This is a genomic window from Halalkalibacter wakoensis JCM 9140 (genome assembly GCF_000513095.1).
Lineage (GTDB): Bacteria > Bacillota > Bacilli > Bacillales > Bacillaceae_D > Halalkalibacter > Halalkalibacter wakoensis.
Map to the genome: position 1 here is coordinate 1 of NZ_BAUT01000029.1, position 47,595 is coordinate 47,595.

Sequence of the window (47,595 nt, forward strand, 5' to 3'; positions counted from 1 at the left end):
GTAGGTTTTCATTGTTGCTTTGGCTTCTTTGTGATTTTCCATCTCTTTATAATTTGGAATTTCTTGATTGACTGTATCACAAACATCCCCATTTTCTTCTTCTAAATGGAGAAATAGCTTTTTAGCTAAGCGCTTCATTACACGTTCGGGTGTCGCACGAAACGTATTTGCTTGTGTATGAGTCGTATCTATACTGATTCCTGCCGTCTTTTTAATAATACCGTGTTCTACACATTGCTTGATTATCTCTGTTAATACCTCATCCAAAGTAAATTCTTGTAATCTATGTACTCTGAATTTAGCTAGTAAACTGGGATGTGGAAGGGAGTCTTCTGGATTAATCCCAAGAAAATACATGTAGGCAAGGTTTAGTGAAGCTTCTTCCATCACTCGTTCGTCAGACAAGTTATATAAATATTGAAGAAACAAAAGCTTAATCATAAGCTCAGGTTCTTTGGCTGGGCGACCATAATATTTGGAGTAAGAGTTTTCAAGCAGCTCATTCACAAAACTAAAGTCTACGAAATCATTAATGAGCCTTAATGTATGATTTTCTGGAATTTTGTTGTATAATTCAGTGTAGAAGCTTAATTGTTTAGATTGGTTAAGCATAAAAAATCCTCCTTTTTGGTTCTTGGTTTCTCGTCAATTCCATTATACCAAAAAAGAAGGATTTTTTATTTGTATTGATTTACATATTTTAGGAGTCGTTTTTCAGTGATCTCAACCTGTCCCCGTGACCCCGTTTCTGCCACTCCTCATCTGTTTCTTTCTTCCAACCACAAATAATCTTTTGTTTTATAGACTTCTAGATTGTGTTTCCTCGCAAACTCAAGAAGGTGATCGTACCCTTCTCTTTGTTCCAGAATAGATAATCGAATATTCATTCCTTTGTTTAATTTGATAACTGCAGCTCTCTTGAATCCATACCAAACTTCGTTAAATTTCAGTTGTTTTATTTGGTCCGGATAAATTTCTTTTTTCCAAATAGGTACATTGAATAAAATAAAAACTTGGTACACTAGATAGTCGCCGTTAATGTTAAATTGAAAACGATAAGAACTTAAAGCAGCTGCTAGCAGTGCTAACAATAAAAAAGCCGACAGAGATCCTCCATCAAACTCCCTCAAAACATTCCATACTGTGACGATGAGAAAAATCTTAATCACCGGCAGAATTTGCGGTCGAACGTCATATATAATTTTTCCTCCCCCTCCCCCACATCGCAGTTCAATAGACTCCCCCATAGTGCTAATGATTCGTTAGTTACGTAATTTCTTTTCAAGAACAATCTTATGTAACCCGTTTTTATCGACATAGGTGTCAATCACATCAAATCCATTTTTAATATTCAAAATTAACATACTCCGCCATTTATTCATGGTTTTGGTTTGAACAACACTGTATCCGTTGTCCTTTATATATTGATGTTGCTTTTCCATTAACTTAGAAGCAATCCCATGCTTTCTATACGTAACATCGACTCCGCCTAACCAACTATAAAATGTAGTAGGATCCAGTTCATATCCAATCTTATATCCAATCACTTTCTTCTCTTTCAGTGCAGCAACAACTAATAATTTAGGCTTCCTTGCCATCTTGCTCACTAAATCATCCGCAGAATCAAAAATACTTTTATGTAATTCAATCATTCCATCTAGAATATGATCATCTGGCATTGATTGAAAAATAAAATAATCAACACTCACGTACTTCCCTCCTCATTGTTTTTACGAACCATCATTCGGTGTTAATGGATAAACCCGTAATAAATAACACCTCCAATGACGAACAATGCAACGATAAATATGAAACTCGTTTTGAATGTTTTAAAGAATGACCGAAAACCTTTGCCTTTATCTTCATAAGTTGCTACTTCCATAGCAAACCAAACCATTGCTAAAATAATGAAACCAATGCCGATTACCCAGGCCATGTAGCACCTCCATAATTTTCCTTTTCTGTCATTGTAACACATCCCTTATTTAATGAGCCTATTTAACATGTGAAAGAAAATAGGAGCTGCAGCAGCATTTCCTATCTCCAATTCAAACTTTCTCCATTAATATAAAATGCTATAGGTTCCTATTTCGATTTAGGATGATGCCTCCCTAAATTGCTACTTTCACACTTTGCTCGTTTTCATTAAAACAGGATATTCTAAACTAAGAAACTATTCTTTCTCGACTGTTAGTTTCGTCAATAAACTTAAAAAATGGCAAAAACATTCCTACAACTGAAACAATACTAATTATTAAACCAATTAAAAGATATAAAGGTCTTACACCGAACATTTCACTTAATACACCACCAATAAGCACTCCCAATGGCATGGCTCCTCTTATGATTAGCAACCGTACTGAAAATACTTTTCCCATAAGGTGATTGGGTACAGCTTTTTGGCAAATCGTTGTATTATGTACACTAAAAATAGCCATTACGATTCCTCCAATAACTTCTGTTGTTATCGCTAAAGGGATACTATGGTTAAAACAAAGTGCTATGAATGTTAGTCCTATACAAAGGGAACCAAGCATGAGAAATCTACGACTTTTATATTTTATCTTCGTCACTACTATAGCACCTACTATATACCCAATAGGAAAGCCAGCCATAAAATACCCATATTCTGCATAGGAACCTCCTAATTCTTCTGTTATATATGGAAGAGTTGTAACCATGGTTACTCCCACTCCAAATTGAACAAAAGCTAAAAAGATCCCTAACCACACAATAATTTTTTGATTGAAGAAAAAAGATAGTCCTTCTGAAAAATCAGCTAACCATGTTTTTCGAACTTCTAGATGATTCCTCTGTTCCTGAATAAAAAGCAATGTAAAACCACTTATCATTAGTAAAGAAATCACAAGAATGAGGGTAAAATGAACACCCGTATATTCGATTACTATTCCGGCTACTAATGGAGATAAAAAGGTCATTAGACGGGCCGTTCCATCAATGTATGCATTCGCTGTCTGTAATTGCTCTTTTTTTACAATAGTTGGCGTTATTGCATGATTTGCAGGCACATAGAAAGGAGTGACTAAACCAACCACGCACTGAGCAACATAAATATGCCAAACCTCAAGATTGCCTGCTAATAATGCAGCCAAGGGAATGATAAATATGACTCCCCTTGTCCATTGTGAAAGGACCATAATCCACTTTCTACTCCAGCGGTCAATATAGGGCCCGATAAATAGTTGAAGAATCAGTGATGGTAAGAAATACAACAGCCACATACTCCCTAATGCCAGAGTAGAACCTGTAAGTTGGTAAATTAAAATGGAGTTACAAAACGTACCAAAGGCCCCGCCAAGTTCAGATATTCCATTTCCTAACCATGTTGAAACAAACGAACGATTTTTAAATATAGATGTATTCATAAACCCACCCTAATCATTGTTTTATATACCGGTCTAGTTCCTTAAAAAGCAGGTCTATTACATTTGCTTTCAATGAATATTTAGCTTCATTCATTTCAACTATTTTAGCTGCACGTAAAAGTTTAAGATGGTGATGAATAGTCGTTTTACCCATGTTTAACTGTTCTGTGAGTTCTTGTAATGAACGGTCCTTTTCCGCTAATAATTTTATTATTCGAAGCCTAATCTCATCTCCTAATGCCTTATGCTTTTGCACAAGGAAATTACTTGGCATATATCTATCATTTGGTGAAAGACTCTCATTGGCTACTGGGTAGTAAAATACTTTTGTATCTTCAATATCAGCTTCAATATTCCAAGGACGATAGACATACTGCGGAATGAGCAAAACCTTATGAACACTCGGTTCAGGAAGATAATTGACGCCACCCGTTGCCCACTGAACAAGTTCTTCAGAAGACATTTTTTCTTTCATTTGATTTTTAGATTCATAATCGGTTTGTAAAATTTGATTCGTCAGCTCTAAATCAGGTCTTATCACTGCTTCATACCATAATGTCATAACCTCTAGTAAATGAGCTTTCAGTTCATTAACATCAGTTAAACTAATAAATTCTATGTACTGAGGGAAAAAGGGATTTTCACTCGTTAACCTTTTCAATTCTAAGATCGCACTCTCTTCTCCAACAGCAGCTCTTTCCCTTAAATGCTGAAACCGATCCCCAATAAAAGGCAGACAAATGAATTTAAATGTAGAATCCTGTAACATTTCAATATTAGAACAGAAGTCATTCAGGTTATCAGTATCAGATTGATGAAGCAGTTGTAATAGTGCCTTCCACGTATTGTTCTTCTCCACAAACTCTAAATGATTTAATAAATTTTTAGATAATGACCCTTTAAGTTCTTCCCAATAAATTGCAGGTTTTTCTAAAGTGTTCATTAGTCGGGAATTCGTTACGGCTGCTATGCCAAGAGCGCATTCCCATAATGGAGAGAAAGCCAATTGAACATCATAGGTTTCCCTTTTTCTACCTGTTGTGTGTAATACCTCCACAAAATCACCTCAAATTATTTGTTTACTCCATTTTACCTAGGTATAACTTCCAATTCAATATTATTCGAACTATATATTCAACTTTATTTGAATCATATACCTTTCTTAATCCTTAGTTAAAGCTAATAAAAAAACGTATTTTGATTTTAAAAATTCAAAATACGTTCCCTTTATTATTTTCAAATGACAGGAGCAGCCCACATTTGATGCAGCCACTGTTCAAGTAATGCTACCCTTTACTTTAAGTGAATACCTTCTTCAATATACAAATGACAATTCCTTATTCAGTATCGCACCTTTCACGAATAACGACCCCCGTAAGTTCCTTAAAGAATCTTTCGTTATTGCTTCCCAAACTTAGCAACTCTTTTAAGATAAAATGCACCGACAAATAAAAACACCAAAACCTATAATTTTCAGCATTATATTTTTAACTATTTCATTATTTATTGTGATACTTAATATAGAAGCTCCAAAGACTATGATAGCCATACCAATTACAATATGGATATATTTCATTTATTGTCTCCTCCCATATAATATCTATTTCATTTAATATTTCTCTACTTTCATTAACCTGCTTCGCTAATTGAATAGTTTCTAAATATCTAGCTGCCAATTTTAAAGAATCTCACCTAGCAAATAACCATATTAAAAAGAGCATTAGCGAAAATGACACCAAACGAATCCTAATTTAATACAATGCTTAATTCTCATTATCCATAGCACCTACAAGGATTCTGCTTCGTTTAGTTTAACATTAATTTCCTTTTTATTGACAAAAAAAAGCAATCCTTCTTGAAAGATTGCTGTCTTAGTTTAAGTAGATGGTTACACATACTTTTTCACTACTAACATACGTTTTAGACCAAAGTTGACGTTTCGTTCACGTTCACCCCTTGCACCAAACGTCCCTGTAGCTCCTTGATCCCACCGATAAAAATCAATTGTATAATCGCTCTCAGGAGAATGTACTCTTTTGATGTGATCATCAGTACTAATTCAAGAAAAAACAAGTGTAAATAATACGATTGCTTTTTGTTCGCCTATCGCGTCACTTAAACATCTCATCCATTTTTATCTAAGTCATCATCCAAAAAGGATTCTTTTTCCTCCTTAACACCATATTTCTTTTCAAGAAATTGACCGACAACGGAACTGTTAATTCCTCTCCTAACTGCTGTTTCAATGACAATAGAAAGAATAAACATTCCAACAATAAATAAAAGGATAGATGATATAATGGCATTCATTTAAAATCCCCCAAAGATTAAATTATTCTCTTCTTTTTCCATTATCAAACAGAACTCTTATTGTATGAACCTACCATCCGTACAAGGAAATGATATTTTGTTCCAGTGTAGTTCCTGTTCATTTAAGCATCAAGAACCATATTTACTAGTTAAAGTAAAATCTACAATGGAAAGTTCCTCAATTGTTTGATAACCTAACCCTTCATAGACTCGGACAGCAGGCAAGTTATCTGCTAATACACCTAAATACACATCAGGTGAACGTTTTTTTCCAAGGTGTGTCAATTCACTTGTTAGATGTTTAGCCAATCCTCTTCCTCTGCAATCTAACCTAGTAACAATATTCCCAACTTCTACAAGCCGAGAGTCATAAAAATGATAGCCACCCACTGCTATAAAATCGTTTCCTTCCTTAATTCCGAGAAAAGGACAATTCTCTAACTCACTTCTAGTAAAAAACCTCATTCCACCTCTATGTAAGAAATTAAGCACATCAGAATATTCACTTTCACTAACTTTTTCTACCATATTTGATTCAAGGAGTTTCGTTTCATCTTGATGCTTCATCGTTAAAAATCGTTGAGGCTTCTCCTGAATGAGACCGAAGGATTTGAAAAGTTCAAGGTCACGTTGACAGAGGATCGTACCACAAACAGCATTTTCATCAAGTTTGATAGCTTCTCTTGTAAAAGCAATGAGTTCTGAAAAAAAGATGTTCTGTTCTTCAACATGGAAGAAAGAAAAGGCTGGAAAGGAAAGTTCACTAAAATAAGCGAATACAGCAGTAAGTTGGTTATGAACAAATTGGCCCATATACAAAGCCTTCTTCTTGCGTTGAGTTACATAACTGTAAAACAGCAAATTCTGGTCTGCATTAATGTGCGGCAATAATTCTAAAATGTCATGATGAGTAAGGATCCTATGAGTAAGCATGTAGACACCTCGCTATGGTTTGGTAAAGCTTCAACCCTTCTTACATTAACGATAAAACTATTTTTTAATGGATACAAATAATTTTTGAGACAGCAAGTAAGCTAAAGTGGCAACGAATAAAGTTGAAAAAAATGGAATGATTGAAGTCTGCCCAAACACTACTTCCTGACTTCCATGACGATTAATTGAAGACAAATCTGGAGTATAAAGAGCTGTCACAATCCAACCCGATAAAATCTGAAATACGATATACAACAAAACAAAACTTAAAATAAATACAATATATCTTTTCACCCTTCTCACTCCCTTTTCCTTATCTACGAAACAATGATCAAATAGGTTTCCAATTATATGTTACGAAAAATAGAGCTGCAGCAATACGACTCCCCCCATTTACTAAAACTCTCCGTTTTCCCCTTCTTGCCATTTCTACTAATCTGCATGTTAATTTGACAAAAAAGTGACCACATTTTTAACAGAAAGTGAACATTATGTTAAATGAATGAAAATCTCTTTTAGTGAGGAGAGATAACATTTACCATATACCTATATACAAAAGTTTTAAAAAATGTAGGGGGAAAGAAAATGAAAAAAATTAAAGGTTTATTTGTATTGTCAATGACGGCTTTTGTTTTAGCAGCTTGTGGTGGGGACACAACAACGGCAGAACCAGATACGTCGACACCGGAAGAAAGTACAGAGGAAAATGGTGCAGAAGAAACAGACGCTTCAGCAGCTGAAGAAGGTCGAGTATTCACACTAGAAGAACTTAGTGAGTATAATGGGCAAGATGGAAACCCTGCTTATGTAGCGGTTGACGGAGTCGTTTACGATGTATCAGGTATTGGAGTGTGGGAAGGCGGAGAACACTTTAATGGTGTAATGGCTGGTGCTGATAACACAGAAGAAATTTCAGCATCTCCACATGGCTCTTCTGTATTGGAAGACTTACCAATCGTCGGTACACTTGAATAACAATAAGAATAAAACAAGACACCTCGTTACGATTCAAATAATCGTAACGAGGTGTCTTTGTTTAAAGGTGGCTGGCGGGAGATCATTATTGCAATCCCCGTATGTCTATAGTCTTGAGTTTTGGAGAAGTTGGTTAACACCATAAACATTAGGGGGTGCAACTGACAACTTTTAATTCCGCTCTAGCCCCCGTTAGTTAAGGAAACTTTTTCTTTTTTTAACTACTTTCATTCTTTTTTATTTTTAATTTTTTGAAGTTACTAAATATACTACAATGAATGTTCATATTAAATCAGTATAGGGACTACTAGAACCAGCGTTGACATTGACTGATAATAGCCGCCCCCAGCACGTCCATGCTCTATCGTACTGCGGGTCAGGTATGGTTATTCCACATTATTTTTTCACACGAAATCTACGCACGCCGCTCCATCAAATTGATTCCAATCCCCATGCAGACTACGCCGAACAATAGCATAATCGATATTGGTTGTAACAACTCAGGCAATTCCAAGTTATAAATTGCTGCCCCTTTCAAAGCATCCAGTCCGTAATAAATCGGCATCCCCTTGGATAAAGCAAGCAAGATTTCATTCGTGACAATCTCAATCGGCCAATAGGCTCCTCCAAGCATTGCCATCGCCGTTGCCAAGATGGGAACTACCGCCTGCATCTGCTGAGATCTCTTTACTAGTCCCATCACCAGCATTCCAAGACTTACGATTGCAAAGGTGTAGCAAGCAATAACGAGTAATAACACACCATAACGCTCTCCTAAGTCAAATCCAAATAAGAATCGAAAAAATAAGAAGGCGACGAGAATTTGAACATATCCAATAAGAAAACTGTATAGTAGATGCCCTGAATAGATCTGCCATTTATACAGTGGTGAAACGATGAGACGGTCCCATGTTCCCACTCTTTTTTCTTCCGCCACATTCATTAAACTGAACATGATCGTATAAATGGAGAAAAACAACGTCATTCCAAACAACACGTGGAGTTGGTCATCATATATAAATGTGCTTTCCTCACCACTTAAGGATTCAGTTACTAGCTGAATCGCAGGTTCATTCGTTACTTGTTCCAGCTCAGAACGAAATTCCTCTGCGTCTACCTGTGATGCCACTTCTTGTAACCTCAATTCCTCTGAAAACACTTGATATACATAGTTTTCCACTGAAACACTAGATGGCTCCTGCACTGCAATTAGAATGCGGTAATCATCGTTCATCAGCTTCAGTGCGAGGCCAGCGTCCCTGCTAGAAACAGCTTCGTGCGCTTCTGATTCTTCCACCCACTTAAAAGTCAGGTTCTCCGCTTCATTCAACCGATCTAGCCACTTCACCTTCTTTTCTTCCTCCAAAGATGGATCTCCGTAAGTGTAAATCGTAAACTGGCTGTTCGGCCCACCAAATCCTGCAAGCACTGATACAAACAAGATGGTCATTCCTAGAAAAGAAAGAACAAGTGTAGGTGCACGGCGGAACCGCTGCCACTGTAATAGAAAGACTGATTTCATCTACACCGACCTCCTTTTAGGAAAAATAAGAATGCTGCTAGCAATAAGGATGACAGAAAACCCTGCAATTCGAACCAAATACGGGAGAATCAGATTCATATCAAGCTCCTGCATCCACTTTATAAATGCAGTCAATGCCGCACCATTTGGTGTCCAATTCCCCATTGTACCAATGATTGCAGGCATTTCAGAAGTTGGAAAGAAACTTCCTCCAATAAAGGCTAATAACGTCACAATTCCACCTGCAAAAATGTGATTTAAAGCATCATTTTCGTATTTCACGGTAACCGCAGTCAACAACGCTGCAAAGCCACCAACACAAATGGCAAGAATCATTGCAATAACTGCAATCCCTCCCCAAAACGCAGGTTCATCGAGAGGAAAGGTTCGGAATACTAAGCTAGACACCAGAAAGAGAATGAATAGTTGCAAAAACGAAATGAATGATGCCGATATAATTTTTCCACCTAAATAAACGATCGGATGTTGATTGGATAGGATGATTCGGTTAAACACATGTTGCTTTTTTTCTACATAAGCTTTACTCGCAATAGTCGACCCAACAAACAATACAAACATTACTGCCATACTAATCGTATAATACTGAAAGGAGGTGATCGGCTCCCGAGCCGAAATGGATTCTATCCCCCCTAGCTCTTGTGCTTCTATATGTTCTCCTTCACTTCCAACCAAAACTTCCTCATGTCCTAATTTTATTAATGTTTGAGATATAGCCGTTTCAAAATTCATTGTGCGAACATACCGATCTATCATATGGATAAATGCATCTGTTTTGATGGAACCGTAGTCTTTCACGGTGATGAGCAGGTCACTTCCGTCCCCTTCATTCAATAACATTTTTTGTAGAGAACGGTATGTGAAATCTTCCGGTATTGTTAGAATGGCAACGATCTCTTCGTTTTCCAATGCTTCCTCAGCTTCAGAAAAATCAAGTTCTGCCACCGTTACCATGTCGCTGACGGGTTCGCTTTCCATCAATTGTTCCAACATGGTATAAGGCTTTACTTCCTCTACTGCATGTTCCAGCTCCAGAACAATTTCTGGAGGCATCCCCATGTTTTCTAAATCCGCTACAAACTCTACTATTCCTTGCTGCTCATCATCCTCTATCACAAATGCCACTTCCATATGAAAATCAGAAGTATCTCCTCCAAGTAATCCCCTTAAAGCAAAACTCAAAATTGCGATTAAAATGATAGGCATGAGTAGGAGAACCATTAGCTCTGTTCGATCACGAAGCAGAACTAGTATATCCTTTTTCAAAAAGTTTCCCATCCCCTTCACCTCAATCCCTTAGCTTTCGACCTGTAAGGTGTAAAAACACGTCTTCCAACGTCGGCACTTTTACATTGACATTTAAGATTTGCGCCTGATGACGTTCAGCAACTTGAAAGATACTTCCAAGGAGCTTACTTCCCTTAGGTACGATTAACTTCAGGCCTTTCTCCGTTTCAATCGTTTGACGAATTCCATCGTGTGATTGTAAATCCGTAACCAAGTCTGGGTAAGGGCGGTCTAGGTCGATCAAAATCGTTTCCTCACCAGATAAAATGCTCTTTAACTCGTCTTTTGTTCCTGAAGCAATAATCTGGCCGTGATCCATGATGTAAACCCGATCGCACAGACGCTCCACTTCCTCCATATAATGACTTGTATAAAGCACAGTTAACCCCTTCTGCTGGTTGAGGTGCCTCACGGTATCCAGAATATGGGTTCTTGATTGTGGATCGATTCCCACAGTAGGTTCATCCATAATTAGAAGCTCCGGTTCATGTAGCATCGCTGCTGCCATATTAACCCGACGCTGCATTCCGCCTGAATAAGTTTTGACAATCTCTTTTTGCCGTTCCTTCAAACCTACTATTTCAAGGACTTCCTGGATTTTTGCCTCAAGCTCTTTTCCTTTCAACCCGTATAGTCTTCCAAAAAACTTTAAGTTTTCATAGGCTGTCAATTCTTCATACAACGCAATTTCCTGTGGAACAACCCCTAACACACTCCGAATAATGCCTGGATCCTTTAGAACACTCTGGCCTTTTAGCTTCACATCTCCTGAAGTTGGTTTGATAAGAGAGGAAATCATGGATATCGTTGTTGATTTCCCCGCTCCATTTGGCCCTAACAGTCCGACTGATTCCCCTTTATCCAAATATAAGTTGACACCATCTACGGCAGTCTTTCCTTTAAAAACCTTTTTCAGCTCTTCTGTCTCCAGCATTTCACTTCCTCCTTGTTATCGTAAAACCAGTTTTTATTACGTAAGGCCACTTCACTTCTTGTCTATGTATCAAAGTGTATACATTAAAAGACAGTGTTCCCACTGTCTCCGGTCATCCGTTTTTTCTGTTTTCATGACTTAAGTCATTTTTTCCAATCAACACTCTTATACAACGTTATGTCGGATCGCATAAATCGCAATCTGTGTGCGGTCTCTCAGCTCCAGCTTATCCAATATTAGGCTGATATGATTCTTTATGGTACCAATCGACAAAGCCAGTTCTTCTGAGATTTCCTTATTGCTTCTCCCCTCGCCGATTCTCCGAATAATATCTAGTTCCCTTGGAGTTATCGACGGATCTACTTCTTGGGATCCTGTCTGTTGCTTAATCAATCGGGGCATCACTTTTGCTGCCACTTGGTCCTGTAAGGAGAGGCCTCCTGCCAAACAGCTGCGTATTGCTTTGATGAGTTCATGCGGTTCTGCATCCTTGAGCATGTAGCCGCTCGCTCCACTTTTCAGGGCCTCTAATGCATATTCATCATCATTAAAAGTTGTCAGCATGAGCACTTTTCGGTCCGGCCAGCGGGAGTGTATGATACGGGCAGCTTCCAAGCCATTCATTTCTGGCATGCGAATATCCAATACAATGACATCAAAATGTTGTTTTTCGCATAGAGTAACAGCTTCCTTCCCATTACTCGCTTCTCCCGTTACCTTCAGCTCAACGTCTGTCTCCACCATCATTTTCAATCCCTGTCTAACCATCCCCTGATCTTCAGCTAGTAAAATACGAATCACTCTATTTTCCCCCTCTTCATGTCGAGAAGTGGTAACGTCCCGCGCACGATAAAATTCCCATCATAATGAGTCACTTCTAGTTTTCCACCAGTTTGTTCCATACGTTCTCTCATAGAAGACAATCCAAATCCTTCTTGATGCTGTCTGGACATTTTCACTGGGTTCGACACTTCAAATCTAAATACGCCACCAGCTGGTGCTTCAAAGACAATATTCACCTCACGCCCGCCGGAATGGCGCATCACATTTGTCAGTGCTTCCTGCACAGCACGGTACACGGCAATGGCCTGCTCATTTCCCAATGGAGCCGTTAACGCTCCATGTCGAATTGAAAACTGAATTCGCATATAGCTTTCGGCTTCCAGTTTTCGAATCAACCTGATAATCGCTGATAACCCTCCTACTTCATCTTGTTGTTTCAATGCTTTTACGGCACTGCGGGTTTCCTCCAGACTTTCCTTTGCCAGTTTTTTTAATTCTAGAAGCCTTTGATTAGCAGTTTCATCCTTTTGTTCCATTCGAACTACTTCTAGCTGCATGAGCAAAGCTGTTAGTTTGTGACCGACCGAATCATGGATTTCTCTTGCGATCTGCGTACGTTCCTCCTGCCGAGCAGCCTTTTCATCTTCCACGAGGCGCCGCTTCATTTTTCTATACTCACTCATGAGCGCCTCGTTCCTCGCTTCCATTTCATCTACCCTATTTTTCTTATAACGGTAATTCGCCAAAGCAACTCCTACAAACAACACATACAACACAATAAATAGTTGTGAATGACTTGGATATCCGAAAAAAGAAGGTACGATCATGCCCGCAAATAAAATGGCCGCGACAATGAGACTCTGCCAACCTTAAGATAAACAACGGCCATCCCTGCTATGATTGCAAAAACAAGGAGAGTATATAGGTTGATTATTCCCTGACTCTCAGGCCACAAAGTTAAGACCGCCAGTGCAGCCAAAAAACTAGTGATGATCATAAAGATGATTTGCTGTTTCTTTAATAAAGGTGCTAGGAAAAACAGGGTAAAAAAAGCTGCACTCCCTATTAGGCGATGAGGGTTATCTAATAAACCCCCTTGAAACTGCAAAAGGGCAAATAACCATGAAAGTAAAAGTAATAATAGCCAAATCCAATATGTATACAATCCCATTCTTCTCCCCCAGCTTTATTTGAATGATGATTCCCGTGTATCTCGAGCTATTAGCTAGTCATATCATAGCAAATTAGATTAGGGGGAAAAATAGAAACTTTAAATAGTGAAGCGGATGAGCAAGAAGTGAGTCAACAACAGTAAAGTTTCTGAAACAACTGTCATTTAATTTGGCATCTGAGACCTAAAACAAAAAGACGCTTTTCCTATTGAAGAAAAACGTTAGCTTGTTGAAGATTGTTGTCATTAAAATTACTGTTGTTTTCAAGAAAGAGAATTGTTACAACTATTTTTCTATTGAATAGTATCGTTGTACTGTACATCATTTTTAACAACTAATCGGCTCTGAATAAAAAAACAAATAAAAGACAAACTGAAAATCGGAGGTGTACCCATGAAACAAACATTTGAAAAGAACGTTTTAAGGTTATTGTTAATATTTGGATTAATTTCATGTATAAACATCATAAGAAAACCACCTGCTAAAGATTGGATGATAATCTTTTGTTCAAAGGATTTCTTTCATCCATACTTGATAAGTTATTAGTTCGCGGGGGCTATATTAAATATCCCGTTAAATTAGCTAAATGCTGTGATATCAGTTTTGTATTTGATTATTTAATATTTCCAATAATATGCGTCTATTATAATCAGGTTACTAAAACCTCAAATTTATTTGGGATATTAACTAAAACGCTATATTTTAGTATTCCTATGGGTATAATCGAACACTTTTTTGAAAAACGAACGAGTTTAATTAGTTTCCACAAAGGATGGAATTCATTTATTAGTTTCCTTGCAGTTACAATAACATTTTTAATTTCTCGTGCATTTATAGCAATAATCAGAAAAGCTCCTAACAAGCCTGTTCCCGAAAACTAATTAGATCAGGCTTATACTTGTTCACAGTTTGTGTCTATTACATAATACAATGCTTAATCTATGTATTGGTAAACAGTCTGTCACTCTGTGGTACACTTTTTATCACAAAAAAATATGTGAGAGGTGGTACATTTCACTGGTTGTAATCAAAAATGGATTTTTTCATGTTCAATCAAGTATCAGAAATACCTATTTCCAGTTTTTGGTTGAATTTTTTTTGAACTATTACTTAAAATAACCATAATAATATCCCATTTAGATAGGACTGATACATTTGTTTAATCAAAATATTGCAAGAGGGCTTTTGCTCAGCACGATATTGTCGACAATCTTAAGTTTAGTCGGTATCTCTCTAACCATTTTTCATCATTTTAAAGTTAAAAAGCTAATACTCAAACAATCCCAGTTAAGATAGTTCGTTCATAACCACTTTTGTGGTTATTTTTTATTAAGAATTGACTACACCGTATCCGTCAACTATGAAAAGACGATTACTCTGAACGTAATCGCCTCTTTAAAAGGACCGTATCGTTATGCTACGCAGCAAATTGATCTGTTGTTTTTTCTCCCCGCTCTTTTTCGTTAAAGCTCTCCGTAACTTTAAGAATTTTATTGATTTAATTCCTCCCACTTACTTAAATACATTCGTTCCGTGAGTTTTTTGTGATTATCTATTTTACAAATAAATTCTAAGCTATTACCGTCTGGGTCATTAAAATGAATTTTAGCATGTGCATAGTCGTTGTGAGGCATTACAAAGGGTTCAGTAGGTTCAAATCCAAAAGCCTCTCTGGGTTTATAACCTTTATTGTTGAGCCAATTAACAGAGTCTTTTAATCCTTCTAACGATACTTGAAAAGCAATATGTCTTATCGAAGGATGATATTCAAGTTCTACTTTATCGGTTTTCCACAATCCCAACCAACTTTCATCTTTTACAATCCATAAAAATGCCAACCTATTTTCAACAATATGGTCAAGTTCAAGCCCAAGACCAGTGTAGAACTCTATTGAACGTTCTAAATCGCTTACTGGTAAATGTGCTTCATATAATCCCTTTATCATCATTCAGAAACCTCCAAATTTAATTGTTAAACTCTACTGCCCGTTACTTCAACAACAGAACAGTGATAGCCTTTATTTAGCTATCGCACCCGTTTAGTTGAACAAAAGCCACTAAAATCCTCACGTTAAATTTATGGCAAGTAATGCCGTTAAAGTATCGCCACCCGTTAGTTGAATATCACGTTATTCTTTAAAGGCACTTCCTGAGACATTGACTCTCTTTGATACAAAGAAATATCCAAATAGATAAACAAATAAACTTCCAATTACAAAATAGGATATTTCAGCAGTAGAAGTATGAATGAACTGAGCGAAATACAGAATAAAAAATTGTGAATATAATATAACCAAGACAAACTTTAAGAAAGAATCATTCATCTGGGCTTTAGAAATAGGATAAAGTAGTACACTTTCTTTAATTTCATGTTGTAAAGGAATTACTTGAAATCCAGTCGCAAATAAAATTAGAAGAGTAAAAATCCATCCACTTGTTGGCATAGCATAATTAACAAATATGCCAATTACAGTTAGTCTTAGAAAAAGGTAAAAGTAATCATTATATCTTACAAACAAGTGTGAGTATAAATATACGAATGTATTACTCTGACTATATGGGATACACCTTTTCACAATCATAGTGAGCAAACGTCTATTCCGAAAAGAACGATTAAGATTGGGAACATCCATGAAAATATTAATAAATTTAAAGTTTCTTAATAAGGCACTTTCTTCTTCAGCTATTAGCCACTCCCAATTCAGGGTTCTTTTTTTTCCTATAAAATAAATTAAATAGGCGAAATTTACACTCATTAAAACAAGCTCAAAAATCCAGTCATTTTTAAACAGAAAATAACACATTAAATATATTGAGAAAACCCTATTTAACCTATGTAAAACAAATTGTACATGGTTCTCTAACCATTGTTCAGTCCACTTCATTAAAACATTATAAAAAACAATCCCCCCTATTAAAATAAAGATGGGAAGATTTATATTAGTTGTGTGTACAAAAAGGAATAATAAAACGGTCATTAAACTAAGCAATTTAATAACATCAATAACAAAGCTATATACAAGTGATTTAATAAAATACGACTTTAATTTCACTTCTAATGCCAACAAAAATAATATATCTGCCCTTTTAACAAAAGTGCGAATGTTCGTTCGCATTAAAAAGAAAGTTATAAATAGGGATAAAATTACTTCAACAGATATCTGAGGAGGTATCCACTCAAGAAATAAATTAAAATAATAAACAAAGATACTACCAATGACCAGAAAAAAATAAACAACATTCGCACCAATGATTGAATAGTACCTGAACATTTTTCTATAAAATTCCTGAGCCCTTATATTCCATACTGTTTTTATATCCATAAATATACCCGTACTTTCATGAACTTTTTTAAAAACATAGAAGCATCAACTATTTATCTATCCTTACGCAGTGCAATGTATTATTTGCTTTACTCTGTATTCATTTCCTAATGTGAATCATATATCTTAAAGTTCTTCCACAAATCTGCTTATATAAGCTGAAGTACATTGTTTTCAATCTACATTAAAACACCTGGGATATTGAATTAAGCTCCCGTTAACACAACCAGACTAGCGATACCCTCTTAAAGGTTTCACTCCCGTCACTTTAAGTGAAAACATTCACTATATTATATTTTAGCACTATCGGATACCCAAAAAAGGACTACTTATCGCAGCCCATTTATACGAATTTTAATTTCTAGTTATTAAGTGTTCTATTTTAGTTTGAACACTGTTTAATACTTCTGTGTTCACTTTGCCAAATCTTTTTCTGACAATCCCTTTTGAAAGTGTATAAATTTTGTCTGCTCTCACTGCCGAAGTAACTTTAAGATCACCTTCGTCTAAATCTTTTTGTTTAATCACAACTGAATAATCAAGGCTTTTTAAATGTGATGTAATAGCAACAACAAGAATATCATCAGTCATCTGATTATAATCATCGTTTGAAATAATGAGAACCGGGCGTTGTTTTCTATTTGACAAGTCACTAAATGGTACTGGAATTAAAACAATGTCACCTTGTTTATGCATCATTCCAAACCTCATCATCTATATCATTATCCCAAAAATCAATGCTACTTTCGCTCGTTTTTGTTAATTCTTCTGATAAACTTTTCTCTTTTTTTGTCTTTAAATATTCAGCAAAGTCTAATATTTTATCGACTTCTTGCTCTGGAATTTCATCAATAATTTTTAGCAATCGTTCCTTAGCAGTATTCATAATGTTTATCACCTCTTCCAGGAATATTTTATCTAATTATACCATTATCAAACACTTCAACACATTTGTATAAGTAAAGCTCCCGTTACTTTAATAAGAGCTATACTCCTATTTCAAAAGCATGTAAAATACAAATTGCTAATTTGACGTCTAAACCATTGTTTAGAATTTTTATATAATTTGTCTTTAGCCCTAATTCACGGTTGCGCTCCATTAAAATAAATTCCTCATTATCCTTTGTCATAGTCGTTCTTTTATTAAAAGCGTCTTTTGATATGGTATAAGTACCTCCGTTTATTTCAAATTCTAATTTTTTATTTAGCAACTTAACATTATTTGTCTCTGTTGCTATGATTTTATCTTGTGTGTTATTAGAATAAGTTATATGGAACTTTCTACGAAGAGACCAAGCATCTATTGCTTGAACTAACTTTTTATTAGACGTATCCTTTAAAGCAATATTAACTGCGGTACTAGGGTTACGTACCGATAAAAGAAAGTCTATTAAATTTTGATTAAACCTTTGTAAAACAAACTCAATTTGATTTTTATTATTTAATACATCGACTTCTTTCTTTGAAGCTATATTAAATGGAACTTCATAATAATAATCGTAATCTTCCAAAATGGAACCTCCCTAATATGTACAATTACATTCTCTTTATTTATCTTCTCTGCATAAACCTTCTCTTAGAAATAAATACGATTAAAAATAAAAAGGGTTTCACTTACTAACTTTATTGCGCAAACCGGCCCGTTACTTCCATAAGAGAAGGAGCTGCCGCCACGACACCCCCTTCTTTCGTTCAAGCTCCTGTTAGCTTAACAATATTGTTATAGAAACATAAAATACAAACAAAGATGAAAAAATACTGAAATAGCCCAAAAATGTCTTTTTATCTTTTTTAAGTTCAATTACTCCTGTCAGCAATACAGAAAAACTTACTATCAGCATTAAATAAGGCATAAACTCAAAGTTTTGAGTAAAAAGACTATAACCCGCTAAAACTATTATAATAGCCGAAAAGATATTTCTTACTATTTTCAAAACATTTCTCCCCCATTTAGTTCCAAACCAGAATTCTCAGTTTTCATTAAAGCAATCCGTTAGCTTGAAATACAATTATACTGTTCTATTCTTTATTAATTTTTTAACTTTGACATAATCAGAACTACCTATGGCAATAGCAGATAGGAAACTGGCCATAATAAACGCCGTTTCATAAAATGCAATGTAAATAATAAAATAAACTAAACCTAATACGATGAGCACCAAATCCGTTTTCAAAACTAAATGTAAATAATTCTCACCTTGCTTTGATAATATAAACCCTGTTACTAATATGGATATACATAGGTTTATAAAATAAGCTATGGTGAATAGCGAGGCTCCTAAGTATGCTGTGAAAATGATATCACCATCTCCTGCTAGAAGAGACAACAAGTAAATAGATAAGGGGCCAACAATTAATAATATAATAATCTTTTTTCTTCGCTCAGGGGTAGCCAACGAATTATAAAAGTATCTATGGATATCTTCTATCTTATCTTTATTGAAACGACGGACCAAAACAACTGAAATTTGCTGAAGTAGGAAAACTAGAAAAAATATGATTGCAGCTAATAAACCATTACTCGTAATGATTTCCGACAAAGAACCACTCCTTTTGTTTTTATAAGCCTTTCATAAACACCCTTTTACTAAATGGAGAAATGAGTTATTTAATTTAAAACGCCCCGTTCCTTGAATAGGATAAGTGACAACAACTTGGAACTAATTTTATTTGTTCTATAAAAATATAGAAAATAACATGATAGATAGATACCAAGGTATTAAAAAAATAAGTGGAACAAGATACGCTTTAGAATGATTGAGGTATATACGTTTCATTAATGCTTCAAAACCATTCACAATGGTAACAATGATAAAAGCAGACAACCAACCATTAAAATAGTCCGACCACCAATTTAATATAATGAAAAAGTAAGCAATTACGAGTATTGCAATGGTCCAATTACCATACACGTAAATCTCATAACCTCTATTGGTTTCTGAAATCTTATCGTCCTCCATTTGAAACTTTCTCTTTACCATTTTCTCAAATATGAACCACATTCCTAAAACTGCAAGTACTAATGTGAAATGGAACATCAGGCACTCCCCCGTACATACTATTCAACTCTTCTTTCTAAATTCTCGAATAGCTTCTATACTCTGTTTTAATGCTAACACTAATTCCCTTTTATTTGGGATAAAAATGTAAAAAGCGCCTCCGTTTGTTACAGAAACGCTACCCGTTTGTTTAAGTGAATGACATCACAAATATCTCTCACTTTTTAAATACTCTTTTTTTAAAATGCCCATGTGAATTATGTCATGCCATTTCCCATGGCCTATTTAAACTCTCTCGTTTAACAAATCCAAGTTTAGTATATATGAACGCTTTCTCATTAAGTGAAAATACCCTAAGTGACAAGCGGTGTAAATATGAATCGGCAAGAACAGCGGATGTTTAAAGAAGGTCAACCTCTTCTTTCAACTTAAGAATTACTAAACATTAACTGTTGTCAGCAGAATAGCTACAGCAACTAAAAATAAGTAAACTGTTTCTGGTGTGAATGCCGAGATTGACGAACCAATTATATAAAGAGTATAAGTTGACAGAATTATAATTCCTAACCATAAAAATGATTTAACCTTTTTAAGATAACCTATGAGTGTTAGGACAAACAATAACGAAGCTATCATTCCAACTATGGCTAAAAACGTTTGATCGTCTCTCCAAAAATTAAACCCATTTAATAAAGACACTAAACATAAGATTACCAAATAAAATGGAATGTACTTGTTTTTACTCAATAAATTCACCTCCAAAAACGATAACCTTTCTCCCTCTGTAGAAGTAACTGCTCGGAGTCGCTCAACATTTTCACTAAGTCAATTCTAACATTATTTTCCTTTTGTTTGTGCTAAAAAAAAGAGGATCCCTGCTGCTATTACAGGAATGCCCTCTTTAGTTCAAGAAAATATAACATGTAAGCCCGAAAATAACGGCTGAAATCACTACTCCAGTCAATGCTCCTATTATCATTTGGTTAAATTTTTTACGGTCTTTTTCTTGACTTGCCTCTTTACTATCATAAAACATTCCAAAAAGGCCACTTGTAAATATTGCATCAGCCATTCGCCATCTCTTTTCTGAATTCCCTATGTTATTTTTGGGGTTATCTTTTTTTTGTGGCTGATTTGTCAAAGGAATAGCTCCTATACTTACTTTTTTTCTACTGCATTCTTTTATTTAATGCGGATTTTCATTTCATCATAAATGCGATTTGGATAGTCTATGATAGTAAAGACTACTTGTTCTTCGTTTCCTTTCTTCGCTTTAAAGGAAACCTCTTGAAATGAGTTGTCACGAGTGCTATAAGAAGATTCATTGTTAATGTCCATTTGTTGCCCTTTTTCATCTAGAACTTGATGGTCAAAGATTTGAAACAATTGTGATTGATCTAACTCTTCATCCATCTTTATTAAAAACGTGAAATGGTGGTATGAAGCATCCTCTGAATACTCGTGAAGTGTTAACCCTCTAGGAGCAGTCAGTAACGTTTGACCTTTTACATCAAAGGTCACTTGCAATCTTTCTTTCGGTAGTGCTCGCACCCGACTAGCCGTTATATATAACTCTTCTGCTTCTGCAAAATAACTACTTTCTAAAAAGAGAGAGTTTTCTCCCACTCATTATGGTTATGAGATATGACTCCATTTGTTGTGGCTTCCCAGCGCTCTCCTTTTTCATTTTCAATAGCTAGCTCTTCTAAGCTCAATATTTTTAATGCGTTTTCTTTATCTTCTTTAAATTCAATACTCATTTGAGTAGGATAAATGACCGCATCAGAGAATGTTATGTTTTGCCCTGCAAAGTCAACTGTTTCACTAAATGAATACTCTTCTTTTAAGCCAAGGAAACTTTCTTTCTCAAAAGGGATTTTGACTTCCCACACATCTTCATTGGTTACTTTTCCAGTCGTCGGAAGTTCCAACATAAATGTAGTGGCTAGAGTGAGTTCTTCTGGTAACTTGTCGATGTCGTGTATATTAATATCAATTTTTCCATAAACCATTTTTTCATTTGCAATTTCATCATGCGGTTCGCCGTAACTCATACCCGCCAAAAACTCGTTCGGCTTTAACGTAAGATCTTGCATACTCGCATAAGAATAGCCCTTTTTATTTTCAAGAGAATAAAAAAGAACAATCCTCGCTTCATCAGCTGTATAGCCTTCAATCGTTAACTTAAGTCCGGCATGCTCATCGCTTACTCCTACAGCTGTCGCATAGTTTTGCTCAATGGCTTGTTGAAGTCCTTTATCAGAATGAACAAGCTCAACTAACCACGTTCCCCCTGGAAGTCCACTAATATAGTTTGCAAACGTTGGCGATGCACGGACCGTTGTAAAGAAAACGAGTAAAAAGAAACTTACGGCCACACTTGACCATATTCTTCTCTTTCTCACTCGTCTTTCTTTTTGAGCTTGCCACATCCCAGCTCTGATGGTTTCATTTAGTTTGCTAGGTAATTCTACTTGATTTAGTTTATTGGAGATTTGATATAGTTCTTTTTCACTTGGCATAGCATGTATCCTCCCCATCTTCCCATGAAACTTTTAATTCTTTTAACGCCTGGTGTTGCCATGTTTTTATTGTGCCTTCCGGTTTTCCTAAAACCCTTGCAATCTCAGGAACGGCTAAGTCATGAAAATAGCGAAGGATAATAACATGTTGATACTCTGTTCTAAGCGTTTGTATTTTGTTTTTCAAGTCTAATTTCTCAGCATGGTCTTCTTCTAGATGTTCCTTCGATTCAAACGCCTCATAAGAAAGTACTTTTCCCTTTCGTTTGATCTCATCATGACAATAATTAATCAAAATTCGAACCAACCATGTTGAAAAAAATGCTGGTTCCTTTAGCTTTTTAAGCTGTTTAAAAGCCCTATATGTCACCTCTTGAACCGCTTCAAGGGCATCGTCTTCATTATAAAAATAGGAATATGCCATTCGATACAGTTTTTCTTTGTTGGCAATCATCAAATCATAAAATGCTTGGTCATCACCTTTTCTCGCTTGAATCACTAAGTGCTCCTGATTCATCTTTCTCCCTCATTTCAACGTCTCTTATTCATTAGACGATTTCGTCTTATAAAACGTTTTAAATCCCAAAAAAATTTTATTAAAGATTGGCTAAGTTCTTTTAAATGTTGATTTTATTTATAATTAAATAGACCCCCTAATTTTGGGAGTCTATTCGTTTCTCTAAATAACGCATCCGTTCACTTTAAGTGAATACCTTCACAAGGTTCGATTACCTACATTAAGCTATAACGCAAAAAACGGCAAGTATAGAAGAAGTGTACCTAATATACTTGCCATTTAGCTATTTGACTGTAATGATAATTCGTCTATATTTCTGACTGCTTTCAATTGTTGTAATACGTCCAATCCAATGATCCCACCAAATCAAACCCATCATTCATTGCTCCAATTTCTAAAGCAAACCTTCTGTACACCTACCCTTTTGCGCTTAGATTTCAGGTCTCTTCCAGAATACCTTTTCATATCTGGATTATCTAAACACCTAGTCACCCGTGTTTTACATTAAAACATCACAGCCTTTATCTATTCAAAGCCGTGATGTTTATTGGTCTATGTCATTAAAATCCCTAGCATTGTGAGTGATTCGCACCACTTCTATTGAATCACTTTTAATACGATAGATTATTCTATAATTTGTTAAGATTTTCTCTCTAATCATTTCATTTTTCATCTCAGGAACTATGCGACCAGAGTATGAGAAAGCAGCTGTCGTTTCAATAGAATCAATGATACTTTTTGCGAACACTCTTGCATATTCTTGCGAGTCTTCAGCTATATAATTACATATGTTATCTAAATCTTTAACAGCAGTTCTGCCCACCTTAATTCAGCCATTTCCCTAATTTCTCCTTAACTTCATCATGAGAAACAACTTTTCCCGCGTTTAATTCTCTAATTCCTTTTTCAATTTTTGATCTTACATATAGCTCTCTCATAATATCTTCAAGGGTTGCATTCTCCGGTAAATCCTTTATTAACTTAATTACTTCTTCTTTTGTACTCATGTAAGAATACCTCCCTTACAAAGATTGTACTAATATGATAAATCAAATTTTCGCTCGTAACATTATCTTATCACTCAAAAATCAGAAATTATTTATTCAACAATAACTACCCTTTAGTACAATAAGAAAATAAGAAAGTTTATTTATCATCACCTATAACCAAACCATAGATAAAACCAAATAAAACTATTCCGAATCCTGGGTATAATACTAGGGAACCTCTAGTTTCAAATGTTGTATCTAACGTTATCGTTGCTCCCAGTATGATCATAGCGATCCCCAATAACATAATTCTTGTTGGATTGATAATAAAACCTCCTTTTTCGAGTATCTAAATCCTAATCTACCCATTACTTCAACAAGGAAAGGCGATAACCTTTATTCACTATCGCATCCGTTACTTTAACTGTACTTATTCACAATCTTTATGTTCGTTTATTATCTAATTCTGAATCATACTTCTTTGGATCAGATATATTATTTTCAACCAAGAATTTTGCTTCTCTTTTAAACATATCTATGTAGAATTTTCTATCTTTATCAGGGTCACCTAACTTATCAACATCGCCCTCGACTATTACATTATCATTTTTAAGGTCTACAATCACTTTCAAATGGACCTTATTTCTATATAAGACAGTACCAATTACCTTCTTTTCCTCTAAATCCACGACAGGGTAATCAAAGCATACGGTCTTAACCCATATTGAGTATCCAGTAAACTTGCTTCTTAACAAATATAGACCGATTGCCAAAATGATGATTATAATGATTACTGCTTGGATGATTATTTCCATTAAAATAACTCTCCTTACGTATAAAGTGTTGATAAGCCACTCCAAACCTTGATTCAATTAATGTTCTCTGTTGACGCAATATCCAAAGGATTCCGACAACTTTCATGAAATTTATTGACTTGACTTGTTTATAGCCCTTTAAAATACATATCTGCGTAATCTTCTATCTCAACGTCTTTCCGTAAGATACTAACAATGTTTTTTACACATGCAGAGGACAATATTCCGTTTTCATTAAAATGAAAAGCATAATTAGCTGCTGTTTGCTTAATTTCTAACTTAGGATGATGGAGCAATTTAATCAGGCTTTGCTCAATGAACAGTTTATACTTAGTTGGATTTATATATAGATAATCCAAAGCGTAACCAACCTCTAGCTCATCATTATCAGCAAATGCATTTTTCATTTCTGTTATGGTCCATTGCCTTTGTCCATCGCCTGAATAATCTTCATCATCTTCTACGTTGTGCACATATAACCTCTCCAAAAACGTATCAAAACTTCGAGCCAACTCAATAATCACATCAGTTTCAGGTTCAATCAATATGACGGGAGGATTTGCCTTGCAAGCTCTATAATCAAGTGCAATCCAAGAATGACCATCACCAGATATTATCACTAAATCATTTGGTAAACCCCATTCTTGGATTAGGTAATCACTTTCTAAAATCCCTTTTTCTTTCCCAGTTCCAATCCCAAATATATGGTCAACTTTTACATGGTCATCAGCCCACAATGTTGGAACATTTGTTGGGTAAGCATTATATATGATATATCCACCATTTTGTTGTCCCAAGATACTGGTATAGGATTTAGGCAATTCAACTCTCAACTTATCTTCTGCTAACTCAATAATCTTATCAGTTAGCTCATCTAATCTCCCGAAATCAATATTCTCTTGCCAGATTTTTTCATTCACAAGAATACCTCTCCGCCTTCATTATTTTTTCAAGTTACTACGCTGACCATTTTCATCTAACCCGTCCTTTACTTGAATAACCTTTGTTAATTTTAACATTCATTTCCTTTTTCGTATTCAAAAAATGAGTTCCTGCTTTATTACAGAAACGCACTCATTCGTTAAATTTTTAATTACTTTGATTGCCCTGCCGACTTAACTTTGAAAGTAATCTAATAATTTCTGCGATCCCTAATAAGATAAAACCACCAAACATGCTACCTATACTTACTAATAGGTTTAATCCATCGCTCATATCGAACTCTCTTTGTACAAATATCCTAAAAATTATTGCTTCAATAGCTGGAATATATAAAAACAGTGCAATAGCATTCAAATTTTCTCAAATGATCTCTCCGACATTTTTTAAAATGCTCCGTTAGCGGATCGAGGCAAGCGATACCTTATGAAAGACGCATCCGTTAGCTTAACAATGAATATGTAGTACAATTCCAATGTTTTGTACCCGCTTTTCTTTTTCCTTTCCATCCTTTTTTCTGCAATTCCTTCGCAATAAGCATATTAAAAAATCCATGTCCAACTAATACCACAGATTTATATTCATCAGCATAATCAATTAATTGTTGTGATGCCTTTTTCGCTCTCAATTTTGCGTTACTCAAAGACTCGCATTCGTTAGAATATCCACTAAACCATAGTAGTCTTAAAATGACTGCCCATATACTAGGTCTTAATTTTATATCCAATAATCTCATTGAATGAGTAGGTAATTCAGTTTCTCTAAACAAAGGGTCAGAAATTGTTTTCACTTTTGGATTTAGAATTTCCGCTGAATCAACTGACCTTTTTAAATCACTGGTTAGCACAAATTTTGCTGTTGCTATTTTTTCAAGTGTATCAGAAGGATAAATTGATTCTTCAACTACTCCATTGTAATCATACTTTTCAACCCATTCCTTAAATTTCAAACATGTTATTGTATCATTATCAGTTAGCAGTGATTTCCCATGTCTAATCAACGATATTTCCATATTAATCTCCTGTAATTGAACTTTTTTCTATAAAAAGTTTAAAGGTCCTTCTTCAATATTCCTGCACCGTTACTTCAACAAGAGGAAGGCATAACCTTTATTCAGCTACCGCAATACAAGAATTGTAATTGTCTGAACCCAATTGGTGCCTTTTTGGTTTCTGGTTAACCCTTCATCTTTCTTACCGTCCAACGAACCAATAAAATAATTAGCAGTAACCAAAGAATGATTTGTAGATTGAATTCCTCCTTACATAGTTACTGCTTAAATACTAATGTGAATAGCCTTTTATCCTGCCTCTTATAGTTTAACATTATTTTCCTTTTTACTGGCATAAAAAAGGGCATCCCTTTTTAGTTGGAATGCCTTCGCTTGTTTAATAAGATAGTAATCTTAGTAAATGTTATTGCTTTTTTTCTTACAAACATAGTCACTTTTAAAAAAAAGAACCCTAACCCAAAATTGAAAGAATATACCCGTATGGAGAACTTACATAATTCAAACTCGATAGTATTGGTGTGAACAAAATCAATATTGTACCACTCTTTGAGTACTTCTACATCTTTAGGTTTTCTTTATCCCTTTAATTCGTCACCAATCTTGCCTCCTGTTTTGTTGCTACATACCGGGCATTAAATCCACTCGTATTTACACACTCTACCATCCCGATATTTGCAGATTTTGTTGAACACTAACACCTTTACTTTCTTTTATCCTTAACTTTTTTCATGACCTTGTTACCTTCTTCGTTAGCAAATTCTTGATAGATGTCAGCGTAAGTTTCTGAATCTTTGATTAGATCGTCGCAGAAAGCTGCTACGTCACTTCCCGTCACTTCGAGTACACCTTTTTCTGAGGCTACACCCTCTTCAAAAAGATCGATGATACCCGAGAGTAGATCCGTTCCGTCTGTTAGCTCAACAGGGCCAACCTTAAATAGGTACTTTTGAATCTCTTTATATACAACCTGATAATCTTTTGGGAGAGCTTTGACACGCGCCATGTGCGCTCTCCATTCTTTTTTGCCTTCGATGATATCTTTTATTCTCATTATTAGCCTCCTATTCACCTAATTTTTTTGCAATATTATTGTTGAGTTGCTCGCGCCACTTGTCTCTAAAAGACTTTGCCCCTTCTTCGCCGACAAGCGCCGAACAGAAGCCTTGGATGTCATCACCTAAAACATCTTGGACACTTTGCCCCTCCGTAGCCGATTCTTCAAGCAGGCCAAGTACACCGTCAAGAATTGGCATGAGGTTACGACCAGTGAAATCTGAGTGCTGCCAAAGATTGGAGTTAATTCTTTCCCAAACTGCTTGATAATCAGTAGGGAGCTTTTGGGCTCGAGATTCAAAACTTTTCATTTCTTTCGTCATATCGCTCCCAGTGATTTTTTCCCAAAAATTCATTGTTTTCTCTCCTTTAACTCGTTCATTTTCGATGCAACAAATCCCCATTTATCCCAGAATATCCGCAACTCCTCATGCCCCGCTTCGTTGAGTTTGAAAAATTTCCGCGGTGGTCCCTTTTCAGATGGCTTTTTCGTAATCTCTACCAAATTATTTTTTTCAAGCCGGACTAAGATGGTATAAACAGTTCCATCCACAACTTCTGTAAAACCAAGGTCTTTGAGCTGCCGCGTAATTTCGTAGCCATAGGTTTCCTTACGACTTATAATTTCAAGGACACACCCCTCAAGCACGCCTTTAAGCATTTCCGTTAGGTTTACCAAAGTAATCACCCCTATCTATTCTGTACGACTGGTATTCAGTATTACTTATTACCTCTATATAGTATTACTTATTAGCGGTAGTGTCAACATAGATATTTCTTCGCGTTTATTTTCACCTATGAAATTTAAAGCACACTTAAATGAGGACAATCACCTTATACCTAGAAGCTAACCCCATTAGATTTCCTCAATTAATAAAACAAATTAGCAAAACATAACCTTAAAGCAAATATCATTGTTCTGCGGAAAATTTAGATCCTTTAAATAAAAAACTCCCCCAAACTAATCAGTCTGAGGTACCTAAAACAAACTTCAATATTTACATAGAAACTTTCCGTTATACTTCGTAACAAAAGATCGTTTTTCTAAGAATAGATAAATGAAAATGAGCTACCTCAACAGCTTAGTGATTATTTCAAATTTTATTCTACTTTTTCAAAACTGGAATCCAAATTTCACATTTTACTGATGGTGAAGATAAATCTTTACTTTTGATCGACAAGATTTCAGGTCCTTCTGTTACTTGATAGTTGGAAGATGGGAACCACTCTGAATAAATCCTTCCCCAAGTTTCTTGGAGGGTATTAGGAAATGGTCCTGTTGATTCAAATACCGCCCATGTTAAAGCAGGCACTTGAAGTGTTGAAAAGCTTCCAGGATTCTCTTGTGTAGTCGCCACTCCTATATACTGGTCCAGCTCTCCTTTTCCTTCCATACGCCCTTCTGAAAAGTTTGTAGATGCTTGTATCATTCCTTTTGGGTCAACATTAGAGAGTTTTTGTAATTGCTCTATTTTTTCCATAGTCAAGGATTGCCACATCGCTGCTATTTCTGGATTCTCCCCTTCAAAAACAATCGGAACTCGTTTCATGATACCAACAATGTAAAATGCTTCTTTTTGTTCGATTCGGTAATTCATTTCATTTCCTCCTCTAATTGATAATTGGAAGGTCATGACTGGATATGCTTTTAATAGCTGACCATTATTTCTTGCTTCTGATGGTGTGATACCGTGTAAATTAAGAAAAGCTCTAGTAAAAGAGTCCGGTGAATTGTATCCATATTTCATCGCAACATCGATTACTTTTACGTTACTATTATGAAGTTCAAATGCAGCCAAGCTAAGTCGTCTACGGCGTATATATTCTGATAGCGTAATTCCTGCAAGGAAAGAAAACATTCTTTTAAAGTGATATTCGGAGCAATGAGCTAACCTTGCTACCACCTTGACATCTATTTCGTTAGTAAGGTTTTCTTCGATATACTTCATCGCAATATTCATGTCCTTAAGCAAATCCATTAATATGACCTCCTTCATCAATAGAATAGCAGGAGTTTATTCTAGTCATCCGACATTTTGTGCACCATTTTGTAGGATTAATTTTTATTTTCATTAAAATCTTTTGTTCATTTTATAAGGAGAGTGGTATGTCCTTAAAACGTTTATCTACGGTTATATATATACAAACATAGATAAAAGGTCAAATAGCAATGTTTTGAAAACGAATACTGTATATAACTGTTTCGTTTGTTTAATATGAAAAGCATCACTCCCCCCTTATTGAAGTAAAGCTCCCGGTAGTTGAAGAAGGTTTCCCCCCTTTTATTAGAAGATGCCCCCCTTCCTTTGCAAACAAAGTATTTAAATTTAGTTCGCATTAAATTATAATGTAACCATGGTTACATTAACGGAGGTGAGATATTGATTATTTGGCTGCACCTTACCTATAAAATCCCAAGAAAGCCCAGCTCTCCAAGAGTTAAAGTTTGGAGAAAGTTAAAGAGTCTAGGTGCTTTTCATTTACATGAAACTACATGGCTTTTACCTAAAAACCCTTATACATACGAACAGTTTCAGTGGTTAACCGTTGAAATTAAAGATTTAGGCGGAGAAGCCGCCATGTGGCAATCTCATCTCATTTTAGGATTTACTGATGAAGAGTTAAGTCAGCTTTTTATTCAACAAATTAATGTAAGATATGTTGAACTCCTAAAACAACTTAATGACCAAAATATCGATTTAATTTCTTTGTCAAAGAAATACCAACGGATAAAAACAATTGATTATTTTAAGTCTCCGTTGGAACTAGAAGTTCGTGAAAAAATTAGACAACGAAGGAGTGAATTAAAATGAAGTGGGTTACATGGGAAAACATTGGAGTGGACCGTATGGCTTGCTGTTGGTTAATTAAGAAGTTTATAGACAAAGAAGCAGAATTTATTTTTATCCCTGAAGGCATTCAAGAAATTCCTGATGGCACAAAAGGATTTGATATCCCTGGTGCTGAGTTCTCTCACAGAAAAGGACAATGCTCCTTTTACTCTTTATTAAACCACTATAACTTCGATGATTCTATTCTAAATCGAATAGCTCAAATTGTAGATGAAGCAGATACGGTACAAGAAGTTTTTTTAGAGCCTGTTGCACCTGGTCTAGACTATATTTGTGATGGGATTAGCCTAATAAGTAAAGATGATTACGAAGCGTTAGAAAGAGGATTTATTATTTATGACGCCTTATATGCAATGATAAAAGATAGTAGTCAATAGGGAGAGAATAAAATGGAGAAACCTAGTTTATGGAACATTTTCTGGACTTATATCCTGATTGGCTTACAAGGTTGGGGTGGTCCCGCTGCACAAATACAAGTGATTCACGAACATGCCGTAGAAAAGAAAAAATGGATTGATAACGAACGATTTCGGGATGCTTTTGCTGTTTGCGGAATGCTGCCAGGACCAGAAGCTGCTGAACTTTGTATGTATGTCGGATACAGACAACGTGGTTATTTAGGTGGATTTCTAGCTGGACTAGGCTTTATGTTGCCAAACTTTATCTTAATCACGCTTTTAGCTTGGGCTTACTTTCAATATGCAGCCACTTCAGAAATAGCTCAAGGCTTATTATATGGTGTAAAGCCTGCAATGGTTGCGATTGTTCTATTTAGTCTTTTCAGAATTGCTAATAAATTCGGGGTATTACAGGATACCAAAAAGATTTTTATTACAATTTTCATGCTATCTTTAACGTTTATTACTCAAATTGATTTAATTCTATTGCTATTGGTGATGGGTTTTATTTATATGGTACTTACTCGTTCATTCAAAAATAAAACATTAAGTATAAACATTCTTCCTCTTTTTGCACTCACTTCAGTTGGGACATCATCTGTCACGACTAGCCTTTCATTATTATTTTTAAAAGTTGGTGCCCTTAGCTTTGGTGGAGCTTATACTGTGTTAGCATTGTTACAATTCGAAGCTGTTGATAATTATGGCTGGCTTACAACAGAACAGTATATCGATGGTTTGGCTATTAATGAATTAACACCAGGTCCATTAATTATGGTGGCAGCATTCGTTGGATTTGCAGCATATGGTTTTTGGGGAGCAACACTTGCAACATTTTTTATCTTTTTGCCAGCTTTTTTAATTGTACTTTTAGGTGCTCCTTACTTTGATAAGATTAGAGAGAATGAAAAACTAAAGGTATATTTAGCAGGAATTAGTGCTGCTGTTGTTGGTCTTATTGCAAGTTTTTTAATACGATTATCTTTAGAGGTCTTTTATGATGGGGGAAGTATTGTAATTGCTCTAATAACACTTGGACTTCTGTTTAAATTTAAATGGCAAATATGGCAAGTGTTTCTTTTAGCATTAGTTTTAGGAACTTTACTTATCTTTATATAGTCTTAAAAGAGTCTGTTCCAAAAGGAGCAGACTTTTCTTTTAGTGTAAGAAGAAAAAAGTTGCGATCCAAATTGATCTTTAACTATCGCATCCGTTACTTGAATAACTTTTGTTTTAATTTTAACACTAACTTACTTTTGTATATTATAAAAAAATGCGTTCCTGTAATCAAAACAGGACGCATTAATCAGGATTCAAAATTAATTATTTCTTGTCATTGGTACCAAATTGATGGATGTAATCTTTTAATTCAACCGTTACATCGTTTATGTTTTTTCTCTCGACTTCGGAGGAACCAAAATATGTTTTTGGGTCAATATAAAAAGTTATAGTACCAAGCTCAGGTAAATTTCCCTTTATGTCAGGGTTTGTTGTTGTTATTGTAAGACTCACTTCGTACCACCTTTTTGATTCACTTCCCGTATGGTCAACCATTAAAGTGATTTTTTTTACCCTTTCTAATCGCCATGTAACATTGTCTCCATGTTCTTTTTGAACTGCATCGGTAACATAAGGATTGAGTATATCAACTAATAATTCTTCTGGCGCTGCATAAATCTCCTTTTTTATTTTCCCACTTAGGTCAACTTCAGCTGAAACAACAGAAATAGGAGCTAAAACAATTAGGATTAATAATAACGATGATATTATCTTTTTCATATAAACACCTCAATTTCTTTGATATGTTTAATATGTGCTAAGAAGCATTTCTCACTCAACAGTTCTGCTCGTTAGCTCAATAAGGCAAGCGATGCTGTTAAAGCATCGCATCCCGTTAGTGGAATAAGCAGGTTATTTAATTAAAATGAATAAGAACCTCCTGGCAACGTAAATAGATAAAAACCATTGTCTCCTCTTAACTGCCATCCTTCAAAATAATTGCTATCGTGAAACAACTCAAGAAAAATATTATCTTCAAATTCCACAACTAAATCAGACACTTCTTCAAAGTGAAAGATATTCACAATTTTTTTACCCATTAGAATGGTTTGAACATTTTTATGCGTGTACTTATCATAGGCTTGGATACAATCGGAATACCCAATCACAATTTCATTAGAGACCTGTAATCTCCAAGGACATTCAATTAATAATCCAGCATTTTCAAATGCCATTCCTAATGGCAAGTTCTTGTCTGTATTTACTTCTGTAACCTTTAGTCCAAAAAAATATTTGAAATCAATATTACTTTGTTTTCTATACATATTTATCACCACATCTGTACCCTATCTTTTTCCCAACGTATTATTCAAGTATTCCGTTACTTCAACAAGAAAAAGGCGATAACCCTTATTCAGCTATCCCCTTTAGTGTAAGAGCGACATAGGATTAAAATAAGATTGTTACTTTATCAGCAACAACCTTTACATTATTTCCTTATACGCTTTCTTTTTGTTCTTGAAGGTAATATGTTAATAACATCAACGTATCCATCATTTTCATGTACTGCATAGTAAATTACATAGTTCAACATTTTATGTCTACTTTTACCGTATATTAATCTTCTTAACCCTTTAAAAACTTCCACTTTCAACTGCTTGACCAATGAAAGGGTTACTGGAAAGCTTATCATCAATATAATCAATTATTTCGTCTTCTTTTGCGTACCACCAGTTTAAGGTTTCTTCTCCTTGATCAGAAAAGAAATGTTGAATTTTATCTAAACACAATTCAAACTCCTCTGTAAAAAGAACAGCATAAGGCTTATTATTTTCTCTTTTCATTGCGCTTAGATTTCAGCTCTCTTCCAACATACCTTCTCATATCTGGATTATCTATATACCTAGTCAATGAAGCTTTAAGTTCAGGATATTCTTCAATTTCTTGTGCTAAATCAGAATCCAAAGCATGATCTATTCTTTCTGATTCACCTTCTACTTCAACAGAAACTAATTTACCATTCAAAACAAAGACTCCTGACTCTCTTCCATTTAGAGCACTAAATAATTCTTGTTTTGCCTGTCCACTCATTGAATTCATTTAGATATCACCTCAGTTCAATTATATCAAATGTCTCTATAAGAATTCTATTCAAAATTAGATACACTTTAAGCTCATTAGCCATAAGTCACAAGTCCTTATTCAAAATAAGCCCCCGTTAGTTTAAGTGTACTAATTCACAATTTATAGCCAAACAGACAAAAAAAGACCATAAACGTAAAATGGTCTTTTTAAGATTTATAAACATCACCGCGGTTATCGATGGTTAAAATGTAAACCATTTTTTCATCATGATTAACCTCGAATATGATTCTAAAGCTACCGACTCTTAGTCTTAACTGCTTAGTTCTAACCTTTAATGGTTTAATATCCCCAATTGGTGGATGGATTGTTAAACCCTTTATCGCATTAGTAATCCTAATTTGTATTGCTTTTTCTTGCTTTTTCAAAAATTTTATTGACTCACGACTCAGTGTCACTTGGTAAGTTAAGCTCATTCATCGCATCCTCCCAAGATAAAAACTCCGAGTTATTCTTGAGTTGACGTTCTTCTTCTTTACTTAAAGGGGTATCATCTGGTTCCAATTTACTAATTTGATCCCAGTTTGGTCGAGTATGACTAACAGTTAAATATTTTAGATAATCATATGCAGACTTTTTTGCTTCTTCTGGAAGCTTTGAAACCAAGTCATATAACTTGTCGTTGCTAATTGCCATTGCTAACCCCTCCTTACTGAGTTAAACCCTGTCTTAATTATAGCATATAACAATTTATAAAATGCTAATCCTTTGTTAAAGATATGCACACCCCATTAAAGTTCCTCAATTAATAAAACAAATTAGCAAAACATAAACCTTAAAGCAAATATCATTGTTCTGCGGAAAATTTAGATATAAAAATTCCCCCAAACTAATCAGTCTGAGGTACCTAAAACAAACTTCAATGGGTCATGGGGACAGGTTCCTTGACCCATTTTTTATGTATAAGATAAGTATATAAATTCGTTATTAGTCAAAATAAGGTGAATAACCTTCTGTTTTATACAAATTATTCACCTTTTTAACACACAGGTACTGAAACTAAGCGGACACCAGTTCCGCTATTTCCTCAAAAACGAGCATATTGAAGCGTTTGGCGGACACAGGATCCGCTATTTGTCCAAAATCCCCATCCTGATACCCCTCAAACACGAAATAGCGGAACCTCAGTCCGCAAGTACCGTAAAATCACTGTTTTTGTCACAGATAACGGAACGTGAGTCCGCTTGAGCCGCTGACCTGCCCTACCAAAAGTGGGTCACGGAACCTGTCCCCGTGACCCACCGTTTCAATATTCCACCTCCATATATTCTGCAAAACTTATTGCACTAAACTGCCCGTTAGCGGAAAAAGGCGGCAATGCTTTAGAAAAAGCATCACTCCCGCTTGTTTAATAACACTCTTCTGAATATCATTTTATGTCGATAATACTTACATATTGAGCTTTATTCCCTTGGCTTTTTAAATTTACTTCTATAAAGTATTGTCCTGACTCATCAGGCAAAACAATTTTCCATTGAAGCTGTTTTCCAATTAACGTTAGCTAACTCTAACGTGGATTCATTATATCCGATACTATCGGTAGTAAAACTTGCAATCGGTATGCCTGCATCATAATTTTCAGCGAAACCACTACAACCTGACATAATTAATAATACAACAAGAGTGCCCCAAAACCATCTTAATTTCCCCATAAATACCCCCTTCTCTCTCTTTCTATCATTCAACTTTCATTTGCTTCCTGCTCCGTTAGTACAGAAAGCCACTGCTCTTATTGAAGACTCGCTCACTTAATTCTTTAATAAGAATTAAAACCTTATGTTAAAAAAAGATAAACTTTGCCAAATGGCAAGACCTAAAAAGAAAACGATTATTATGAATGAGAACCAAGAGTAATTATTCTTTTTGTCTCTTAATATTTTGTAAATAAAGAATATCAAAACGCATATCAACATTGCCATTCCCGCTATTGCCAGCAGCACATAAAGTACAAACATATTAAATCTCCTCATGCCTTGCAATGATACTACCTAAAAACATTACACTTTTTCTTGAAGAAACCTGCTTCGTTACTTCAACAAGAGAAGGCGATAACCTTTATTCAGCTATCGCATCCCGTTAGTTCAATATTGAAAGCTTAATTTCCACTTATTTTATCTTCTAAATCTTTTACTCTCTTTTCCAGTTTCTTAACTTTCTCCTCTGAAAATAAGGCAAAAGAGAACGCACCTGCCGCTATTGAAAAAGCAAAGATTTCCAAAACCCCCAAAATTGAACCCTCCTTAACTCTTTAAACTCTTCTGCCCTTTAGTTTAACACCAATTTCCAATAAGTGGGTATAAAAAACGAGCCATTTTTACAGCCCGTAATTTTACTAACGCTCCCCGTTTGTTGAATAAGCTATTCTTTAGGTCAATATGTTTATAACTTTTCTAGTGATAAGAATAACGTGAAGGAATATTAACGCAGCAATGACACCGACTAGTAACAGATACAATGCATCTAGACCAAATCCCTCATTGAAAATGACGATATACAGAAACACATTGACAACAACCCCACCCGCAGAATAAAAAATGAGAGATAGAAAGTATTTTGATAATGCATTTTAAAATCAAATTTCTCTAATATGTGATCTGCCAACAACGAAAATATGACTCCACCTACAAAAAAACAAAAAGTGAAAACATTAAGTATGCACTAATATATTCCATTATATTGGTTAGAATTGATAACCCTAATGAAAACAAAATCGATGCTATTCAAGCCGTGATGTTTATTGGTCTATGTCATTAAAATCCCTAGCATTGTGAATGATTCGCACCACTTCTATTGAATCATAGTATGGGAAAGCAGCTGTCTGTCGTTTCAATAAAATCAATGATACTTTTTGCGAACATTACCTAAATCTTTAACAGCAGATTGTGCCCACCTTACTTCAGCCTTTTCCCTAATTTCTCCTTAACTTCATCATGAGAAACAACTTTTCCCGCGTTTAATTCTCTAATTCCTTTTTCAATTTTTGATCTTACATATAGCTCTCTCATAATATCTTCAAGGGTTGCATTCTCCGGTAAATCCTTTATTAACTTAATTACTTCTTCTTTTGTAGTCATGTAAGCATACCTGCCTTACCAAGATTGTAAATCAAATTTTCGCTTGTAACATTATCTTATCACTCAAAAATCAGAAATTGTTTATTCAACAATAGCTCCCCGTTAGTTCAAGAAGCATTAAATTATTAATTCAATTTATGACCAGTTATGAGTTCAAATAAGGTTTCTGATACTTTTTCAGGCAGTTTTATATACTTCGCTTCCCCTTCTATTACTATTTCAAGCCTATCTCCATTAGGTGTAACCCAGACTGCGTAATTGGATGGGGTAATTCTAAATCGGTATTCAGGTGGTGTAGCCATAGATACAAATACATTTTCCTCCCAATTTGCATTTTCTAAAACTTCTTCAACTTTTTTCATTTCAAACGAATTTTCTAACACTTTAACAGTTTTGTACCCATCATCTGTGCGTTCTTCAACTGTTATCAACATATCATGCGTTATTGTAGGGTCTTGAACAGTCTCTTTTATTTCTACCAGTTGGTCATTTTCTATATCGGAAGCACTACAACCAACTAAAGTAATAAATCCTATTAACAAAGGTATAGCGAAAGAATTTTTTCCTTTTATCATAATGTATGCCTCCTTATAAATAAGACGCTAATTTATATAAAAAGTTCCATTTATCTCTTTTTCAATTATCCTACTCCATTACTTGAAGAACCATCGTCTTGATTTTAACATTCATTTCCTTTTTCATGTTCAAAAAAATGCGTTCCTGCTTTATTGCAGAAACGCCTCCGTTAGTCAGAGTGTTAATAGATAGCACTCGTATTTTATATGCCTACTATAGCTTTAGTTCTTCGCCCATACATCTTTTGCATATCGACCTTCTGCTTCCATTTCTCTTAGCCATTCGGTTGCTTGTTCCACGCTTTTATGATTAGCTCGTGCAAAAGCTGCTATTATTTCTTCTTCGACTTGAGGGGCCATTTCACTTCCATCACCGCATATATATAACCTACCGCCTTGGTCCAAGAGTTCCAAAATGGTTTTCTGGTCTTTTTTTACGAGGTGTTGGACATAACATAATGGTTGACCTTCTTTTCGAGAAAATGCGGTATTTAAGATTACTATTTTTTCTTTTGCATACATTTCTAGTTCATCTCGATACAAGTAATCTAACTCATTTCTACAACCAAAATAAAGATACGCCTCTCCAAGCGATTCCCCTCTATTTTTCAATTCCTTGCGCGCTTGTAGAAACCCTCGGAATGGAGCAATTCCAGTTCCAGCACAAATCATGACGATTGGTTTCGATGCTTCTTCTGGAAGTTGGAAAGAAGGCTGAGATTGAATAAAGACTTTTACTTTAGCCTTCTCTTTCAAGCTAGCAAGATAATTAGATGCTACACCCTTAAACATCCCCCTACCACTCCTAGCAGGTTCATTGATGACGGCTACCGTTATACTCAAACTAGTTGAGTTGACTTTTGGAGAACTAGAAATCGAGTAATATCTCGGTTTTAATGGCTGTAAAAGTTCAATAAATGAATGGAACGGTATCTCGCATGCTTCATATTTTTCAAGTAAATCCAAGAATGAAACCTTTTTCTGCATAATATCTTTGGGATAGGTCTCTTCTTCAAGCATGGATAAAAGCTCTTTCTGATGCGGTGGACAAACTGTCCAATTGCTCATTGTTCTGATTTGTGTTCGAGTTGCCACCTCTTGCAACTCTACACTATGTTTGAGAAGTTCTCTGATTCTGATGGGGTGGTCTAAAGGTAGGTGCGAGAGAGTGTGATTTTGGGATTTTAAAATGATTTGCTCTTCCCCGCTGTATCCAAATTTCCTTAGAACCCTGTCTATTGTTTCATCACTATTTTCAGGGAGTATGCCTATATGGTCGCCTTCTTCGTACGATAGACCATCCGATAATTCTAACTCAATATGTCTAGTACTTCGGGCACTTCCAGTCATTTGTAGTTCGCGATTACTTAACACGTGAGCCTCTGTAACATTGTATTTGTGAGACAACGGCATAATGGTTTGATTGTCTATATACTCAATACTCAAATTAGAATCTTGCTTTTGGATCTCTTTCTTTTCAAGACCAAATGTTTCGAGCAGATGGTCCCAAAAGTTCTTTTCCCAATCGTCAATAACCTGTTCGTAATCCGCTCCAACATCTACTTCCCCACGTTTTAATAGCCTTGATGCCCCTTTTAACTCCATGGATTCATCTATTAATTTTGGTATTCCCTGATAGGTGTTAGACCAATTCTTATCACCACACCCTAGAACAGCGAACCTTACATCTTTTAAATCTGTAACATTTTTTTGTTCTTTCAACCATTCTACAAACTGAGCGGCATTGTGCGGTGGTTTCCCATTGTATGTGGATGTAACGATTAGGACAACTCCTTTTTTAGGGAGCTTATTAACCATGTCATCTAAGGGCTTGACTTCACAAAGAAAGCCATAATCCTTGGCCGTATTAGCAACATTTCTTGCCGTTTTTTCTGCCATTCCTAATCTAGAACCATATAAGATTAAAAGTGGTATGTCTTCTGCCCCTTCAACGATACTTTGAGATTCTTTTTTTTCGCTCTTACCGTAATCCGTTGGCGTAATAGGACTATCCATAACAGGAGGGTTGGAACGACTTTTTACTCGTATATGAAAATTCCCTGGTTTTAATGTTAACGTCTGTTGTACATCCAACTGATAATGATCATAATCGTCTAGCTCAAATTTCTTTAAAATCATGCCTAGTACAAGTGTAGCCTCATAAAGAGCGAACTGCATTCCTATACAAGCTCTTTCTCCATTTCCAAACGGCTTATACGCATGGTAAGGAATTTTCGAAGGATCTGCAAACCTTTCCGGACGAAAGGTCTCAGCATCTTCTCCCCAAGCTTTCTTATCACGATGGAGCTCTGGCAATAAAACACTAAGTGTTTCTCCTTTATCTATCTGATATTTTCCATCGCCAATGACCGTGCTTTCTTTAGCATATAAATCAAATCCTGGTGCTGTTGGCCAAAGCCTTAAAGATTCATCTAAAATATTTCTAACATATTTCAACTGAAGCACTTGTTCATATGTGGGTGTCTCACTTGTAAACACACGGTCCACTTCTGCATAAGCTTTTTGCAACACTTCTGGATTTTTCAATAAAAAATAGAGAGCGAATGAAAGCAGCCCGCTTGTTGTTTCATGCCCTGCAATTAGGAACGTAATGCTTTGAAACCTGATATTTTCATCAGACAAGCTCTCCCCTGTTTCCGGGTCTTTAGAATGTAGCATATGTGCAAGAAGATCAGGTTTTTCAGGGTCAGGACTTGATTTTCTTTCTGCAATGATTCTATCTACAAGCGCAAACATCGTTTCAATGTCTTGATTAAATTGCTTTTTAGCGCCAATCATAAGGAAATTTTGAATTCCAAGACGTGAAGTTTTCATCATGGCCTCATTTAAAGCACGGACCATACTAATGATAAAAGGATCATGGCTTTCACGGTAAAAGCTGTTGAAACGGTAACCAAAACCACATAACCCTATTGTATCAAGAGTTAGTCGTGTCATATCTTCTGGAACATCAATGCTCTCGTTCGGATTTAATCGATCCCACTTTTGCACCAGTTGCTCCGCAATATCCAACATCATATTGTGGTAACCTTTTAAAGCTTGCTTTCCAAACGTGGGCAATAAAATATTATGCGCTTTACGCCAATTCGGTTCTGTTGTCCTACTTGTAAACAGACCGTCGCCAGTAAGCGGCCTTAAACTTTGGAGTTCTCCATGAATCTGCTTATCGAATTTGTTTGTATCACAAACTTCAGCTACTAATTCGTGCCCCCACACCATTAAACTTTTATATCCAGGTAATGATATTCGAAAAATCGGACCACACTCTTGTGCCAACTTTCCAAGTGAAATGGACGGTTTCTTTGTATCAATCAAAGGTAGATTCCCTAAAGGGCCATACGTCTTTGGTTGCGGGATCGTTGTTTTACTTTGGTTCATTATTTTGGCTCCCATCTATTAATATCCTAAAAAGAAAAAGTTGAGTGAGATACTTTTATAAATCCTATGTATCGTTTATAACATTTATTCGGACGATCGGTCAATTAATTTTTCTAGGTGCTTGAAAAAAACTCAAAGTCGTTTAAAATTATATCTAAATGATACTTGGCCATATTCTTTTTAAAATACAATTTCTAAGTGAGTGGGATCGTTTATGAGTAGACCAATTGGAATAAATAGTGAAGATACGAAAAAGTTAATTGAGGATAAAGCAATCAAATTGTTTGAAGTAAAAGGCTTCGTAGCGACCTCTATGTCGGATATCAAAACGGAAACACAATTAAGCAAAGGAACTATTTATTACCATTTTAAAAATAAGGAAGAGCTATATTTATTTTGTATAAAACAAGCATTAAATCGATTTGTTAATGAGTGGGAAGAACTGATGGTAAATGAAGAGGCGGCTACTGATAAATTATACTTATGGGCACGTTTATGTAGTTTAGAGTTTCACAACCCTTTACTTAAATCCGTTTCAGAGTATATGGTAGCAACAAAGAAAGAAAAGTCTTTCGTCGTGGAACTATTTAAACCTGAATTCAATGTCGTATCGGAGATCATTAAAGAGGGAATTTACAAAGGTGAGTTTGATCCGGACTTACATGTCGAAGAGACAAGTATCATTCTATTAGCACTAATATCTGGATTATTCGATACAGCATTTCTAGCGTTCAACACACAAGAAGTTAAAGAAGCTCTATATAAAAAAGCAATAGATACTGTGATCAACGGAATTAAAAAGATCTAACACATTATTTTTCGTTGGTCACCTTTGATTGAAGAAGCCAACTAACAAGCGTTGCTAAACGTGATGAACGCAATCGTTTTTTATGCTTTATTCGGTTTAACGTTTACATCCTTTCTGGATGAGAGAACTCTGTCATCCAGAAGAATCTCTAAAGAGCTGTTTCTTACACTTTTTATTGTCAAAGCAAAAAGCATTCCTTCAATATTGAAGGAATGCTAATTACTACTGCAAAAAAACTATACCGGCTTCCAATTCGAGTCTTTCACATCATGTTCATTTGGTTTTCTTACAACCTCCACACACCTTTGTTCACAGGCCCCAAACAAAAGATAGTTTTTCTGTGCTTGCCTTAATGATGGGGTATTTGCACCTCCATCATAATCAGGATCTTCAAATTGAGCACCATCATCTTCCCAATAACAGATGCTACATATGTCGTATGTTCCAGGAGGTTCTTCAACTAATGTTTTATAACCACAACAAGGACAAGTATAGTTCATCAGACACCCCCATTTTCTTTACATAAAAACAGAAAGTAAGCATAAGATGGATGACAAGATCTCCCTCTACCTATTTCTTCTTAATAGGAATCCAAATTTCCGTTGCTGTATCGCTTCCTTTAATAAATTCTGGAGCTTCAGCTAATTCATAACCAGATGTAGGGAACCACTCGGTATAGACTCTCTCCCAAGTGTCTAATAAAGCGTCTGGCATTTCTCCTGTTACTAGGAATACTGCCCACCTTTGAGACGAGATCTCCAAATACTCAAGTTCCTCAGGACATGGCTTGGTAGTTGCCGTAGCAATATAATAATCAATGTCTCCATTGTCTTTTGTCAATGAAACATGTAAAATACCCGAAAACGAAGTATGATCGTATCGCTTAATTTTTTCTTCGATTTCTTCGATGCGGTCCCACATTTTCGGTTGAAAGTCGGTTCCACTAGACACGACTGTTTCTTTTTTCCCCACTACGGTAAAAGCTTCTTTTTCAACAAATTTGTAATTCATTTCAACATCTCCCTTTATTGCCATTTGGAAGGTCATCCGAGGAAAAGCTTTTAATGAAACGTCTGAATGTTTGACTGAACTAGGTTTAACTCCATGCAGCGCTTGAAATGCCCTTGAAAAGGAATCTGGTGAATGGTAGCCATACTTCATCGCCACATCAATCACTCTCATGTCACTCTCTTTCAAATCAAAAGCAGCTAAGGTCAAACGCCTTCTGCGAACATATTCCGTCAACGATATACCTACTATGAACGAGAACATTCTTTTAAAATGATGTTCAGAAAAGCATGCAATCTTTGCAACTTCTCCATAATGGATCTCTTCCTCCAAATGGTTCTCAATATAGCTTACTGCTGCATTCATCTTTTCAAGCAACTCCATGTAAATAACCTCCCTCTGCTTCTAAGGATAACAAGACGTTCATTCAACGACCCGATAAAATCGGTTCAGTTTTGTAGGGTATGTAGTAAAAATCATACCTATTGATTCTTGTTTTTAAAAGTGACCGACAATATAAGGATCACCACTACACCGATAACGCCACTGACGAGAGCTTGCCACCTTACTTCTTGAAAAAGAAGGTAACTCACTAAGTTTGTTCCTATAAAATAACCAAGGCCTATATATATTCCATTCTTCATTAGCATCACTCCAATGATACTCGCTTTAGTCAGTATTTTCATTCTGTAATTTTTGTACTTTGCACGATTGTACCAGTTCCATAGACTTTGTATATTGACCCTACTTCAGCACAATCTCATGAGTTTACTTTCATTAACTTCACTAAAGCTCTAATCACCGGCAAACCCGTGCCCAAAAAGATTAGTGGTAACAAAACGAGCCCAATCCCTTCTCCCCATTCCAAAGCTATGATCATGCTATTTATCGTTGCCATTGCAAATAAAATTAGGATAACGTTTTTTACAAAACCAATAAGTGAACGAGAAATTCGGTATGCTGCTTCTGCATTTGATTCAGTAATCTCAATGGGATAGTTATGCAAATGCGGGTATTTCTCAAGAACATGCATGAGCAGATAAAGAGCTACTCCAACAATCAACAGGACCACTAACTCCCATTTTGAACCAAAACGGTTTACCTCACCAGTGATGCCAAAATGAGCAGGAACCTGGTCTGGCAACGTATCCCACATCACAACTAAAAAAATGCAACTTCCTATAAATATTAAGATACTTATGACTGATAAAAACCGTTCGAATCCTGACTTCTTCAGTTTCTCAAGTGTAATTTTAGGTCGATTTGAATGAAAAATGCTCACTTAGAATGCCTCCGTGATTTCTTTTGGCGTATGTTCCTCAACTCTCGCTATCCTTTACGTCAAGAAGAGTTATTTACACTCATATACCATCTTTAGAAACTCAAATGTGCTACCATTTGTATTTTGCTTAAAAGTCTCTTCATCTTTAAATCCCACTTTTCTGTATAGTTTTATCGCTCTATGATTAAAAGTTGTCACTGATAAAGTTATTTTTCCAGATTTATATACTGATTGAATAAAATGAATACATGCCCTTAAAAACTCTATCCCATTGCCTTTTCCAGTTAGATCTGGTCTCATTCCTAACCCAATATCAAAAATTCTATCAGTAACTTTCCTTATACTAAGAAATGCAACCATTTCATTTCCTTTTGTTACAGCAAACGTTGAGTTCCCTCGATCTTTTAGGTTTAAAAATTCGTCTAAATCTTCTTGATCCGCTTCCATATCATAAAAAGAATACTCACCATCATAATGCCAGTTAAATGCAATAATTTCAGCTTGTTCTTGTGTCAACACACTAAATTTATAAGTCATTAAAATCACACCTTTTGACTCAATCATAATTGAACATTACGAGCGTTAGCTCCATAAGGAAAGAGCGACTTCTTTTCTTGCAGACTCTGTTTCGATTTTCTTTGTTACTAGAGTAGTTTAAAAAGCAATAAAAAGAACCTGGTTAAATAGTAACCAAGCTGTTTTGTAATATTTATGTATTTTTTTTGAGCTTATATAGCCTAATTACACTTCCACCGCCAATCATAATCCCTACAATTGCATATAACATATTTCTATCTGTATCAACTAAATTAAAAAAAGATGAAATGACAATTATGAAAGCAAATAATAGAAGAAAAGCATTAAAGCCGACCTCAAATCTTTTACGACTAACAGGTTGTTCCATCACGACAACTTCCTTTCTTAACTTTGATATTAAAACAAACGCTAAAAATCAATATTACCATAAAAAACCAATTAGTAATAGCGCTTGTCGCCTTTTCCTTCCGATATTAAACACAGAGAAACTACGATCTCTCTCGGTTATACCTCAGACTATGAAAGACTTTTCAAAGTTTTAAACCAGCTTTAGCATAGCTCTTAGCTGATGAAGAAGGTGAAAATCTTACTGTGTATGTTGTTCCAAGTTCCGTTTTAACCTTTTCTGTTAGTAGTTGACCACGTTCATTGTGTTTCTTTTCCAGTTCCAACCCGTCGGGAAGCAATCGATCTACATTCCAGTCTATCCACTCACCATACAACATGGCCCAACTCATAAGCTGATCTTTTAAATCAGATGACACAGGCACCTCTTCGATATCCAAATTGCATCCACATTCATAGCACCACAAGGGATCTGCTCCAACATCTCCCTCAACTTTTACATAACTCGTTTTTTTATTCTCACAAAAACACTGCATAGAATAAGCACTCCCTCTATTCTTTATTACATATTTACTGTACCAACCTCTAATCCTCCCAATAAAAGATTGCGTCCATTACTAAATACTCGTGAGGCTCCCGGTAACGGGCTACTCATACGCAGGTAAGGGGCACCTAGGCAGATGGGGTACCCAATCAAGAAATCATTTACGTTGATTAAACCGCAAAAGGAATGCCTACCATTCTCCCGTACGGGGCGCTTCGCCACATTTATGTTTTAAAGCAGTTTGTTTTCTGCTTACCTGTTATTTTCGAATAAAAAATGATTATCCTTTTCTGCTCCCATATTTTCTCAAAAAATTAGCACTACATCGATATATACATCGTCAATGCAGTGCTTATATTTAAATATCAACAACAGCAACATTTTCAAGTGTTAATATCCATATTGTATGATTTCTTGAATATGATAAATTCACTAACAAATTCAAGAACATCTCTTAATTCACGTATATAGTAACAATCTTTTCTTTCCGCAGGCTTTTCTGGAACATGATGATGGTGAAACGGTTCTGTATTTTTCACTTTCCTATGACCTGAGTGTGGCTCATTTCCCCAAGCTGAAATATGTTTTGTATGTTTACTACCACTTAATTTTTCCACCCATAATGATATTCTAACTGGTCGTTTTCATCATAAAGCTCTTGAATATAAATCCGAGTTTCTCCATATAAAGGATGTTTAACAAGCGGAATAGAAGCTAGTAGTAAATCTTTACCATCCTTTAGTCGAGCCTCTCTATATTTAATTAAATCGAACATTCCATTTGTAATTAGTGAAAATTGTTGTGATATGTCTGCAATTTTTTTCCGTCTATCATATTCTTTATTCATCTAGTTGATACCTAACTTACCTTTTATTTCATTTAAATCCTCAATTAATGCTTCCCATTCAGCATAATCACTCACACTATCAACTTCATCCCAATGTATTTTTCCATTAAGAACATCTTTAAATACAATTTCAAACGGTTGATTGTCGTATTCTTCTTCAAATTCTTTTATACGTTTAAGAATTTCTTCGTATTGCTCATGTAAGTGATTATTCCGTGATTTAAAAGCCTCGGATAGCATATGAACCTTTGTAAGTAATCCAGTATCCTTCCACATTTCCACTGCGTGTAGCGGAATCTTTTTGTGCTTCGTTGTGTTAATCATTTCTAATTGTCCATTCTTACTATACTTATTGATTGTTGGACGAGTAACTTCGAGTTTGTCACCAGCTTCTTCAACAGTTAATAAATACTCTTTATCATAAAGATAATCTAAATAGCCTGAATTAGTAAGAGAGTAAAAGAATGAATCATAATAATATTTTACCTGCCCTAAGTTCAATGGAGTTACCTCTTTACACTTTGAGAAACAGTCTAAAAACTCCTTTAGTTTCAACAATGCTATGTTATCAAGTTCATCAAGAGATTTATACACTGTATCTTTAGAAGGTATAACACGCAGTAAATAATCCGAGTACCGTTTCTGTAGTGCACTTGTTGCTAGAGCAAATGCTTGAGTATAAAACGTTTCTGTATCAAATTTATTTCTTTCTTCAAGCGTTATTTGATTGACATAATAATTTAAAACCAAATCCTCATTCATCATCATTCCCATACTCTAACCCCCTTTCTCATATCATAACATAAATTTTACGATATTACATTTTCGTAAATAGTTTAGTCAAAAAAATTACTTAATATTCCAAACTACTTTTACATATGGTAAAGCTGATAGTTTTTATAAAAAATTTCTAAATATTTAACGAGAATTTTTTGTCAAATCTATGAAAGGCATCCTAAATATATAGTATTATAATAACAAAGGTAAATTGGTATTATTTTCATAGGTAGACATACATTAAGGATGCTCTACTTCAAAAGATAGAGGCGAAGAACTTTGTTCAGCATTCGCACTCTCAGTTTTCATTAAAGCAGTCCGTTTGTTACAGAAACGCTCCCGTTAAAAATAGAACAGCTCATAAAATAACATCATCCAAAGAATCGAATAATAGGACAAACGTACACTGAAGAATTCAAAAAATCACAAAGGATTACAAGGGTAGTTGTTAAAAGGTTTAGAGTATATTATAGAAAAATTTTTTCCTTTATAACCCAACTCAAAGTTAATTAAAATTCA

The 47,595-nt window shown here is 35.3% G+C and carries 64 protein-coding genes; 6 read left to right on the top strand and 58 right to left on the bottom strand.

The features are described from left to right. From JCM9140_RS12030 to JCM9140_RS12070, 10 genes are all read right to left on the bottom strand, one after another. Positions 1-612: transposase (locus JCM9140_RS12030; protein WP_034746624.1), on the bottom strand; the 612-nt coding region annotated here is incomplete at its 3' end. 146 nt (positions 613-758) lie between these two features. Beyond that, positions 759-1,130, bottom strand: coding sequence for a hypothetical protein (locus tag JCM9140_RS12035; RefSeq protein ID WP_156314865.1), 372 nt, complete (start codon positions 1,128-1,130; stop codon positions 759-761). Between the two features lie 132 nt (positions 1,131-1,262). Then, positions 1,263-1,709 (bottom strand): GNAT family N-acetyltransferase, encoded by a 447-nt coding sequence (locus JCM9140_RS12040; RefSeq protein ID WP_369384419.1) that lies wholly within the window; start codon positions 1,707-1,709, stop codon positions 1,263-1,265. Positions 1,710-1,750: 41 nt separating this feature from the next. Beyond that, on the bottom strand, positions 1,751-1,936 hold the full coding sequence (locus JCM9140_RS12045; RefSeq protein WP_034746630.1) for a hypothetical protein: 186 nt from the start codon (positions 1,934-1,936) through the stop codon (positions 1,751-1,753). Between the two features lie 229 nt (positions 1,937-2,165). Then, positions 2,166-3,386 carry an MFS transporter gene (locus JCM9140_RS12050; RefSeq protein WP_034746633.1) on the bottom strand — a complete coding sequence of 407 codons (1,221 nt, stop codon included), beginning with the start codon at positions 3,384-3,386 and terminating at the stop codon, positions 2,166-2,168. 13 nt (positions 3,387-3,399) lie between these two features. Beyond that, on the bottom strand, positions 3,400-4,443 hold the full coding sequence (locus JCM9140_RS12055; protein WP_034746636.1) for an ArsR/SmtB family transcription factor: 1,044 nt from the start codon (positions 4,441-4,443) through the stop codon (positions 3,400-3,402). Between the two features lie 831 nt (positions 4,444-5,274). Continuing rightward, complete coding sequence (locus JCM9140_RS25415; protein ID WP_162232197.1) at positions 5,275-5,445, bottom strand: DUF5412 family protein; 171 nt, start codon at positions 5,443-5,445, stop codon at positions 5,275-5,277. A 65-nt stretch (positions 5,446-5,510) separates the two neighbouring features. Beyond that, complete coding sequence (locus JCM9140_RS12060) at positions 5,511-5,696, bottom strand: hypothetical protein (protein WP_034746639.1); 186 nt, start codon at positions 5,694-5,696, stop codon at positions 5,511-5,513. 129 nt (positions 5,697-5,825) lie between these two features. Continuing rightward, the gene (locus JCM9140_RS12065) at positions 5,826-6,629 is read right to left on the bottom strand and encodes a GNAT family N-acetyltransferase (RefSeq protein WP_034746642.1); all 804 of its coding nucleotides are present in this window, start codon (positions 6,627-6,629) and stop codon (positions 5,826-5,828) included. Between the two features lie 57 nt (positions 6,630-6,686). After that, positions 6,687-6,923 (bottom strand): hypothetical protein, encoded by a 237-nt coding sequence (locus tag JCM9140_RS12070; RefSeq protein WP_034746645.1) that lies wholly within the window; start codon positions 6,921-6,923, stop codon positions 6,687-6,689. Positions 6,924-7,214: 291 nt separating this feature from the next. Between JCM9140_RS12070 and JCM9140_RS12075 the strand changes: the two genes are divergently transcribed. Further along, positions 7,215-7,604: a cytochrome b5 domain-containing protein gene (locus tag JCM9140_RS12075; RefSeq protein WP_034746647.1), complete on the top strand. Its 390-nt coding sequence runs from the start codon at positions 7,215-7,217 to the stop codon at positions 7,602-7,604. Positions 7,605-8,019: 415 nt separating this feature from the next. Here JCM9140_RS12075 and JCM9140_RS12080 read toward each other — a convergent pair whose 3' ends face one another. The 6 genes from JCM9140_RS12080 to JCM9140_RS24500 form a co-directional block, all read right to left on the bottom strand. After that, positions 8,020-9,126, bottom strand: coding sequence for an ABC transporter permease (locus JCM9140_RS12080; protein ID WP_034746650.1), 1,107 nt, complete (start codon positions 9,124-9,126; stop codon positions 8,020-8,022). Then, positions 9,127-10,422, bottom strand: a complete 1,296-nt coding sequence (locus JCM9140_RS12085; RefSeq protein WP_034746653.1) for an ABC transporter permease — start codon at positions 10,420-10,422, stop codon at positions 9,127-9,129. A gap of 10 nt (positions 10,423-10,432) precedes the next feature. Continuing rightward, complete coding sequence (locus JCM9140_RS12090; protein WP_034746656.1) at positions 10,433-11,365, bottom strand: daunorubicin resistance protein DrrA family ABC transporter ATP-binding protein; 933 nt, start codon at positions 11,363-11,365, stop codon at positions 10,433-10,435. 165 nt (positions 11,366-11,530) lie between these two features. Then, complete coding sequence (locus tag JCM9140_RS12095; RefSeq protein WP_034746659.1) at positions 11,531-12,166, bottom strand: response regulator; 636 nt, start codon at positions 12,164-12,166, stop codon at positions 11,531-11,533. Next, on the bottom strand, positions 12,163-12,975 hold the full coding sequence (locus JCM9140_RS12100) for a sensor histidine kinase (protein WP_235715335.1): 813 nt from the start codon (positions 12,973-12,975) through the stop codon (positions 12,163-12,165). The genes JCM9140_RS12095 and JCM9140_RS12100 overlap by 4 nt, the downstream gene beginning before the upstream one ends. Beyond that, positions 12,972-13,319 carry a hypothetical protein gene (locus JCM9140_RS24500; protein ID WP_235715336.1) on the bottom strand — a complete coding sequence of 116 codons (348 nt, stop codon included), beginning with the start codon at positions 13,317-13,319 and terminating at the stop codon, positions 12,972-12,974. Before JCM9140_RS24500 ends, JCM9140_RS12100 begins: the two co-directional genes overlap by 4 nt. A 504-nt stretch (positions 13,320-13,823) precedes the next feature. Between JCM9140_RS24500 and JCM9140_RS25070 the strand changes: the two genes are divergently transcribed. Further along, positions 13,824-14,201 (top strand): CBO0543 family protein, encoded by a 378-nt coding sequence (locus JCM9140_RS25070; protein ID WP_305037887.1) that lies wholly within the window; start codon positions 13,824-13,826, stop codon positions 14,199-14,201. 609 nt (positions 14,202-14,810) lie between these two features. Here the strand turns inward: JCM9140_RS25070 and JCM9140_RS12110 are convergent. The 21 genes from JCM9140_RS12110 to JCM9140_RS12215 form a co-directional block, all read right to left on the bottom strand. After that, positions 14,811-15,266 (bottom strand): VOC family protein, encoded by a 456-nt coding sequence (locus JCM9140_RS12110; RefSeq protein ID WP_034746790.1) that lies wholly within the window; start codon positions 15,264-15,266, stop codon positions 14,811-14,813. Between the two features lie 183 nt (positions 15,267-15,449). Then, positions 15,450-16,643, bottom strand: coding sequence for an ABC transporter permease (locus JCM9140_RS12115; protein ID WP_034746667.1), 1,194 nt, complete (start codon positions 16,641-16,643; stop codon positions 15,450-15,452). 354 nt (positions 16,644-16,997) lie between these two features. Beyond that, positions 16,998-17,342: a type II toxin-antitoxin system PemK/MazF family toxin gene (locus JCM9140_RS12120; RefSeq protein WP_235715337.1), complete on the bottom strand. Its 345-nt coding sequence runs from the start codon at positions 17,340-17,342 to the stop codon at positions 16,998-17,000. Further along, positions 17,332-17,529 (bottom strand): DUF2281 domain-containing protein, encoded by a 198-nt coding sequence (locus JCM9140_RS12125; protein ID WP_034746670.1) that lies wholly within the window; start codon positions 17,527-17,529, stop codon positions 17,332-17,334. The genes JCM9140_RS12120 and JCM9140_RS12125 overlap by 11 nt, the downstream gene beginning before the upstream one ends. A gap of 100 nt (positions 17,530-17,629) precedes the next feature. Continuing rightward, entirely contained in the window at positions 17,630-18,154 is a 525-nt protein-coding gene (locus JCM9140_RS12130; protein ID WP_034746673.1) for a tubby C-terminal domain-like protein, read from the bottom strand. A gap of 192 nt (positions 18,155-18,346) precedes the next feature. After that, positions 18,347-18,577 (bottom strand): DUF3953 domain-containing protein, encoded by a 231-nt coding sequence (locus JCM9140_RS23760; RefSeq protein WP_034746674.1) that lies wholly within the window; start codon positions 18,575-18,577, stop codon positions 18,347-18,349. 75 nt (positions 18,578-18,652) lie between these two features. Further along, positions 18,653-19,183 carry a hypothetical protein gene (locus tag JCM9140_RS12140; RefSeq protein ID WP_034746676.1) on the bottom strand — a complete coding sequence of 177 codons (531 nt, stop codon included), beginning with the start codon at positions 19,181-19,183 and terminating at the stop codon, positions 18,653-18,655. 135 nt (positions 19,184-19,318) lie between these two features. Continuing rightward, on the bottom strand, positions 19,319-19,681 hold the full coding sequence (locus JCM9140_RS12145; protein ID WP_034746679.1) for a DUF4181 domain-containing protein: 363 nt from the start codon (positions 19,679-19,681) through the stop codon (positions 19,319-19,321). A gap of 862 nt (positions 19,682-20,543) precedes the next feature. After that, the gene (locus JCM9140_RS12155; protein WP_034746685.1) at positions 20,544-20,783 is read right to left on the bottom strand and encodes a hypothetical protein; all 240 of its coding nucleotides are present in this window, start codon (positions 20,781-20,783) and stop codon (positions 20,544-20,546) included. Positions 20,784-20,824: 41 nt separating this feature from the next. Continuing rightward, on the bottom strand, positions 20,825-21,268 hold the full coding sequence (locus JCM9140_RS12160) for a hypothetical protein (RefSeq protein WP_034746688.1): 444 nt from the start codon (positions 21,266-21,268) through the stop codon (positions 20,825-20,827). After that, on the bottom strand, positions 21,244-22,164 hold the full coding sequence (locus JCM9140_RS12165; protein ID WP_034746691.1) for a DUF4179 domain-containing protein: 921 nt from the start codon (positions 22,162-22,164) through the stop codon (positions 21,244-21,246). Before JCM9140_RS12165 ends, JCM9140_RS12160 begins: the two co-directional genes overlap by 25 nt. Beyond that, positions 22,154-22,681 (bottom strand): sigma-70 family RNA polymerase sigma factor, encoded by a 528-nt coding sequence (locus JCM9140_RS12170; protein WP_034746694.1) that lies wholly within the window; start codon positions 22,679-22,681, stop codon positions 22,154-22,156. The genes JCM9140_RS12165 and JCM9140_RS12170 overlap by 11 nt, the downstream gene beginning before the upstream one ends. A 544-nt stretch (positions 22,682-23,225) precedes the next feature. Then, complete coding sequence (locus JCM9140_RS12175) at positions 23,226-23,504, bottom strand: type II toxin-antitoxin system RelE/ParE family toxin (RefSeq protein ID WP_052002235.1); 279 nt, start codon at positions 23,502-23,504, stop codon at positions 23,226-23,228. 1 nt (position 23,505) lies between these two features. Then, positions 23,506-23,688, bottom strand: coding sequence for a hypothetical protein (locus JCM9140_RS12180; RefSeq protein WP_034746700.1), 183 nt, complete (start codon positions 23,686-23,688; stop codon positions 23,506-23,508). Positions 23,689-24,113: 425 nt separating this feature from the next. Then, positions 24,114-24,485 carry a hypothetical protein gene (locus JCM9140_RS12185; protein ID WP_052002236.1) on the bottom strand — a complete coding sequence of 124 codons (372 nt, stop codon included), beginning with the start codon at positions 24,483-24,485 and terminating at the stop codon, positions 24,114-24,116. A gap of 128 nt (positions 24,486-24,613) precedes the next feature. Next, positions 24,614-25,405, bottom strand: coding sequence for an SMI1/KNR4 family protein (locus tag JCM9140_RS23190; RefSeq protein WP_081727677.1), 792 nt, complete (start codon positions 25,403-25,405; stop codon positions 24,614-24,616). 461 nt (positions 25,406-25,866) lie between these two features. Beyond that, positions 25,867-26,436: a histidine phosphatase family protein gene (locus JCM9140_RS12195; protein WP_034746703.1), complete on the bottom strand. Its 570-nt coding sequence runs from the start codon at positions 26,434-26,436 to the stop codon at positions 25,867-25,869. Between the two features lie 700 nt (positions 26,437-27,136). Beyond that, a complete protein-coding gene (locus JCM9140_RS12200) occupies positions 27,137-27,487 on the bottom strand; it encodes a DUF1048 domain-containing protein (RefSeq protein ID WP_034746707.1) in 351 nt (116 codons plus the stop codon). Positions 27,488-27,497: 10 nt separating this feature from the next. Continuing rightward, entirely contained in the window at positions 27,498-27,845 is a 348-nt protein-coding gene (locus JCM9140_RS12205; protein WP_034746710.1) for a DUF1048 domain-containing protein, read from the bottom strand. Beyond that, complete coding sequence (locus JCM9140_RS12210) at positions 27,842-28,150, bottom strand: PadR family transcriptional regulator (protein ID WP_034746799.1); 309 nt, start codon at positions 28,148-28,150, stop codon at positions 27,842-27,844. Before JCM9140_RS12210 ends, JCM9140_RS12205 begins: the two co-directional genes overlap by 4 nt. Positions 28,151-28,595: 445 nt before the next feature. Next, positions 28,596-29,468: an AraC family transcriptional regulator gene (locus JCM9140_RS12215; protein WP_034746714.1), complete on the bottom strand. Its 873-nt coding sequence runs from the start codon at positions 29,466-29,468 to the stop codon at positions 28,596-28,598. 402 nt (positions 29,469-29,870) lie between these two features. Between JCM9140_RS12215 and JCM9140_RS12220 the strand changes: the two genes are divergently transcribed. Genes JCM9140_RS12220 through chrA form a run of 3 tightly spaced genes read left to right on the top strand, consistent with a single transcriptional unit; the run spans position 29,871 to position 31,858 of the window. Continuing rightward, positions 29,871-30,302: a Chromate resistance protein ChrB gene (locus JCM9140_RS12220; protein WP_034746718.1), complete on the top strand. Its 432-nt coding sequence runs from the start codon at positions 29,871-29,873 to the stop codon at positions 30,300-30,302. Further along, positions 30,299-30,718 carry a chromate resistance protein ChrB domain-containing protein gene (locus tag JCM9140_RS12225; RefSeq protein ID WP_034746721.1) on the top strand — a complete coding sequence of 140 codons (420 nt, stop codon included), beginning with the start codon at positions 30,299-30,301 and terminating at the stop codon, positions 30,716-30,718. Before JCM9140_RS12220 ends, JCM9140_RS12225 begins: the two co-directional genes overlap by 4 nt. A gap of 12 nt (positions 30,719-30,730) precedes the next feature. Then, entirely contained in the window at positions 30,731-31,858 is a 1,128-nt protein-coding gene (gene chrA / locus JCM9140_RS12230) for a chromate efflux transporter (RefSeq protein ID WP_034746723.1), read from the top strand. A 204-nt stretch (positions 31,859-32,062) separates the two neighbouring features. Here the strand turns inward: chrA and JCM9140_RS12235 are convergent, their stop codons facing one another. The 11 genes from JCM9140_RS12235 to JCM9140_RS12285 all read right to left on the bottom strand — a co-directional run bounded on the left by JCM9140_RS12235 (position 32,063) and on the right by JCM9140_RS12285 (position 40,928). Continuing rightward, complete coding sequence (locus JCM9140_RS12235) at positions 32,063-32,518, bottom strand: DUF3888 domain-containing protein (protein ID WP_034746726.1); 456 nt, start codon at positions 32,516-32,518, stop codon at positions 32,063-32,065. Positions 32,519-32,658: 140 nt separating this feature from the next. Then, complete coding sequence (locus tag JCM9140_RS12240; RefSeq protein WP_235715338.1) at positions 32,659-33,063, bottom strand: DUF6188 family protein; 405 nt, start codon at positions 33,061-33,063, stop codon at positions 32,659-32,661. 309 nt (positions 33,064-33,372) lie between these two features. Next, positions 33,373-33,582: a hypothetical protein gene (locus JCM9140_RS12245; RefSeq protein WP_034746729.1), complete on the bottom strand. Its 210-nt coding sequence runs from the start codon at positions 33,580-33,582 to the stop codon at positions 33,373-33,375. Continuing rightward, positions 33,566-33,838, bottom strand: a complete 273-nt coding sequence (locus JCM9140_RS12250) for a hypothetical protein (RefSeq protein WP_034746732.1) — start codon at positions 33,836-33,838, stop codon at positions 33,566-33,568. Before JCM9140_RS12250 ends, JCM9140_RS12245 begins: the two co-directional genes overlap by 17 nt. Before the next feature lie 191 nt (positions 33,839-34,029). Further along, entirely contained in the window at positions 34,030-34,296 is a 267-nt protein-coding gene (locus JCM9140_RS12255; RefSeq protein WP_034746735.1) for a type II toxin-antitoxin system RelE family toxin, read from the bottom strand. Continuing rightward, positions 34,262-34,516, bottom strand: coding sequence for a hypothetical protein (locus tag JCM9140_RS12260; protein WP_034746738.1), 255 nt, complete (start codon positions 34,514-34,516; stop codon positions 34,262-34,264). Before JCM9140_RS12260 ends, JCM9140_RS12255 begins: the two co-directional genes overlap by 35 nt. Before the next feature lie 818 nt (positions 34,517-35,334). After that, positions 35,335-35,532, bottom strand: a complete 198-nt coding sequence (locus JCM9140_RS12265; protein WP_034746741.1) for a hypothetical protein — start codon at positions 35,530-35,532, stop codon at positions 35,335-35,337. Positions 35,533-35,975: 443 nt separating this feature from the next. After that, on the bottom strand, positions 35,976-36,107 hold the full coding sequence (locus JCM9140_RS24905; RefSeq protein WP_268870566.1) for a hypothetical protein: 132 nt from the start codon (positions 36,105-36,107) through the stop codon (positions 35,976-35,978). A 664-nt stretch (positions 36,108-36,771) separates the two neighbouring features. Beyond that, positions 36,772-36,954, bottom strand: a complete 183-nt coding sequence (locus JCM9140_RS12275) for a hypothetical protein (protein ID WP_034746746.1) — start codon at positions 36,952-36,954, stop codon at positions 36,772-36,774. Between the two features lie 125 nt (positions 36,955-37,079). Further along, a complete protein-coding gene (locus JCM9140_RS12280) occupies positions 37,080-37,529 on the bottom strand; it encodes a hypothetical protein (RefSeq protein ID WP_034746749.1) in 450 nt (149 codons plus the stop codon). A 222-nt stretch (positions 37,530-37,751) separates the two neighbouring features. Beyond that, the gene (locus JCM9140_RS12285; protein WP_034746752.1) at positions 37,752-40,928 is read right to left on the bottom strand and encodes a bifunctional cytochrome P450/NADPH--P450 reductase; all 3,177 of its coding nucleotides are present in this window, start codon (positions 40,926-40,928) and stop codon (positions 37,752-37,754) included. A gap of 214 nt (positions 40,929-41,142) precedes the next feature. Between JCM9140_RS12285 and JCM9140_RS12290 the strand changes: the two genes are divergently transcribed. Beyond that, on the top strand, positions 41,143-41,736 hold the full coding sequence (locus JCM9140_RS12290; protein WP_034746755.1) for a TetR/AcrR family transcriptional regulator: 594 nt from the start codon (positions 41,143-41,145) through the stop codon (positions 41,734-41,736). 236 nt (positions 41,737-41,972) lie between these two features. Here the strand turns inward: JCM9140_RS12290 and JCM9140_RS12295 are convergent, their stop codons facing one another. From JCM9140_RS12295 to JCM9140_RS12335, 10 genes are all read right to left on the bottom strand, one after another. Next, complete coding sequence (locus JCM9140_RS12295) at positions 41,973-42,236, bottom strand: CPCC family cysteine-rich protein (protein WP_034746758.1); 264 nt, start codon at positions 42,234-42,236, stop codon at positions 41,973-41,975. 70 nt (positions 42,237-42,306) lie between these two features. Further along, a complete protein-coding gene (locus JCM9140_RS12300) occupies positions 42,307-43,128 on the bottom strand; it encodes an AraC family transcriptional regulator (protein ID WP_034746761.1) in 822 nt (273 codons plus the stop codon). A gap of 98 nt (positions 43,129-43,226) precedes the next feature. Continuing rightward, positions 43,227-43,388 carry a hypothetical protein gene (locus tag JCM9140_RS23765; protein WP_156314866.1) on the bottom strand — a complete coding sequence of 54 codons (162 nt, stop codon included), beginning with the start codon at positions 43,386-43,388 and terminating at the stop codon, positions 43,227-43,229. Between the two features lie 116 nt (positions 43,389-43,504). Beyond that, positions 43,505-44,026: a DUF1648 domain-containing protein gene (locus JCM9140_RS12305; RefSeq protein ID WP_052002237.1), complete on the bottom strand. Its 522-nt coding sequence runs from the start codon at positions 44,024-44,026 to the stop codon at positions 43,505-43,507. Positions 44,027-44,095: 69 nt separating this feature from the next. Further along, a complete protein-coding gene (locus JCM9140_RS12310; protein ID WP_034746762.1) occupies positions 44,096-44,563 on the bottom strand; it encodes a GNAT family N-acetyltransferase in 468 nt (155 codons plus the stop codon). A gap of 172 nt (positions 44,564-44,735) precedes the next feature. Then, positions 44,736-44,930, bottom strand: coding sequence for a hypothetical protein (locus JCM9140_RS12315; protein ID WP_034746763.1), 195 nt, complete (start codon positions 44,928-44,930; stop codon positions 44,736-44,738). Between the two features lie 163 nt (positions 44,931-45,093). Next, entirely contained in the window at positions 45,094-45,444 is a 351-nt protein-coding gene (locus tag JCM9140_RS12320) for an immunity protein CdiI family protein (protein WP_034746765.1), read from the bottom strand. 391 nt (positions 45,445-45,835) lie between these two features. Then, positions 45,836-46,069, bottom strand: a complete 234-nt coding sequence (locus JCM9140_RS12325; protein ID WP_034746781.1) for a toxin-antitoxin system TumE family protein — start codon at positions 46,067-46,069, stop codon at positions 45,836-45,838. Next, positions 46,057-46,299, bottom strand: coding sequence for a hypothetical protein (locus JCM9140_RS12330; protein WP_034746784.1), 243 nt, complete (start codon positions 46,297-46,299; stop codon positions 46,057-46,059). Before JCM9140_RS12330 ends, JCM9140_RS12325 begins: the two co-directional genes overlap by 13 nt. After that, complete coding sequence (locus JCM9140_RS12335) at positions 46,300-47,073, bottom strand: helix-turn-helix domain-containing protein (protein WP_034746787.1); 774 nt, start codon at positions 47,071-47,073, stop codon at positions 46,300-46,302. It lies immediately after the preceding gene. Positions 47,074-47,595 lie beyond the last annotated feature (522 nt).

What these genes read in the sequence shown, in the direction of transcription:
- JCM9140_RS23765 (WP_156314866.1), bottom strand. Translation starts at nt 43,388, where the DNA reads ATGAAGAATGGAATATATATAGGCCTTGGTTATTTTATAGGAACAAAC.
- JCM9140_RS12075 (WP_034746647.1), top strand. Translation starts at nt 7,215, where the DNA reads ATGAAAAAAATTAAAGGTTTATTTGTATTGTCAATGACGGCTTTTGTT.
- JCM9140_RS12180 (WP_034746700.1), bottom strand. Translation starts at nt 23,688, where the DNA reads ATGAGTACAAAAGAAGAAGTAATTAAGTTAATAAAGGATTTACCGGAG.
- JCM9140_RS12275 (WP_034746746.1), bottom strand. Translation starts at nt 36,954, where the DNA reads ATGACTACAAAAGAAGAAGTAATTAAGTTAATAAAGGATTTACCGGAG.
- JCM9140_RS12205 (WP_034746710.1), bottom strand. Translation starts at nt 27,845, where the DNA reads ATGAATTTTTGGGAAAAAATCACTGGGAGCGATATGACGAAAGAAATG.
- JCM9140_RS12285 (WP_034746752.1), bottom strand. Translation starts at nt 40,928, where the DNA reads ATGAACCAAAGTAAAACAACGATCCCGCAACCAAAGACGTATGGCCCT.
- JCM9140_RS12165 (WP_034746691.1), bottom strand. Translation starts at nt 22,164, where the DNA reads ATGCCAAGTGAAAAAGAACTATATCAAATCTCCAATAAACTAAATCAA.
- JCM9140_RS12300 (WP_034746761.1), bottom strand. Translation starts at nt 43,128, where the DNA reads ATGGAGTTGCTTGAAAAGATGAATGCAGCAGTAAGCTATATTGAGAAC.
- JCM9140_RS12115 (WP_034746667.1), bottom strand. Translation starts at nt 16,643, where the DNA reads ATGGATATAAAAACAGTATGGAATATAAGGGCTCAGGAATTTTATAGA.
- chrA (WP_034746723.1), top strand. Translation starts at nt 30,731, where the DNA reads ATGGAGAAACCTAGTTTATGGAACATTTTCTGGACTTATATCCTGATT.
- JCM9140_RS12210 (WP_034746799.1), bottom strand. Translation starts at nt 28,150, where the DNA reads ATGCTTAAAGGCGTGCTTGAGGGGTGTGTCCTTGAAATTATAAGTCGT.
- JCM9140_RS12245 (WP_034746729.1), bottom strand. Translation starts at nt 33,582, where the DNA reads ATGAAAAGAGAAAATAATAAGCCTTATGCTGTTCTTTTTACAGAGGAG.
- JCM9140_RS12065 (WP_034746642.1), bottom strand. Translation starts at nt 6,629, where the DNA reads ATGCTTACTCATAGGATCCTTACTCATCATGACATTTTAGAATTATTG.
- JCM9140_RS12085 (WP_034746653.1), bottom strand. Translation starts at nt 10,422, where the DNA reads ATGGGAAACTTTTTGAAAAAGGATATACTAGTTCTGCTTCGTGATCGA.
- JCM9140_RS12225 (WP_034746721.1), top strand. Translation starts at nt 30,299, where the DNA reads ATGAAGTGGGTTACATGGGAAAACATTGGAGTGGACCGTATGGCTTGC.
- JCM9140_RS12195 (WP_034746703.1), bottom strand. Translation starts at nt 26,436, where the DNA reads ATGGAAATATCGTTGATTAGACATGGGAAATCACTGCTAACTGATAAT.
- JCM9140_RS12320 (WP_034746765.1), bottom strand. Translation starts at nt 45,444, where the DNA reads ATGCAGTGTTTTTGTGAGAATAAAAAAACGAGTTATGTAAAAGTTGAG.
- JCM9140_RS12215 (WP_034746714.1), bottom strand. Translation starts at nt 29,468, where the DNA reads ATGGATTTGCTTAAGGACATGAATATTGCGATGAAGTATATCGAAGAA.
- JCM9140_RS12240 (WP_235715338.1), bottom strand. Translation starts at nt 33,063, where the DNA reads ATGTATAGAAAACAAAGTAATATTGATTTCAAATATTTTTTTGGACTA.
- JCM9140_RS12090 (WP_034746656.1), bottom strand. Translation starts at nt 11,365, where the DNA reads ATGCTGGAGACAGAAGAGCTGAAAAAGGTTTTTAAAGGAAAGACTGCC.
- JCM9140_RS12145 (WP_034746679.1), bottom strand. Translation starts at nt 19,681, where the DNA reads ATGTTCCATTTCACATTAGTACTTGCAGTTTTAGGAATGTGGTTCATA.
- JCM9140_RS12310 (WP_034746762.1), bottom strand. Translation starts at nt 44,563, where the DNA reads ATGACTTATAAATTTAGTGTGTTGACACAAGAACAAGCTGAAATTATT.
- JCM9140_RS12235 (WP_034746726.1), bottom strand. Translation starts at nt 32,518, where the DNA reads ATGAAAAAGATAATATCATCGTTATTATTAATCCTAATTGTTTTAGCT.
- JCM9140_RS12280 (WP_034746749.1), bottom strand. Translation starts at nt 37,529, where the DNA reads ATGATAAAAGGAAAAAATTCTTTCGCTATACCTTTGTTAATAGGATTT.
- JCM9140_RS12255 (WP_034746735.1), bottom strand. Translation starts at nt 34,296, where the DNA reads ATGAGCTTAACTTACCAAGTGACACTGAGTCGTGAGTCAATAAAATTT.
- JCM9140_RS12060 (WP_034746639.1), bottom strand. Translation starts at nt 5,696, where the DNA reads ATGAATGCCATTATATCATCTATCCTTTTATTTATTGTTGGAATGTTT.
- JCM9140_RS12260 (WP_034746738.1), bottom strand. Translation starts at nt 34,516, where the DNA reads ATGGCAATTAGCAACGACAAGTTATATGACTTGGTTTCAAAGCTTCCA.
- JCM9140_RS12335 (WP_034746787.1), bottom strand. Translation starts at nt 47,073, where the DNA reads ATGGGAATGATGATGAATGAGGATTTGGTTTTAAATTATTATGTCAAT.
- JCM9140_RS12265 (WP_034746741.1), bottom strand. Translation starts at nt 35,532, where the DNA reads ATGGGGAAATTAAGATGGTTTTGGGGCACTCTTGTTGTATTATTAATT.
- JCM9140_RS12185 (WP_052002236.1), bottom strand. Translation starts at nt 24,485, where the DNA reads ATGGAAATAATCATCCAAGCAGTAATCATTATAATCATCATTTTGGCA.
- JCM9140_RS12330 (WP_034746784.1), bottom strand. Translation starts at nt 46,299, where the DNA reads ATGAATAAAGAATATGATAGACGGAAAAAAATTGCAGACATATCACAA.
- JCM9140_RS24500 (WP_235715336.1), bottom strand. Translation starts at nt 13,319, where the DNA reads ATGGGATTGTATACATATTGGATTTGGCTATTATTACTTTTACTTTCA.
- JCM9140_RS12080 (WP_034746650.1), bottom strand. Translation starts at nt 9,126, where the DNA reads ATGAAATCAGTCTTTCTATTACAGTGGCAGCGGTTCCGCCGTGCACCT.
- JCM9140_RS12315 (WP_034746763.1), bottom strand. Translation starts at nt 44,930, where the DNA reads ATGGAACAACCTGTTAGTCGTAAAAGATTTGAGGTCGGCTTTAATGCT.
- JCM9140_RS12295 (WP_034746758.1), bottom strand. Translation starts at nt 42,236, where the DNA reads ATGAACTATACTTGTCCTTGTTGTGGTTATAAAACATTAGTTGAAGAA.
- JCM9140_RS12045 (WP_034746630.1), bottom strand. Translation starts at nt 1,936, where the DNA reads ATGGCCTGGGTAATCGGCATTGGTTTCATTATTTTAGCAATGGTTTGG.
- JCM9140_RS12170 (WP_034746694.1), bottom strand. Translation starts at nt 22,681, where the DNA reads ATGAATCAGGAGCACTTAGTGATTCAAGCGAGAAAAGGTGATGACCAA.
- JCM9140_RS12120 (WP_235715337.1), bottom strand. Translation starts at nt 17,342, where the DNA reads ATGATGCATAAACAAGGTGACATTGTTTTAATTCCAGTACCATTTAGT.
- JCM9140_RS12290 (WP_034746755.1), top strand. Translation starts at nt 41,143, where the DNA reads ATGAGTAGACCAATTGGAATAAATAGTGAAGATACGAAAAAGTTAATT.
- JCM9140_RS12200 (WP_034746707.1), bottom strand. Translation starts at nt 27,487, where the DNA reads ATGAGAATAAAAGATATCATCGAAGGCAAAAAAGAATGGAGAGCGCAC.
- JCM9140_RS12110 (WP_034746790.1), bottom strand. Translation starts at nt 15,266, where the DNA reads ATGATAAAGGGATTATATGAAGCACATTTACCAGTAAGCGATTTAGAA.
- JCM9140_RS12125 (WP_034746670.1), bottom strand. Translation starts at nt 17,529, where the DNA reads ATGAATACTGCTAAGGAACGATTGCTAAAAATTATTGATGAAATTCCA.
- JCM9140_RS12100 (WP_235715335.1), bottom strand. Translation starts at nt 12,975, where the DNA reads ATGATCGTACCTTCTTTTTTCGGATATCCAAGTCATTCACAACTATTT.
- JCM9140_RS12050 (WP_034746633.1), bottom strand. Translation starts at nt 3,386, where the DNA reads ATGAATACATCTATATTTAAAAATCGTTCGTTTGTTTCAACATGGTTA.
- JCM9140_RS12250 (WP_034746732.1), bottom strand. Translation starts at nt 33,838, where the DNA reads ATGAATTCAATGAGTGGACAGGCAAAACAAGAATTATTTAGTGCTCTA.